Origin of the sequence: Indioceanicola profundi (assembly GCF_003568845.1) — a bacterium.
Taxonomy (GTDB): domain Bacteria; phylum Pseudomonadota; class Alphaproteobacteria; order Azospirillales; family Azospirillaceae; genus Indioceanicola; species Indioceanicola profundi.
On record NZ_CP030127.1, the window covers coordinates 952,501 to 1,009,806 of the forward strand.

Annotated in this window: 47 protein-coding genes, 1 tRNA gene and 3 rRNA genes (2 of these 51 cut by a window edge); 21 read left to right on the plus strand and 30 right to left on the minus strand. The window is 66.7% G+C overall.

All coding sequences use genetic code 11. The features are described from left to right. From DOL89_RS20350 to DOL89_RS20375, 6 genes are all read right to left on the minus strand, one after another. Positions 1-1,016 (minus strand): 23S ribosomal RNA (locus DOL89_RS20350); it reaches 1,732 nt to the left of the window's first position. Positions 1,017-1,145: 129 nt separating this feature from the next. Continuing rightward, positions 1,146-1,222: transfer RNA gene (locus DOL89_RS20355), tRNA-Met, on the minus strand. 38 nt (positions 1,223-1,260) lie between these two features. Beyond that, positions 1,261-1,376, minus strand: a 5S ribosomal RNA gene (gene rrf, locus DOL89_RS20360). Between the two features lie 120 nt (positions 1,377-1,496). After that, positions 1,497-2,981: ribosomal RNA gene (locus DOL89_RS20365) — 16S ribosomal RNA — on the minus strand. The 16S, 23S and 5S rRNA genes sit together here with 1 tRNA gene alongside, the layout of an rRNA operon. Before the next feature lie 509 nt (positions 2,982-3,490). Next, positions 3,491-4,744, minus strand: a complete 1,254-nt coding sequence (locus DOL89_RS20370; protein ID WP_205574716.1) for an NHL repeat-containing protein — start codon at positions 4,742-4,744, stop codon at positions 3,491-3,493. A 181-nt stretch (positions 4,745-4,925) separates the two neighbouring features. Next, on the minus strand, positions 4,926-6,578 hold the full coding sequence (locus tag DOL89_RS20375) for a M10 family metallopeptidase C-terminal domain-containing protein (RefSeq protein ID WP_119681168.1): 1,653 nt from the start codon (positions 6,576-6,578) through the stop codon (positions 4,926-4,928). Between the two features lie 274 nt (positions 6,579-6,852). Between DOL89_RS20375 and DOL89_RS20380 the strand changes: the two genes are divergently transcribed. Next, on the plus strand, positions 6,853-7,725 hold the full coding sequence (locus DOL89_RS20380) for an alpha/beta fold hydrolase (RefSeq protein WP_119681169.1): 873 nt from the start codon (positions 6,853-6,855) through the stop codon (positions 7,723-7,725). 111 nt (positions 7,726-7,836) lie between these two features. Beyond that, entirely contained in the window at positions 7,837-8,814 is a 978-nt protein-coding gene (locus tag DOL89_RS20385) for an aldo/keto reductase (protein WP_119681389.1), read from the plus strand. Between the two features lie 41 nt (positions 8,815-8,855). On the opposite strand, the gene DOL89_RS20390 is transcribed toward DOL89_RS20385, so the two are convergent. After that, complete coding sequence (locus DOL89_RS20390) at positions 8,856-9,086, minus strand: hypothetical protein (RefSeq protein ID WP_119681170.1); 231 nt, start codon at positions 9,084-9,086, stop codon at positions 8,856-8,858. 28 nt (positions 9,087-9,114) lie between these two features. Continuing rightward, the gene (locus tag DOL89_RS20395) at positions 9,115-9,357 is read right to left on the minus strand and encodes a hypothetical protein (protein WP_119681171.1); all 243 of its coding nucleotides are present in this window, start codon (positions 9,355-9,357) and stop codon (positions 9,115-9,117) included. On the opposite strand from DOL89_RS20395, the gene gltX reads away from it, so the two are divergent. Beyond that, positions 9,356-10,795: a glutamate--tRNA ligase gene (gene gltX, locus DOL89_RS20400; RefSeq protein WP_119681172.1), complete on the plus strand. Its 1,440-nt coding sequence runs from the start codon at positions 9,356-9,358 to the stop codon at positions 10,793-10,795. The genes DOL89_RS20395 and gltX overlap by 2 nt on opposite strands. 101 nt (positions 10,796-10,896) lie before the next feature. Here gltX and DOL89_RS20405 read toward each other — a convergent pair whose 3' ends face one another. The 9 genes from DOL89_RS20405 to DOL89_RS20445 all read right to left on the minus strand — a co-directional run bounded on the left by DOL89_RS20405 (position 10,897) and on the right by DOL89_RS20445 (position 18,236). Next, positions 10,897-12,576, minus strand: a complete 1,680-nt coding sequence (locus tag DOL89_RS20405) for a methyl-accepting chemotaxis protein (RefSeq protein ID WP_119681173.1) — start codon at positions 12,574-12,576, stop codon at positions 10,897-10,899. Between the two features lie 260 nt (positions 12,577-12,836). After that, on the minus strand, positions 12,837-13,337 hold the full coding sequence (locus tag DOL89_RS20410; protein WP_119681174.1) for a hypothetical protein: 501 nt from the start codon (positions 13,335-13,337) through the stop codon (positions 12,837-12,839). Next, positions 13,334-13,909, minus strand: a complete 576-nt coding sequence (gene gspM / locus DOL89_RS20415; protein WP_119681175.1) for a type II secretion system protein GspM — start codon at positions 13,907-13,909, stop codon at positions 13,334-13,336. Before gspM ends, DOL89_RS20410 begins: the two co-directional genes overlap by 4 nt. Then, on the minus strand, positions 13,906-14,955 hold the full coding sequence (locus tag DOL89_RS20420; RefSeq protein ID WP_119681176.1) for a PilN domain-containing protein: 1,050 nt from the start codon (positions 14,953-14,955) through the stop codon (positions 13,906-13,908). The genes gspM and DOL89_RS20420 overlap by 4 nt, the downstream gene beginning before the upstream one ends. After that, entirely contained in the window at positions 14,952-15,524 is a 573-nt protein-coding gene (locus DOL89_RS20425) for a prepilin-type N-terminal cleavage/methylation domain-containing protein (protein ID WP_119681177.1), read from the minus strand. The genes DOL89_RS20420 and DOL89_RS20425 overlap by 4 nt, the downstream gene beginning before the upstream one ends. After that, on the minus strand, positions 15,521-15,910 hold the full coding sequence (locus DOL89_RS20430; RefSeq protein ID WP_119681178.1) for a type IV pilus modification PilV family protein: 390 nt from the start codon (positions 15,908-15,910) through the stop codon (positions 15,521-15,523). The genes DOL89_RS20425 and DOL89_RS20430 overlap by 4 nt, the downstream gene beginning before the upstream one ends. Next, on the minus strand, positions 15,903-16,334 hold the full coding sequence (locus tag DOL89_RS20435; protein WP_119681179.1) for a GspH/FimT family pseudopilin: 432 nt from the start codon (positions 16,332-16,334) through the stop codon (positions 15,903-15,905). The genes DOL89_RS20430 and DOL89_RS20435 overlap by 8 nt, the downstream gene beginning before the upstream one ends. After that, a complete protein-coding gene (gene gspG / locus DOL89_RS20440; protein WP_225890000.1) occupies positions 16,334-16,789 on the minus strand; it encodes a type II secretion system major pseudopilin GspG in 456 nt (151 codons plus the stop codon). Before gspG ends, DOL89_RS20435 begins: the two co-directional genes overlap by 1 nt. Positions 16,790-16,916: 127 nt before the next feature. After that, positions 16,917-18,236 carry a transporter gene (locus DOL89_RS20445; protein ID WP_162937730.1) on the minus strand — a complete coding sequence of 440 codons (1,320 nt, stop codon included), beginning with the start codon at positions 18,234-18,236 and terminating at the stop codon, positions 16,917-16,919. Positions 18,237-18,781: 545 nt separating this feature from the next. On the opposite strand from DOL89_RS20445, the gene DOL89_RS20450 reads away from it, so the two are divergent. The 6 genes from DOL89_RS20450 (at position 18,782) to DOL89_RS20470 (ending at position 32,647) form a co-directional block, all read left to right on the plus strand. Further along, a complete protein-coding gene (locus DOL89_RS20450) occupies positions 18,782-19,504 on the plus strand; it encodes a helix-turn-helix transcriptional regulator (protein WP_119681182.1) in 723 nt (240 codons plus the stop codon). 182 nt (positions 19,505-19,686) lie between these two features. Then, complete coding sequence (locus DOL89_RS20455; protein ID WP_119681183.1) at positions 19,687-24,117, plus strand: beta strand repeat-containing protein; 4,431 nt, start codon at positions 19,687-19,689, stop codon at positions 24,115-24,117. Positions 24,118-24,254: 137 nt separating this feature from the next. Next, a complete protein-coding gene (locus tag DOL89_RS20460; protein ID WP_119681184.1) occupies positions 24,255-29,327 on the plus strand; it encodes a multicopper oxidase domain-containing protein in 5,073 nt (1,690 codons plus the stop codon). Between the two features lie 237 nt (positions 29,328-29,564). Next, on the plus strand, positions 29,565-31,385 hold the full coding sequence (locus tag DOL89_RS25110) for a hypothetical protein (RefSeq protein ID WP_162937731.1): 1,821 nt from the start codon (positions 29,565-29,567) through the stop codon (positions 31,383-31,385). Then, positions 31,372-32,007, plus strand: a complete 636-nt coding sequence (locus DOL89_RS20465; protein ID WP_162937732.1) for an SCO family protein — start codon at positions 31,372-31,374, stop codon at positions 32,005-32,007. Before DOL89_RS25110 ends, DOL89_RS20465 begins: the two co-directional genes overlap by 14 nt. Further along, entirely contained in the window at positions 31,997-32,647 is a 651-nt protein-coding gene (locus DOL89_RS20470) for an SCO family protein (RefSeq protein WP_119681185.1), read from the plus strand. Before DOL89_RS20465 ends, DOL89_RS20470 begins: the two co-directional genes overlap by 11 nt. Before the next feature lie 45 nt (positions 32,648-32,692). On the opposite strand, the gene DOL89_RS20475 is transcribed toward DOL89_RS20470, so the two are convergent. Genes DOL89_RS20475 through DOL89_RS20485 form a run of 3 tightly spaced genes read right to left on the minus strand, consistent with a single transcriptional unit; the run spans position 32,693 to position 36,317 of the window. Continuing rightward, positions 32,693-33,886: a type II secretion system F family protein gene (locus DOL89_RS20475; protein ID WP_119681186.1), complete on the minus strand. Its 1,194-nt coding sequence runs from the start codon at positions 33,884-33,886 to the stop codon at positions 32,693-32,695. Between the two features lie 2 nt (positions 33,887-33,888). Beyond that, positions 33,889-35,568 (minus strand): GspE/PulE family protein, encoded by a 1,680-nt coding sequence (locus DOL89_RS20480; RefSeq protein ID WP_119681187.1) that lies wholly within the window; start codon positions 35,566-35,568, stop codon positions 33,889-33,891. Beyond that, entirely contained in the window at positions 35,565-36,317 is a 753-nt protein-coding gene (locus DOL89_RS20485; protein ID WP_162937733.1) for a prepilin peptidase, read from the minus strand. The genes DOL89_RS20480 and DOL89_RS20485 overlap by 4 nt, the downstream gene beginning before the upstream one ends. 166 nt (positions 36,318-36,483) lie before the next feature. Here DOL89_RS20485 and gspD point away from each other — a divergent pair, with 166 nt between their 5' ends. The 3 genes from gspD (at position 36,484) to DOL89_RS20500 (ending at position 40,153) form a co-directional block, all read left to right on the plus strand. Continuing rightward, complete coding sequence (gene gspD, locus DOL89_RS20490) at positions 36,484-38,703, plus strand: type II secretion system secretin GspD (protein ID WP_162937734.1); 2,220 nt, start codon at positions 36,484-36,486, stop codon at positions 38,701-38,703. Between the two features lie 5 nt (positions 38,704-38,708). Continuing rightward, positions 38,709-39,533: a type II secretion system minor pseudopilin gene (locus DOL89_RS20495; RefSeq protein WP_119681189.1), complete on the plus strand. Its 825-nt coding sequence runs from the start codon at positions 38,709-38,711 to the stop codon at positions 39,531-39,533. A gap of 140 nt (positions 39,534-39,673) precedes the next feature. Further along, positions 39,674-40,153, plus strand: a complete 480-nt coding sequence (locus DOL89_RS20500; protein WP_119681190.1) for a MucR family transcriptional regulator — start codon at positions 39,674-39,676, stop codon at positions 40,151-40,153. A gap of 90 nt (positions 40,154-40,243) precedes the next feature. Here the strand turns inward: DOL89_RS20500 and DOL89_RS20505 are convergent, their stop codons facing one another. The 5 genes from DOL89_RS20505 to DOL89_RS20525 form a co-directional block, all read right to left on the minus strand. Further along, positions 40,244-41,353, minus strand: coding sequence for a hypothetical protein (locus tag DOL89_RS20505; RefSeq protein WP_119681191.1), 1,110 nt, complete (start codon positions 41,351-41,353; stop codon positions 40,244-40,246). Positions 41,354-41,375: 22 nt separating this feature from the next. Beyond that, complete coding sequence (locus DOL89_RS20510; RefSeq protein ID WP_119681192.1) at positions 41,376-41,834, minus strand: hypothetical protein; 459 nt, start codon at positions 41,832-41,834, stop codon at positions 41,376-41,378. Positions 41,835-41,837: 3 nt separating this feature from the next. After that, a complete protein-coding gene (locus tag DOL89_RS20515; RefSeq protein WP_119681193.1) occupies positions 41,838-42,539 on the minus strand; it encodes a C39 family peptidase in 702 nt (233 codons plus the stop codon). Continuing rightward, positions 42,536-42,904 carry a hypothetical protein gene (locus DOL89_RS20520; RefSeq protein WP_119681194.1) on the minus strand — a complete coding sequence of 123 codons (369 nt, stop codon included), beginning with the start codon at positions 42,902-42,904 and terminating at the stop codon, positions 42,536-42,538. The genes DOL89_RS20515 and DOL89_RS20520 overlap by 4 nt, the downstream gene beginning before the upstream one ends. Positions 42,905-42,972: 68 nt before the next feature. Next, positions 42,973-44,721 (minus strand): hypothetical protein, encoded by a 1,749-nt coding sequence (locus tag DOL89_RS20525; protein ID WP_119681195.1) that lies wholly within the window; start codon positions 44,719-44,721, stop codon positions 42,973-42,975. Between the two features lie 390 nt (positions 44,722-45,111). Between DOL89_RS20525 and DOL89_RS20530 the strand changes: the two genes are divergently transcribed. Next, positions 45,112-46,254 (plus strand): c-type cytochrome, encoded by a 1,143-nt coding sequence (locus tag DOL89_RS20530; RefSeq protein WP_162937735.1) that lies wholly within the window; start codon positions 45,112-45,114, stop codon positions 46,252-46,254. A gap of 75 nt (positions 46,255-46,329) precedes the next feature. On the opposite strand, the gene DOL89_RS20535 is transcribed toward DOL89_RS20530, so the two are convergent. From DOL89_RS20535 to DOL89_RS20550, 4 genes are all read right to left on the minus strand, one after another. Further along, positions 46,330-48,309: an Ig-like domain-containing protein gene (locus DOL89_RS20535; protein WP_162937736.1), complete on the minus strand. Its 1,980-nt coding sequence runs from the start codon at positions 48,307-48,309 to the stop codon at positions 46,330-46,332. A 233-nt stretch (positions 48,310-48,542) separates the two neighbouring features. Continuing rightward, positions 48,543-49,328, minus strand: a complete 786-nt coding sequence (locus DOL89_RS20540; protein WP_119681198.1) for an anti-sigma factor family protein — start codon at positions 49,326-49,328, stop codon at positions 48,543-48,545. Then, entirely contained in the window at positions 49,325-49,828 is a 504-nt protein-coding gene (locus tag DOL89_RS20545) for an RNA polymerase sigma factor (protein WP_404813507.1), read from the minus strand. The genes DOL89_RS20540 and DOL89_RS20545 overlap by 4 nt, the downstream gene beginning before the upstream one ends. A 220-nt stretch (positions 49,829-50,048) precedes the next feature. After that, positions 50,049-50,336, minus strand: coding sequence for a hypothetical protein (locus DOL89_RS20550; protein WP_162937737.1), 288 nt, complete (start codon positions 50,334-50,336; stop codon positions 50,049-50,051). Positions 50,337-50,741: 405 nt separating this feature from the next. Here DOL89_RS20550 and DOL89_RS20555 point away from each other — a divergent pair, with 405 nt between their 5' ends. The 7 genes from DOL89_RS20555 (at position 50,742) to DOL89_RS20585 (ending at position 55,946) form a co-directional block, all read left to right on the plus strand. Continuing rightward, on the plus strand, positions 50,742-51,170 hold the full coding sequence (locus DOL89_RS20555; RefSeq protein ID WP_119681201.1) for a hypothetical protein: 429 nt from the start codon (positions 50,742-50,744) through the stop codon (positions 51,168-51,170). A 154-nt stretch (positions 51,171-51,324) separates the two neighbouring features. Next, complete coding sequence (locus DOL89_RS20560) at positions 51,325-52,002, plus strand: exopolysaccharide biosynthesis protein (RefSeq protein ID WP_119681202.1); 678 nt, start codon at positions 51,325-51,327, stop codon at positions 52,000-52,002. A 141-nt stretch (positions 52,003-52,143) separates the two neighbouring features. Then, positions 52,144-52,458 (plus strand): co-chaperone GroES, encoded by a 315-nt coding sequence (gene groES, locus DOL89_RS20565; protein WP_119681203.1) that lies wholly within the window; start codon positions 52,144-52,146, stop codon positions 52,456-52,458. A 16-nt stretch (positions 52,459-52,474) separates the two neighbouring features. Beyond that, complete coding sequence (gene groL, locus DOL89_RS20570) at positions 52,475-54,079, plus strand: chaperonin GroEL (protein WP_119681204.1); 1,605 nt, start codon at positions 52,475-52,477, stop codon at positions 54,077-54,079. 171 nt (positions 54,080-54,250) lie between these two features. Then, on the plus strand, positions 54,251-54,436 hold the full coding sequence (locus tag DOL89_RS20575; RefSeq protein WP_119681205.1) for a hypothetical protein: 186 nt from the start codon (positions 54,251-54,253) through the stop codon (positions 54,434-54,436). Between the two features lie 85 nt (positions 54,437-54,521). Continuing rightward, positions 54,522-55,016: a hypothetical protein gene (locus tag DOL89_RS20580; RefSeq protein WP_119681206.1), complete on the plus strand. Its 495-nt coding sequence runs from the start codon at positions 54,522-54,524 to the stop codon at positions 55,014-55,016. Positions 55,017-55,115: 99 nt separating this feature from the next. Then, complete coding sequence (locus tag DOL89_RS20585) at positions 55,116-55,946, plus strand: outer membrane protein OmpK (RefSeq protein ID WP_162937738.1); 831 nt, start codon at positions 55,116-55,118, stop codon at positions 55,944-55,946. A 13-nt stretch (positions 55,947-55,959) separates the two neighbouring features. On the opposite strand, the gene hyi is transcribed toward DOL89_RS20585, so the two are convergent. Further along, a complete protein-coding gene (gene hyi / locus DOL89_RS20590) occupies positions 55,960-56,742 on the minus strand; it encodes a hydroxypyruvate isomerase (RefSeq protein ID WP_119681208.1) in 783 nt (260 codons plus the stop codon). A 207-nt stretch (positions 56,743-56,949) separates the two neighbouring features. Between hyi and chrA the strand changes: the two genes are divergently transcribed. Then, positions 56,950-57,306, plus strand: partial view of a chromate efflux transporter gene (gene chrA / locus DOL89_RS20595; protein ID WP_119681209.1) — the beginning only. 1,047 nt of this gene lie beyond the right edge of the window; only the first 357 of its 1,404 coding nucleotides appear in the window; the start codon lies at positions 56,950-56,952; its stop codon lies beyond the right edge, outside the window.

Consider the following 57,306-nt stretch of genomic DNA (forward strand, 5'->3'; position numbering starts at 1 on the left):
TCCTTTCCCACTTAGCCACCACTTGGGGACCTTAGCTGGCGGTCTGGGCTGTTTCCCTCTTGACGATCGACCTTAGCACCGACCGTCTGCCTGCCGGACTGTACTCCACGGTATTCGGAGTTTGGTTAGGTTTGGTAAGGCTCGCGCCCCCCTAGCCCATCCAGTGCTCTACCCCCGTGGGTAATCATCCGACGCGCTACCTAAATAGCTTTCGCGGAGAACCAGCTATTACCCGGTTTGATTGGCCTTTCACCCCTAACCACAGCTCATCCCCGACCTTTTCAACGGGCGTGGGTTCGGCCCTCCAGTGGGTGTTACCCCACCTTCAGCCTGGCCATGGCTAGATCACCGGGTTTCGGGTCTACAGCATGCAACTCAACTCGCCCTCTTCAGACTCGCTTTCGCTTCGCCTCCAGCTATCGCCTTAAGCTCGCTGCATACTGTAAGTCGCTGACCCATTATACAAAAGGTACGCGGTCACCGCGCAAGGCGGCTCCCACTGCTTGTAGGCATCCGGTTTCAGGTGCTCTTTCACTCCCCTCGTCGGGGTGCTTTTCACCTTTCCCTCACGGTACTGGTTCACTATCGGTCACTGAGGAGTACTTAGGCTTGGAGGGTGGTCCCCCCATGTTCAGACAGGATGTCTCGTGTCCCGCCCTACTCAAGGATCTTCTCCGGTTTACCCGTACGGGGCTATCACCCGCTCTGGCCCGACTTTCCAGACGGTTCCGGTTATGTAGAGAAGACCACTGGCCTGGTCCGCGTTCGCTCGCCACTACTAGCGGAGTCTCGGTTGATGTCCTTTCCTCCGGGTACTTAGATGTTTCAGTTCCCCGGGTTCGCCTCCTGAACCTATGTATTCAGTCCAGGATACCGCTTGCGCGGTGGGTTGCCCCATTCGGAAATCCACGGATCATAGCCTGCTCGCGGCTCCCCATGGCTTATCGCAGCGTGCAACGTCCTTCATCGCCTCTCAGTGCCAAGGCATCCACCAGATGCCCTTATTACGCTTGATCCTCTCGGTTGCGCATCATGCACAGGAGCAAGCCTGCACACGCCGCCACAACGAAGATGCTTTCCTCGGTCACAAAACTCTCTATTCAATTGTCCAAGAACCGCCCAGGGCGCAAAGCCCAAGGCAAGGTTGGTTGCGGGAGCAGGATTTGAACCTGCGACCTTCAGGTTATGAGCCTGACGAGCTACCGGGCTGCTCCATCCCGCGCCAACATGTCCATGTTTGTTCAGCCCCGGGGCCGGCAGAGCCGGCAGCGACCTACTCTCCCACGTCTTAAGACGCAGTACCATTGGCGCTGAGGTGTTTCACGGCCGAGTTCGGGATGGGATCGGGTGTTGGGACCCTCGCTATGACCACCGGCTCGGCAGGCCCCGGGCAAACATGGATGGTTTTGAGAAAAGATGCGCCGGCGGCGGCCCCTTACCTGGAAACCCAGGGCCTGAACATCTCAGGCGGGGCGGCGGATGAGCCGGTTCCTTAGAAAGGAGGTGATCCAGCCGCAGGTTCCCCTACGGCTACCTTGTTACGACTTCACCCCAGTCGCTGACCGTACCGTGGTCGGCTGCCTCCCTTACGGGTTAGCGCACCGGCTTCGGGTAAAGCCAACTCCCATGGTGTGACGGGCGGTGTGTACAAGGCCCGGGAACGTATTCACCGCGGCGTGCTGATCCGCGATTACTAGCGATTCCAACTTCATGCACCCGAGTTGCAGAGTGCAATCCGAACTGAGATGGCTTTTGGAGATTCGCTTCCCTTCGCAGGGTCGCTGCCCACTGTCACCACCATTGTAGCACGTGTGTAGCCCAGCCCGTAAGGGCCATGAGGACTTGACGTCATCCCCGCCTTCCTCCGCCTTGTCAGCGGCAGTTTCGCCAGAGTGCCCAACCAAATGATGGCAACTGACGATGAGGGTTGCGCTCGTTGCGGGACTTAACCCAACATCTCACGACACGAGCTGACGACAGCCATGCAGCACCTGTGTCCCGGCCTCCGAAGAGGAAAGCGCATCTCTGCGCCGGTCCAGGCATGTCAAGGGCTGGTAAGGTTCTGCGCGTTGCTTCGAATTAAACCACATGCTCCACCGCTTGTGCGGGCCCCCGTCAATTCCTTTGAGTTTCAACCTTGCGGCCGTACTCCCCAGGCGGTCGGCTTAATGCGTTAGCTGCGACACCGAAGCTCTAAGAGCCCCAACGTCTAGCCGACATCGTTTACGGCGTGGACTACCAGGGTATCTAATCCTGTTTGCTCCCCACGCTTTCGCGCCTCAGCGTCAGTATCCGTCCAGTGGGCCGCCTTCGCCACCGGTGTTCTTCCCAATATCTACGAATTTCACCTCTACACTGGGAATTCCACCCACCTCTCCGGAACTCAAGCACTCCAGTCTCAAATGCTGTTCCCAGGTTGAGCCCGGGGCTTTCACATCTGACTTGAAGCGCCGCCTACGCGCCCTTTACGCCCAGTAATTCCGAACAACGCTAGCCCCCTTCGTATTACCGCGGCTGCTGGCACGAAGTTAGCCGGGGCTTCTTCTCACGCTACCGTCATCATCGTCGCGTGCGAAAGAGCTTTACAACCCGAAGGCCTTCATCACTCACGCGGCATGGCTGGATCAGGGTTGCCCCCATTGTCCAATATTCCCCACTGCTGCCTCCCGTAGGAGTCTGGGCCGTGTCTCAGTCCCAGTGTGGCTGATCATCCTCTCAGACCAGCTACTGATCGTCGCCTTGGTGGGCCATTACCCCACCAACTAGCTAATCAGACGCGGGCCGCTCCCTTGGCGATAAATCTTTCCCCCAGAGGGCTCATCCGGTATTAGCGTCCGTTTCCAGACGTTATCCCAGACCAAAGGGCACGTTCCCACGCGTTACTCACCCGTGCGCCACTAAGGCCGAAGCCTTCGTTCGACTTGCATGTGTTAGGCCTGCCGCCAGCGTTCGTTCTGAGCCAGGATCAAACTCTCAGGTTTGAAGCGGATATCGGCCGAAACCAACATCCTCATCGACGGAGCACCTCAACCGGTGCAATCCTACCCGAATTGTCTCCTGAAGCACCCGCCCCGATGTCTCCATCAGAACAGGTCAGAGCATTCTTGGCGTGATGCACAAGCTATAAGGCACTCCAAACACCAGCTCCCGCCGGCACCCAGAGACCGCCGCCTGCGCATCCCTTCTCAAAACCATATGCAGTTGTTCAAGACCCGTCAGCCCCACCCCGGAGGGCGGAACCGTCAAGCGCCAGAGCCTCCAGGCGACCGCCTGGCCAGCTCGCAGCTGCTTGTCTGAAATCCGTCCGGCGACCCTGTCGCTGGAACCCGCCCGGCTCAGCACCGCGGCGGGAGCGGCTATATAGCCAAGCCCGGAAACACCGTCAAGCGCTTTCCAGAACTTTTTTCCAGAACCACGCCGCCGCCCATACCGCAGAGCCCCACACATATGGCCATCGCTGAAACCAAGCCAAGAGCTGTCGAGAAGGACCTTAGCCCCGTCCCGCGGTGTGCACGACCAGCAAGCCCACTTTTCCGTTCCAGCTCCTGCCGTCTCCGAACTTGGCGAAGTAGATGTTGCCGTGGCCGTCCCGCATGTGGCTGCCGGTATAGATCGCCTGCTCCACCTCTCTGACCAGGGTGACGGCGCCGCTTTCGATCTCATAGGCGTAAAGGTTGGAAGTCCATCCTCGGTTGGTCTGAGGTATTCCGTAGATCCGCTGTTCATCGGCCGACAGGATGATCCCGTAGAGGGAGTTCACCCGCACGCCGGCATCAAAATCCTTTTTCGGCAGAAAATGGCCGAGATGAGAAAATTCCCCGGAGTCCGTATCCAGCCTGTAAAGCTCGCCGTTCACCGTGGACAGGTAGATCGTCCGGCCATCACCGGTCCAGGTCTGGCCGTTCCAAAAGCCGCCAGTCGCCGTAAAAGGCGTCGGGGCCATGCTGCCAGTGGCGGGATCGAACTCCCAAATGGGATGCGTCGCCCCCCGGTGCGTCGGATCCTCAGTGCCGCGATAGGTATAGATTCTGCCGCCGGATGTCGCCACGATCTCGCGGCTGACTGGGTTACCAAAGCTCCAGGGAATGCCGGGCACGATCTTCTCGACGCGTTCGGCCTTGCTGTCGAACAGGACGATGTCGCTGTAGGGATGCGTCAGCCCGGCTATGAGACTGGTACCCGGCACCTGCGACAGGGCGATGATGCCCTGGTGCCGGACCACCACCCCGTCCGGAAGGCGGCTGCTGATGTCGTCCAACCTGTCGGCGGCGATATCATAGGCATAGAGGTGTGCTCCCCGGTATTCCGGCAGCCCGTCGATGGCGCCTTTGAAGTCGTGGAATCCCTGGGACCCCATGATCATTCTGCCGTCCACCTCCAGCATGCGGGTATGGCCCTTGGGGATTTCCTCGCCCGACCGGAGATTTCCGGCCGCTGCCGATGCGTCCATAAAACTGCCGAGAAAGCGGCGCTCGCCGGTGGCAGGATCGTAGCGGAACACCAAAAAGTCCTCCCGCCCGTCCGGCCGCAGGCTGGTGAAGCCGATATAAACCCGCCCCTGCCCGTCCATTCCCATGGCATTCCAGGATTGCTGCAGGATGAATCCCTCGGGCGCGATGTCGTCGAAGGAGATCACCGTGGTCGAAAGCTCCGACCGCACCTGCCCTGCTTCGCTTCCAGCAGATGCGCCATCAACACCCAGCAGCGCCAGAACGGCGATGAACGCCGCGATCATGCTTCTCATACCCGATCCCACGCCAATCATTGCCGGCTGAACGGCCCCCCACACGGCGGGACCTGTCCTGGACAACGCCGGAACATGTGCCAGGGCTCCCAAACCGCAGGTGACCGTGTTGCGGGTCCGTCGCAAGAAGCACGAAGGGCGGCCGAACGGCCGCCCTTGCATTCTCCCGAAGTGGCGAACTTCAGAGCAGGAAATCGGACGCCTGGAGATCCAGCCCCTGTCCGACGACGGTGATCAGCAGGTCGGCCCTCCCGTCACCATCCAAATCGCCGGAAACGAGGAAGCTGTTCCGCCCGTCCGAAGCCTCACCGCGCGTGATCTGCAGCCGTCCCGCGGCCCCTTCGCCGAAATGGAAGGAGCCGGCCTCTCTGAGATTGATCTTGTCGCCTTCTTGGCTGCTGAAATCCTCGATCCGGTCATGCCCTCCGAGGTCGCTGAAGACGAACAGATCGCTGCCGCCGCCGCCGATGAGAATGTCGTCGCCTTCCAGACCGTTGAGAATATCGCTCCCGGCATTGCCGGTCAGCCTGTTGGCAACGTGATTGCCCACCAGATAGTCCCGTCCCGAGCCGCCGGTCGCATTCTCGATGATCGTATTGTAGGCGATGCTGATGTTCCGGTGCGACGTAGCGTCGATCCCGGCATAACCGGTATCCGCTGCCAGGCGGGAGGCGCCCAGCGAACCGATGAAATCAGCAAACTCGTCAACCTCTGCCTGACTGGTCCACAAGGCAAAGTCGCCCTGGGCCGCATCGGTCGCGGCATTGAACTCCGCCGTGATCGCATTGGCCTGAGCGAGCGTCGGCGAGCCGATAGTGGCCGAGCTGAAGGCTCCCGGCCTCAGATCAAGGAAGACGCCCCGGGCCGCGGTGGAGAAGTCGAAAGTATCGATGCCGCCGGCATCGTATACGGACAGATAGGGAAACGGGTTCTTCGCCAGATCGTAGACGGCGTTGCCGGCATTCGAGTTGGCGAAATAGGTCGTGTTGCCCACGCGGGTGGTCGGATCTGCACCATACTTGGCCTGGATGGTAAGAATATCGTGCAGCAACGGCGTCTGGGCATTGCCGACAAGACCGAGCGCCACGTCCACTGGCTGCGCCCCGGATTCTTGCGGGCCGAAATAGGACATGATCGAATACTGCTCGGTATCCTGAGCGTAGAACGCGTCACCCTCGTAGGTGATCGGATCGGGCTGGCCGTCACCGTCATTGTCATCGCTGAAGTTGTAGTCGCCGGGGTGGCTCAGCCCCAGCGCATGGCCGGCTTCGTGGATCAGCGTGGTACGCCCATATCCGTTGTACTGGAGCCAATCATTGGTCCAGTTCACCTCCGGCGTCGCGGTCCAGACGTCGCCCTGGTACTTGTAGCCGTTACCAGGATAGTAGGCCCAGGCCTGGGCCGGGCCGGTCGAGGTATTGGCGAAGAGAATGTCCGCGCCGTTACCGTTCTTTTCTACAACCTTCTGGACAACAAGATCGTCCCACAGAACCATTGCCTCACGAGCCACAGCCTTCTGTGCATCGCTGAAGGGCGAATAGCCGTCCGGTTCGGAGAAGCCGTAGTTCGGATTGTTGTAGACGCCGATGGAGTGCGGCCCGTCGAAGAAGCTGAACGTGATTGTCTTGCCGGAAATCTTGCTGCCGCCGTCGATCTGGCCGATCACCTGCTCCTGGTTGAAGATCGGCTTGCCGGCATAGGTCGCAATCCCTGCATAATCCTCCAGCAGGAAGGGCAACGCGCTAGTCGCTTCGACGCCTTTGCCCGTTATAAGGCGCGCATCACTGTCCGTGCGCTCTTCAATCTGCCGGATAATCGCCTGCTCTCGTGCCATCAATTATTTCCCTGCTCATCTCTCGTTATAGGCAAGAGACCGTTCGCGGACTCTCGCAGTGATGTTAGGAGCGCGATCAGTTGAATGGCTGAGGCAAAAAGTGGCTGGAGCGGCAATTCAGGATGCGCAATAGCCCCTATTCGAGCGGGGCTGTACTTCCCCTTGGCAGGTGGACACGGAGCATCCAGACTGACGGAGGCGTGCCGTAGCCAGTCGTGCGCATCGGAGGGGCGAAGCTGTCCGGCAAGCTCCGCTCGCAGCTGCAGGAGCAGACATGTTCGACGGGTTCGGTACCGGCCGTTTCTCCACCCCGGATCAGGTCGACATCTTCTACCGCATCGGCGGAAGCGGCCCGCCGTTGCTGCTGCTGCACGGCTATCCCCAGAACCATGCCATGTGGCATCTCGTGGCGCCCGGGCTGGCTGAGCGCTTCACCGTGGTCTGCCCGGATCTTCGCGGTTACGGGGATAGTGCCAAACCGGCCGGCGGACCGGATCATTCTGGATATTCCAAGCGGGCCATGGCGGCGGATCAGGTGGCGCTGATGTCCCATCTTGGATTCCACCAGTTCCGTGTCGCCGGGCATGACCGCGGAGCCAGGGTCACGCACCGCATGACCCTGGATCATCCCGATGCTGTCGAGCGCGCCGCGGTGCTGGACATCGTCCCGACCCGGACCGTCTTCGAGGCGATCAATCAACGTATGGCAATGGCCTATTATCATTGGTTCTTTCTGAGTCAGCCCCACGGGCTGCCGGAACGGATGATCGGCGCGGATCCGGACTTCTATCTGCTGCGTAAACTGCAATCCTGGTCGCGTATTCCGGACGCCTTCACGCCTATGGCCGTGGCGGAATATCGGCGCTGCTTCCGGGAGCCGGACTGTATCCACGCGACGTGCGAGGATTACCGCGCCGGCGCCGGCATCGATCTGATCCATGATGCGGCCGATTTCGGGAGGAACCGGGTACAATGCCCGCTGCTGGTGCTGTGGGGCGGACGCGGGATCGTAGGCGACGCTTACGACGTGCTGGCCGTCTGGCGGGACTACGCCGACGATGTCCAGGGCCGGTCGATTGATTGCGGACACTTCCTGCCGGAGGAAGCGCCGGCGGAAACCCTGTCCGCACTGGCTGAATTCTTCTGACCGAGATACCGCCGCCTGAGGATCGGGGGACCTTCAGACTGTCTGACGGGTTCACCTTCCACCTGGCGGAACCGGCCGGACCTGTCCGTACGCAGTTCGAGGAGCAGGATGATGATCTACAGGAAACTTGGCCCCACCGGCATCGAGGTATCCGCCCTTGCCCTGGGCTGCATGACCTATGGCGCGCCGGAGCAGGGCAACCACCCATGGACCCTGCCGGAGGAGCAGAGCCGGCCGCTGATCCGCCAGGCCGTCGAGCTGGGCATCAATTTCTTTGACACCGCGAATGTTTATTCCTTGGGCAGCTCCGAAGAGATCGTCGGCCGCGCCCTGAAGGAGTTCGCTCGGCGGGACGAGATCGTGGTGGCGACCAAGGTCCATGGCCGGATGCGCCCCGGCCCGAACGGCGCCGGTCTGTCGCGCAAGGCGATCTTCACGGAGATCGACAACAGTCTACGTCGGTTGGGCATGGATCATGTGGACCTGTACCAGATCCATCGCTGGGACCCGTCCACGCCCATCGAGGAGACCATGGAGGCGCTGCACGATGTGGTAAAGGCCGGAAAGGCGGTGCATATTGGCGCCTCCTCCATGTTCGCCTGGCAGTTCGCCAAAGCCCAGCATGTTGCGGAGCGGCACGGCTGGACCCAGTTCGTGACCATGCAGAACCATCTGAACCTGCTTTACCGTGAGGAGGAGCGGGAGATGCTGCCGCTCTGCGCCGACCAGGGCGTCGGAATCCTGCCCTGGAGCCCCCTCGCCCGCGGGCGGTTGACCCGCGCCTGGAGCGAGGAGACGGAGCGGACGCGCACGGACGCGTTCGGTCGCAAGCTTTACAGCCAGACCATGGACGCCGACCGGGCGGTGGTGGAGCGCGTCGGGGAGGTGGCTGCCGCACGGGGTGTGCCGCGGGCGCAGGTGGCTCTTGCCTGGCTGCTCCAGAAGCCGGGAGTGACCGCCCCGATTATCGGGGCATCCAAGCCGGGTCACCTGGAGGATGCGGTCGCCGCCCTGTGCTTGACCCTGACGGCTGAGGAGATGGCCCGGCTCGAGGAACCCTATGTTCCCCACCCGGTGGCCGGTTTCTAGACCGGTTTCATCCGCTCAGGGCCGGCATTCGCCGATGCGCCCTAGGTGGACGCGCCGGCAGCCGCATGGATATAAGGGTCCACGTCACCATAGACACGGGGCGAGATGTCCCGCCAAAGCAGCCCCTTGACCTGCTTGTTGGCGTTGAGACGGTCGCAGATCCTATGCGCGACCGACTCATCCGCCGATATGGGCGCCCACCTGTTGGCGACCCGATCCTGTACGCCCCAATGGGGCGACAAGGCAGGGAAACGTATCACAACGTAAGCCATGTTCCACTCTCCCGGACTGAAACTGCGCTCATTGCGTCGCATGAACGTGGAGCGCGGGCGTGTGTTCCACCCTTTCGAACAGAATGCGCTTCAAGGCGAAGTCTGCCGCCGGAGCCGCCAGCCGCCGACCTTGCCAACCGGATTGCGAGGAACTAAAAGTGCCGGCCAGTGCGGCAGCCATTCGGGGCCGCGCCAGCCATACGGCTTGATCGGCCGCGTGCACCCGCCGGGCGCTGATCTTCCACCCCATACCCTGCAAGATCGGAAACATGACCCCAGTCCGCGTCCGCATCGCACCGTCGCCGACCGGCGAGCCGCATGTCGGCACCGCCTATACGGCCCTGTTCAATGTCCTGCTGGCCCGTCGTCTGGGCGGCGAGATGATCCTGCGCATCGAGGACACGGACCAGACGCGGAGCACACCGGATTCCGAGCAGAAGGTGATGGAGGCCCTACGTTGGCTGGGGCTGCACTGGTCGGAAGGTCCGGACAAGGGCGGCCCCCATGCGCCCTACCGCCAGAGCGAGCGGCGCCACATCTATCCGCAATACGTCGACAAGCTTCTTCACGACGGTCACGCCTTCAAGTGCTTCTGCACGCGCGAGCGTCTGGACGTCATGCGCGAGGAGCAGCGCCGCCGCGGCGAGCAGCCGAAATATGACGGACTGTGCCTGCACCTGACGCCTGAAGAGGTGAGCGCCAAGGAAGCGGAGGGAATTCCGCACGTCGTGCGCATGAAGGTTCCGGAAACCGGCGAGTGCACCTTCGAGGATGGCGTCTACGGAACGGTCAGCATTCCCTGGGCGTCGGTCGACATGCAGGTCCTGATGAAGGCCGATGGCATGCCGACCTACCACATGGCCAATGTGGTGGACGACCATCTGATGAAGATCACCCACGTCGCCCGCGGCGAGGAATGGATGTCCTCCGTTCCGAAGCACCTGCTGCTCTACCGCTATCTCGGGTTCGAGCCGCCGCAGTTCATGCATCTGCCGCTGCTGCGCAATCCGGACCGGACCAAGCTGTCCAAGCGGCGCAACCCGACCTCGATCTCCTATTTCAGCAGCGTCGGCTATCTGCCGGAAGCTTTGCTGAACCTCATGGGCCTCGGCTTCGTGTCCATCGCCGAGGGCGACGAGGTGATGACGCTGGACGAGCTTGCCGCCGCCTTCGATCCGGGCAGCATGGCCAAGGGCGGGGCCGTTTTCGATCTTCAGAAGCTGGACTATCTCAACGGCCGCTGGCTGCGTGAGAAGCTGGACGAAGACGGGTTCCGGGCGCGGCTGCTGGACTGGGCCATGATGAACAACCGCCTCGCCGGTGGTCTGGAGCTGGCCCGCACCCGCATTGCGCGACTTGGCGATCTGCCCGATCTGGTGAGCTTCCTGTTCCGGTCGGACCTGAACCTAACCCGTGCCGATTTCGAGGCAACCAAGAACGGCGCCGAGGACAGCGCGGTGGTCCTGAAGGCTATCCTCGCCATGGTGGACACGCTTCCGGAATGGAGCCGCGAGGCCATCGAGGAGGAGGTTCGTAGGATCGCGGACGGGATGGGCCGCAAGCTCCGGGTCGTCATTCCGCCGATTTTCGTCGCCATGTCCGGCAGCACGCGCTCGCTGCCCTTGTTCGACTCCATGGCCCTGCTGGGCCGGTCGATCGTGCGCCAGCGCCTGAAGATGGCCCTGGCCGTTCTGCCAGACGCGCCCTGACCGCCATCCACGGCGGAAATGACAGGGGGCCTGGGCAAACATCCCAGGCCCCCTTTCGATTCGTAGGCCGCGGCGTATGAAAAAGAAGGAAGAGTCGTCGGTCAAGCCACCCGCGCTTCCGCAAGGAACTGCTCCAGGCGGGCGCGCAAGGCGTCCGACTGTTCCTGCAGCCCACGCGCCGCGGCAAGAACCTGCTCAGCGGCGGCTCCTGTCCGGCCGGCGGTTCCGGTGACGCTGGTGACTCCCTCCGCCGCCTTCCGGGTGGCGGCCGCGGCAAGCGATGCGGCCCGGGAGATTTCCGAAGTGCTGGCATCCTGCTGTTCCATGGCGGCGGCGATGGCCACCGAAACATCGGCCATTCCGTCGATGGTAGTGCCGATCGTCCGGATCGCGTCCACCGCGCCGGTGGTGGCCGCCTGAACGGATGCGACCTGCTGGGCAATCTCCTCCGTGGCGCGGGCGACCTGACTGGCCAGCCCTTTCACCTCCGAAGCCACCACGGCGAAGCCTTTGCCGGCCTCGCCGGCGCGGGCTGCCTCGATGGTCGCGTTCAGGGCCAGGAGGTTGGTCTGCCCCGCAATCTGCTGGATCAGCCCGATGACCTCACCAATGCGCCGCGCGGACTCCGACAGGCCGCCCACGGCCGCATCAGTGGCGCGAACCTCCGCCACGGCCCGTTCCGACATCTGCTTCGACCGGGATACCTGTCCCGCCACGTCGCGGATTGATGCGGCCATCTCCTCCGCCGCCGAGGCCACCGTCTGCACGCTGCCGGTCGCGTCCTCCGCAGCCCGTGCAGCGGCAGCCGCCTGCCGGTTCGCCTCGCCGGCAAGTCCGGCCATGGACTGGGCGGTGGAGTCCAGCTCCGTGGCGGCGGCGCCGACCGTCCGCAGCGCCTGGGCGGCGTCCTGGTCGAACATGGTCAGCAGATCGTCCAACGCCTGTGCCCGGCGTTCCCGCACCACAGCGCCGTCCTTCTCGGCCGCCGCCAGCCGACCGGCTTCGGCCAGACTATCCCGGAACACCTCGAGTGCGCCGGCAAGATGGCCGATCTCATCCGCGCGTCCCCGACCTGGCACAGCCACGGACAGGTCACCCGCCGCGAGCGCCACCGTGGCCTGGGTCAGGGTCCCGAAGGGACGGAGAACGGCGATGACGATATAGCCGATGAAGGCAGCGCCCAGAACCAGCGACAGGCCCAGGCAGACAATCATTCCCCAATGTGCCAATTGGGCGGCCTGCTGCGCATCGGCGTGGGTGGAAGCCGATACCCCTTCGATGCTGGCGCTGACCTCCGCCATGGCGCTTTCAAGCCTGCCGAAACTGTTGGCGAAGCCGTCGAGGCCGCTTTCCGCCATCGACGGGTCCATGAGCGCCAACTCGACCAGCTTCTCGGCGGAGCGGACATAATCCTCCAGCGGACGCTGAACCCTGCCAAGCGCCGCCTGGATCGCGGGGTCCAGCGGCAGCGCTGCATTCGCCGCTATCAGCAGCCGGAACTGCCGGGCATGTTCCTCAAGCTCCTGCTGCACGGCGGCCTTCTGCTCGTCCGTCACGTCGAAGCGCCCGGCGGTGACGAAGGCGTTCAGCACGTCGCCGCGCAGGGCGTCGTGCATCATGTCCCCTTCAAGGTGGTTGCGTAGAGCCTCTTCGACAGTGGCCGTCTCACGGGACGCCTTTCTCATCGTTTCCGTCGACCAGATGCCCGCTGCAGCAATCCCCGCAGCCAGCAGGGTCATCCCCACTGTCATCGCCGTCAGCCTTGCCTTCAATGTGACCATGCAACCCCCTCCCGATCTTCGAGCGCAAGACAGCGCAATGGGCCACCATTTGCTGACAGCCTGTTTTTAATGAAGCCTTATCTATAAATCGGCCGCTGTCCACACGTTTTCATGCAGAAATTGGTCGCCGACCGAACACTCGCCTCTCCAACATGGCTGAAGCTGCGTTTAGTGCTTAGCTATTCAAATTTCCGAACGGTGGCCCGACAGGGAATTCCAGCCTGCCTTAACGCATTTACTTGACGCGGTCTCCGCCAGGGTCAGCGTCGCGGCGTTTTGGCCGTGCCCTGGCGGATGCGGGTGATCGGAACCCGGTCACGGGCATCGTTGCGGGCGAAGGTGACACCGGTCGCATCCACCTCTGCTATCCGCCACCCTCCGATTTCCTGGCCGAGGCCTAGCCTACGGATCTTGCGGGTTGCGGGGTCTAGCACATGGACGATGATCCGGTCGACGCTGCGGGCAATACCCTGGACGACGAACTGCGCTCGTGAGTGGGCCGCCTCCTCCACCACCGGCTCCACGATTTGAACTGCCGGCAGCGGCTTGCGGCTGATCGTGAAGATCGGGCGGGCGAGCAGCAATTCACGCTCATCGGCGATCACGACTGCGGCGGCACGCTCGGCCGCCAAGCCGTCCACAGGGGAACTCGGCAGAGCGTCGGCCGGACCGGGCTCGTAGGTGATCCCGTTCAGGAGGATCATGGCTCCGATGAACAGGGCCGCGCCCGGCGGCAGCAAGGATCGGATGCGCGGCGTCATTGGGCGGTCTCCACGCGGGCCAGGGCCTCCACCTCCATCTGGATATCCAGGCGCGGCCGCTCCGGCTCATTCGCGACGGTCGTTACCGAGATCGCGATCTGCCGGATTCGCAGGGCCGGACTGTGCGCGTCCATCATGGCCAGAAGCTCGATCAGGGCCGGCTGGTCGGCCGAGAGGCGCAGCCGGTTGGCGGCCGTGATCAACTCGCCCTCGCGCTGGAGCGGAAGAGCCTGGGCGCTGCGGACCTGCGCGCCGGCCCTCTGCGCCAGGGACTGGAGTTCCTGCTGCAGCATCGCTCCAGCGACCGCCTCACTGCCGGCGCGGAGCAGGTCGGCCCGCACGGCAAGGTCACCGGCCAGGGCATCCAACCGTTGTTCCGCCTGCTCCGCGCGACTGACAATCGCGGCCAGCCGCCCCTCTACAGCGCGGGCAGCTTCCAGCTCGGCTTCCGCCGCGTGGCGCAGATCGAAGGCAGGCTGCACCAGCCCTTGCCAGCAGAAAAGCACCAGAACGACCAGGACCGTCAGCGCCAGGGCGCGGCCGACGGGCGGGGACAGGGTCGCAAGGATCATCGGGGCTCCTCCGCGGCGGACATGTCTATATCCAGCGCAAGGGAGAAGCGTTCACGCCCCTGCGCCCCCGGCACGACAGGCGACTGGAACACCGGCTCCCCGAACAGCGGCGAAGCGTCCAGGGCGGCTACCAGCGCAGTGGCAGACCCGGTATGCCCTTCGATCCGGATCGTGCCGTCCGACATGCTGAAACTGGTAAGATGGGTGCTGTCGTCGGCGATTTCCGTCAGCGCGGCCAAGGCCATCTGCGCCGTAATTCCAGCCCGGAAGCCGTCCAGGCGTCTTGCTTGCGCCGCAAGCGCGTCGACCTGCCGCTCCGTCTCGGCGACCGCATCGGCGCGCGGGCGTAGTTCCGCGATCCGGTCGTGAACCCGCACCCTCGCCTGTTCCGCCCGTATCACCGGCAGGGCCGTGCCGACCAGGATTGCAGCAACGGCGCCAGCCCAGGCCAGGAACCTGAACCGGGACAGCCGGCGCGGGCGCGCCCCGCTGCCCGGAGCCTGGATTGGAACCGGTCCGTCGGGCGTTTGCACGGCTAGACCGGCAAGCGTCGCCCCCGCCGCGGATACCGCGGCCAGCACTGGGTCCAGGACCCTTCTGGGAACGGCGACCAGATCGGCGTCGAGCATGTTGGCGGTGGCATCGCGGGCACGCACGCGATGTCCGCTGGCCAGATCGGCCGCGAAGAAGGGAGTCCGGCGCTCGATCTCGAAAGACAGCGCCTGGGACAAGGCCCGCTCGGCCGTCAACGGCAGCCGCACGGGACAGACCAGCGCCTCTTCCTCCGCCACCAGCACGCGGACATCCCGCCCGCCGATGCGGCCGGCCAGCGCCTTCCTTCCTTCCGGCGTGAGCGGCCATGGCAGCTCCAGGGCCGACCCGGCCTCCTCCGCCACGACCAACCGTCCACCCCCGGCGCGGACCAGCATGGGTTCCGGCAGCAGCAAGGCGCGTGTCCGCACCGGCAGGCACTGCTTCAGCTCACCCAGCCACCAGATCCATGCCTGCCCGGCTGCGGATGTCAGCCTGTCCAAGGATGCGTTCATGGAGACGCCCCCATCCGCAATGCCACGGCCACCCGCACCGGCTCCCGGCTAGATGCCGCATCCGCTTCCAGCCGCATCTCGACCAGGGCCGGCAGCGTGGGGCGGCGGTCCCAACGCTCCGCCCAGCCCTCCGCAGCATGCCAGTAGCGGAGCTTCAGCTCCCTCGCAGCAGGCAGCAGCAGGCGTGTTCCGCCGGATGCTCCGGTTCGGTCGGTGAGAAGACGCCACCCGACCGCCAGCCCGTCCGGCTCCAGCGACAGCGTGACAAGATGGGGTGAAGCGAGGCCGAACCGGTCGGGCAGGTTCGTGACGAAGGTCAGCCGATCCGGAAGCCCGTCGAACAGGACAGGTGCCGACCTCTCGCGCCCCACGCGACGCGGCTGCGCCTGGGCGATCCAGTCGGCGACCTGACGTTGGACGAGAAAGTGCTGGCTGCCATCATCGTTCAGCCTGGCCGACAGGCGACCGGCCGTGTGCAGGGCCTGGTGCCCGGCCACTGACAGCAGCCCCAGCAGGACCAGAACCACCAGCAGTTCCAGAAGGGTGAAGCCGGCGCGGTGCGGAATCATGGGAAAGCCCCTGTCAAGCGGCGCGTTTCCAGTCCCAGCGGCTGCCGGTGACGCCCCTCTGTCCAGGATACCTCCACATGCACCTCGACGAGGCGTAGGGTGGTGCCGGGCGCTTCCCGGGCGCAGCAGGCGGAAAGCCGCCAGTCGAATCCGCCTTCCCGCCCGCTGACCTCCCCCCCGGGCGGCACGTCCAGGTCGGCGCCCATCCGCGCCAGCAGGGATTCCGCCAGCAGCACGGCCTGCTCCCGCCGCTCAGCCTTCCCGGCAGCCAGCGCTGCCAGCGACATTCGCGGCAGGAGAGCGCCGATCGCCAGAGCCAGCACCATGAGGGCCACCAGCACCTCGATCATCGTGAAGCCGGACCGGTGCGGCATGTGGTCAGTCATGGAGTTCTATCCTGCCTGTCAGCCAGTCCACCCGGATTTCACGCCGCTCCGGCGGGAGGCCTACCTTCAGGGTCCCGCCGGTGGAGCCGCCATCGGGGAAGAAGCCGATCCAGGACGCTTCCGCCTGGGTCTCCGCGACGCCCAGCAGTTCGAGCGATCCGCTGGGCAGTTTCCCTTCCCGTCCAGCCGGGTGGGTCCTCCATGTCCGGCCGCCCAGATCGAACTGCACGCGCGTCGGCGCATCCGCCGAAACGGCCTGGAGACGGGCGGCCGCGAGACCCAGCGCCAGTTCACGCAGGGCTGACCGGTCGCGCGCGCCTGCGGCCCGTTCCTGCAGGAAGGCCGGCGCAAGCGCCGATAGCCCGCCAAGGATCAGCAGTGCGACCAGCAGCTCCAGCAACGTGAAGGCCGGTCGCGACGGCATCACCAGCTCCCGACGTCCTGGTTCTCGCCGGTACCTCCCGGCGCGCCGTCCGCCCCCAGGCTGAAAATGTCGACCTCTCCCTTCTCGCCCGGGATGCGGTACTGGTAGGGGCGGCCCCAGGGGTCGCGGATCATTTCCGCCTTGCGAAGGTAGGGGCCGTTCCAGCGCGTGGCCCCGCTGGGCCTGTCCACCAGCGCCGCCAGCCCCTGCTCCTGCGTGGGCATGGAACCGTTATCCAGCCGGTACAGGTCCAGTGTGGTAAGAATGTTCTGCACCTGAAGCTTGGCGGTATCGACCTTTGCGCCACCCAGATAGCGGCCAACAGCGGGTGCGGTCACGGCGGTCAGCAGGCCGAGGATGACCAGCACGACAAGCAGCTCCAGCATGGTGAAGCCGTCACGCGCCCCGGCAGCAGTCATGCCCGGTCTGGCGCCTTTGTTCCGGCGGGATCGCATCGGATTGTCTCCCCTTGTCCATCTGCGCCACAGGCTAGGAGCCGCCTGCCCCGGCCGCGCCCCCCAAATCACCGCTCCGAAGGGATAGTGCGGGGCGCATCGGAACAGCCCCGCCGATACCCGTTCCCTAGAAGCCAAGATCGAACTTGATCGGGGTCTTGATCATGAACTGGGCGTCCGGAGCATCCTCGGTGATGCCGTAGGCGAAGCTGAAGTTCAGCCCCATCCGCTCATTGAGGCGGTGGCTCAGTCCCATCACCGCGCGGCCGACGGTCAGCCGGTCCGCGCCCGCCAGGGCCTCGCCGTCCTGTTCCGTGATGCCGACGAACTGCCAGTCGCCGCCGAAGCTGACCGAGGTCCGGTCGTTGAGCGCCAGCGACACGCCGAAGCTCGTTCCGATGACGTCGCCGGGATCGATGGACGAATCCTCGATGGTGCGCTCGTGGTTATAGATGTAGCTGAGGTTGGCGTAGAAGACGGCCGGGTCGCTGGCCGTGATCATTGTCAGGCTGGGCTCGAAGGACCAGAACCCGCTGCCGGTGGAAGGCTTCGTTTCCAGCCCGCTGACGGAGTCCCTTTCGGTCTCGAACGGATCCCGGCCGGTCGTGGACTTCACGCGCATGTTGCCGACGAAAATCGGCCAGTCGTTCCGGCCCTCATTGATCTGATGGTGAAGGCCGAATTCGATGTCGCCCAGATCCCCGCCCTCTGTCTCAAAAACCTCCTGTCCGGACGAACCGTTGCCAAGGGGGCGGGAGCGGGTGCGGTCCATGCGGTAAACGTAGGGCACGCGCACATCCATTTCAAAATCGTCCGTCACGCCGTAGCGCGCCGTCAACGATCCCACCACCGTATCGCGCAGGGTATCGCGCAGCTCGAAGCTGCCGATCAGAATGGCCGGTAGAACGGTAAAGCCCGACATTTCCACCCGGCGGGAGCTGTTGGCCACATACTCCACGGCTGGCTCCAGCGACAGCTCGCCCCGGCGCAGCAGGACTCCGCCGCCCGGCGTGATCTGGTCGTTGCGAGCCCGCTCGTCGGCGGCCTGGGCTACCTGCTGGCTCGCCGGGGGTGGCGCGGATGGTGCTGCCGACGGCGCTTCCGCAACCTGGGTAAGGCCGCGGGCGCTGTAGGTGCCGAGGTTCAGCACCGGCCCGGATGTGGGCGGCGGCGCCTGCATGGCCTCCGCCATCTGTTGCGACAGGGTGGCAGCGCCCGGCCGGACCAGTGCGCTGCGCACCAGCTCCGTATGTTGCGACAAGGCGGCCTGATGGTCGCGCAGGGCCGCGGTGTTGGCCGACAACGCCGCCTGCTGCTCACGCACAAGCGTTTCCAGTGCCGCCAGCCGCTGGACCAGCTCGGCGCGGGTGGGCTCCGGCGCCCCTCTCTGGGTGCTGCAGGCGGCGAGCGGCACCGCCAGCAGGGCGACCATGCTGACGCGTGACAAAAGGGCTGAATTCCACCTGAAAGAACGGGGCATATAGACTCTCCCGAGGGCGCGGTCTCGCCTAAAGAAGGGCGATCCGCCGTTGCCCGCAGTTTGTTGAAAATATTCCCCGATATCTGCGGGGGAGTCGCGTTAACACCTAGGGGTAGGGAACACCTACCCAGCGCCCTGACCATCGGTTGCGCACCCCTCCAGCCCGCCATGGACCCTGGGGACGACCGTTCAGCGCAACGGTCGTTGCGGTCGTTGCCCGCCCGGCGAGCGTAAGATCAGAACCCACAAGCGTCAAATAACCGCTTGGACCCGTATGCGCTCGGTCATTATAAACCCATGACTATCTCAGCCCATCCCAAATGAAATAGGCATATAAAAGTCAAAATCATCCAACACAGGTAGCCGTGTCTTGTTGGTAGTGTCGCGTAACTCTTAGCGAGAGTAGAGGGAATACGGCCGTGTGTTAATGTCTGGGCCAGGGAGCAGGGCAGCGGGGATGAGCCGGGCCGCCTGTCCCGAAGGACAATCGAACATCAGCAGGGGAGTTGAACATGCCTGACACCGTTATGGCCTTCGGCCGGAGCCTGGGCGCTGGCACCCAGTATGGTACCCTGGCCCACGGCTATCCGCTGCATGGCCACGGCACGGCAGAGGGCGCCGAGTCCGCCGCCCAGGACTCCGCAAGGCTGGCCTTGCTGGAAGCGCTGCTGGATCGACTGCCGCTGGCCGTCATGGCGTTCGACCGCGCCGCACGTCCTCGGATACTGAACCAGCGGGCGCGCCAAATCCTGCAACGCAATGACGGGCTGGGGCTCGCGCACGGGCATCTGGTCGGCGGCTCGCCGGTGCAGACGGCCGCCCTGCGCGCTCTGCTCGCCGCCGGCCCGCAGGATGGCCGTCCGCCCGCCGACACGGCCTTCATGATCACCCGCCCTTCCGGTGAACGCCCCTACAACCTGATGATCTGTCAGGCGGCTCCCGGCCTGGCGCCCGGCCTGACCATGCTGGTGACCGCCGATCCGGACCAGGAAGCGCCGATCAATGTGCAATGGCTCCAGAAGTTCTACGGCCTCACCCCCACCGAAGCCCGGCTTGCCCGGGAGGTCGGGTCGGGACGCACATTGAACGAGGCGTCCGACACGCTCGGCATCAGCATCGGAACGACCCGGGCCCACCTGAAGAACATCTTCGGAAAGACCGGCACCTGCCGCCAGGCCGAACTGGTCTACGTGCTGCTCTGCGCCCAGGCGCAGATCCTCCGGCCCCAGTCCTGAACGGGGCGTCCCCCATCCAGCAGTCCCGGAGCGGCACTTCCGGATTAGCCGCCTCCGGCCCGATCACCCCAGCCGTCCGGATTAGGTGGCATGGGAGACGCGGCGGGAAGGACCGCCCGTCATCATCATGGGCGGCGTGCCCTCCGGCCCGCCCTTCCACCCGCACAGTCAGGAGAACGACGATGAAAAGGACCTTGCTGGCGGGCGTGTCAGGCGTGGCTTTGGCGGCGGCACTGACCACCGCCCCCCACGCTCTGGCGGCTCCCGCCCAGAATACCGTCAAGATCGGCGGCCCCAACAACGCAGCCGCCGTCGTGGACTCCCGCTCGGAGAGCGTGCAGGTCCGCAGCGAGAACAGCCTGACCCGGACCGGCGATGCCGGCGAGGGGCTGGTCACGGTCCAGCAGAACACGGGCAATGCCAACGCTGTTTCCGCCGCCTCGGGCATCACCGCTCCCGCTTCCGCCACAGGCATGGACAGCAAGGTGGAAGTCTACGGCGCGGCTGCCGAGCTTGATGCCCGCTCCACCGGCGATACCCGCGCCAACACCGGCGTGGACAGCATGACCGGCTTCAAGGGAGCCGCAACGGTGCAGCAGAATGCCGGCGATCTGAACCAGATCGCCGCCGGCACCGCAGTCCAGGCGCAGACCGGAACCACCGAGCAGGCCACCCAGACGGTGCGGGTCGCCGGCCAGGTCGGCCGCGGCGGCAGCGGCGCGGAGGCGATCGACACCGACTCCCAGCGCGGCAACTTCCTGACCCGCTTCATGGACCGGGCCATGGGCCTGCTGGGCCTTCAGCAGAATACCGGCAACGCCAACGTGATCTCATCCGGCACCGCCGTGACCGCGATGGGCGGCGCCGGCGCAGTGGAACAGAATGTCAGGAGTGAGAGCTCCGTCGACCTCACCAACTCCGCGGACCCGATCACCGCGTTGGGCGGCCAGCGCGTCAACAGCCTCCAGCAGAGCTTCGGCAATGCCGCCGGGGTGATGACGGTGCAGCAGAACAGCGGCGATGCCAACGCCATGGGGGCGGCCGTCGCCATCGCCGGCAGCATGGATGAGGAGAGTGAAGGCACAGCCGCCCAGCGCGTCCGCGCCGGGGGCAGCACCCAGGGCGGCTATACCAACCAGGAGGGCGGCGTCCGCACCTCGGGCATCGATGGCTCCTTCACAGGCGCGTCGGGCGTCATGACGGTGCAGCAGAACAGCGGCTCCGCCAACGCGATCAACGCCGCAACAGGCGTGCAGGCCAGCGGCGCCGGCATGAAGGAGCTGGACACGTCCGCCACGGCTGATGCGATCCAGGTCGTGCCGACCCTGGACCATGACGCCGGCACCCGGCCGCAGACCGCCGCGCGGACCACCGGCATTTCCAACGGCTCCTTCAACGGTGCCGCCGGCATCATCACGGTCCAGCAGAACAACGGCGACTCGAACGGTCTGTCCGCGGCAACCGCCGTGAGCGCGGGCGACCGTAGCGGCCGTGACCAAGCCCGCACCAAGGCAGCGAGCACCGGCCAGGTTGCAGACGCCTATACCAGCGACGCCGGCAGCGTCCGCCGCAACGCCATCGACAGCTCCTTCAACGGTGCCGCCGGCATCATCACGATCCAGCAGAACAACGGCTCCAGCAATTCCATGGGCGCGGCCACCGCGGTCGTCGGCCAGGTCGGCAGCGGCGGATCGCTGAACCAAGTGGCCGACAGCGGCAACAACCTCTCCATCGCCGGCTTCGAACTGATGGCCGAAGATTCGGAGAGGACGAACGGGCTCTCGCAAGCGTTCAACGGCGCCAAGGGCGTCATCACGATCCAGCAGAACAACGGCGACGCCAACACCGTGAACACGGCCCTGTCCGTGACCGCCGGCGTCGGCCGCGGCGCTGCCGCTGAAAGCTCCCAGAAGGCGGTCACTTACACCGAGAGCACGTTCAACATGGTCGATCAGGGCGTCGCCTATGGCGTCCAGGACCCGCAGACCCTGGCTCGCACCAACGGCCTGGACCGCAGCCTGAACGGGGCTGGCGGCGTGGCAGCAGTGGTGCAGAACAACGGCAGCAGCAACTCCATCGCCGCCACTGCCGCCGTTCAGGCAGACATCGGAGGCGGGGCCAACGGCTCCTCCGTCGCCGAGGCGATGGCGCGCACCTTTGAGAACACGCTGACCACGGATGTGAGCGCCGCCTCCCGGCAACCGGTGCGCGGCAACAGCCTGACGGACAGCCTCAACGGGTTCGAGGGCGTCGCCACGGTGCAGCAGAACAATGGCGACGGAAACGCCATGTCCACCGCGATGGCCGTCCGCATGCAGGAGGGACCCGACGGTGCGGTATCCACGCAGCGGGCCCAGGCCGGCGGCATTGTCGGGCAGCATGATGTGCTGGACGATTACGGCTCCCGCCGTTCCAACGCGCTGAAGGATGCCGTGAACGGCACGTCCGGCGTCCTGTCGGCCCAGCAGAACAACGGCAACGGCAACTCCATGTCCCAGGCTATCGCCGTCGGCGCCAGCCTTGGCACGGGGGATGCGCGGCAGACCGTCCGGGTGGACAACGAGGTGACCCTTCTTCCTGCCATGGACATGGGTGCGCATCGTGAAAACGCCGTCCGCGACTCCCTGAAGGAGACGGAAGGCCTGATGGTCCTGCAGCAGAACAATGGCGACGGCAACGCAATGTCCGTTGCGACGGCGGTCAGCGCCGGGCTCCGGGGCAACAGCGGCTCCGCATCCAGGATGGACGTCAACAACATGGTCGACACGACCATGCCGGCCGACGTGGACTATCCGGACGACGCCTATGGCCCCCGGACCGGCCGCCGCGGCAACAGCGTGGATAACGGTCTTGCCGGAAGCAGCGGCGTAGCCGTCCTGCAGCAGAACAACGGCAGCGCCAACGCCATGGGGACCGGCCAGGCGGTTCGTGCCGGCACGGCCGGCGGTCCTGTCTTCGACCAGGACGTCAACGTCGCCTCCCAGGCGCTCTACGGGGCCACCATGCAGATGGGCTCCGGAACCGCCCACCCGGCGGACCGCGCGAACAGCCTGGGCACAGGCACGCTCGACGGTTTCGGCGGCATCGCCGCGGTTCAGCAGAACAACGGCGACAGCAACGCCCTGGGCATGGCCCAGAGCGTCCTGGCCGGCGAGCGGAGCGGACGGGATCTGAACCAGTCCCTCACCCTGGACGGTGTTGCGGGAGGCGGCGGCGCCGAAGGCTGGGGCGATCTCGGCGGCGACAACGGGTCCAGCCGCAGCAATGCCCTTACCGCGGCAGGAGCCCGGGCGAGCGGCGTGATCGCGGTCCAGCAGAACAATGGCGACGGCAACGCCATGTCGGCGGGGCAGGTTGTGGCGGCCAACCAGGGCCGGCGGAACCTGGACCAGTCGCTGGATGCCGCCGCCCTTGTCCAGGGCAACAGCACCCAGACCGTCGGCGGCAACCGCCGCAACAGCCTGGATCGCTCGCTGGACGAAGCTGAGGGCCTGATCACCGCCCAGCAGAACAATGGCGACAATTCCGTCATGAACGCCGGTTCCGCAGTGGCCGCCATCGGACCGGACAGCGTGGCGGCAACCCGGGGCATGATCGCTCAGGACGTGCGGACCATGGGCACCGTGGACAGCGTCACTGCCCGCCAGATCGATCCCGGCGTTCGCAGCAACCAGCTCCGCGACAGCGCCGATGACGCCAGCGGCATCATCGCCCTGCAGCAGAACAACGGCTCGAACGCCGCGATGGGGCTCGGCATGGCCGTGACGGCGGGCACTGCCGACAACCTTGCCAGGAAAGTCGCGCAGACGGCCCGGGCCGGCGGTGAGATCAGCAACGCCACTGCCATCTCGGAAGGGACGCCGGCGGCCGACACGACCCGCGACAACGCAGTGAACAGCACCGCCAAGCGGGCCAAGGGCATTGTCTCCGCTCAGCAGAATAACGGCGACAACGCCGTGCTCTCCGCCAGTGCTGCGGTTGCCGCCGGGCGGGGCGTCGATCCTGACGGCACCGTGAAATCCGCCAGCCGCACCAGCGGCAGCGTGGCCGATGTCGAGGCCAATGGCGGGCAGCCGGGCAAGCGCAGCAACGGCATCGACGAAGACAGCTTCGGCGGGGCAGAGGGGCTGGTCGCCGCCCAGCAGAACAATGGCGACAACAGCGTCCTGGCGAACAGCACTGCGGTGACCGCCATCATGGCCGTGCCTGCCGATCAGGCCGGCGCAACCCTGGAGGCGAGCGCAAAGGCCAGCGCCAGCGTCAGCGGCGCCGTTGCCAGCGGCGGAGGCGACCGGGCCAACGGTCTGGCCGGCAGCTTCAAGGATGCCGGCGGCATCCTGGCGGTGCAGCAGAACAGCGGCGACAACTCCGTCATGGGAGCTGCCACCACGGTCACCACCGCGGCGGGCGGCGCGTTCGGCGCCATCGCTTCCGTGGCGGATGTGGAGGCCACCGTCGCCGACACTTCTGGCGTGGTTTCGGGGGATGCCGCCACGTCCAACACGGTGCAGCAGGGAGCCTTCGCCTCGGCCAAGGGCGTCGCCGTGGTGCACCAGAACAACGGCAACAACAACGCCATCCAGTCCGCGATCGTCGTCACGGCGCGGCACTGAGCACGCCCACCCAGCCGGAAGCCGCATGGCGCGGCTCCCGAGCCCGGCACCGGCGCAACAATACGGGAATCCAGGAAAACCAGCCGGACAGGCCAAATCCACGCGCCGACCGGTCAGGAGAAAAGAGGAGGTTCAACATGACTGGTCGAAAGAGGAGAAGAGAGGGTCGAGGGGGGGCGCGGCGCGCCTTCCTCGGCGCTTTCTGTTTCGGTGTAGTACTCGCGGCCCTGCCGCAGGATGGGGCCGCCGCCGGCGGGCCGGTCTGCGAGCGGACCATCACGGCGGACGTGGTGGCGTTGGATCAGGTGATCACGTTCAACCGCTTCGGGGCCAAGAACCCCTACGGCATGATCTATGCCCTGAAGCGCGATGTGGTCTCCACCGACGGCGGGCCGACGCTGGAGCCCGGCAAGGTCCGCCTGCACAGCGGCAAGCGCCCGCGGCCAATGGTTCTGCGCGTGAACGAGGGGGACTGCCTTCAGGTCACCTTCACCAATCTGCTGTCGCCGCAGCGCCGTGACAGCGAGCAGCCGGTCACCCGGCAGGCATCGTTCTTCGCCATGGGCCTGAATTTGGTGGATTCCATCTCCAGCGCGGCCTCCTTCGTCGGCAACAACCCGTCCAGCCTGACGGCACCGGGGGAGACCCGGACCTATACCTACCATGCTGCCAAGGAAGGCACGCACCTGGTCTACAGCACCGCGGCCGCAGCGGGCAGCGAGGGCAATCTGGGCACCACCACCATGGGCCTGTTCGGCGCCATCAATGTGGAGCCCAAGGGTGCGGAATGGTACCGCAGCCAGGTGACCGCGGCCGACATCGAACTGGCCAGCGGCGGCGAGAAGCTGCCGACCGGCCATCCGAAGGTCGATTACACCGCGCGCTATCCGGATGGGCGCCCCATCCTGGCGATGCTGGACGGGAACGAGATCGTCCATGCCGACATCAACGCCATTATCACCGGGCCGAACCGCGGGCACTTCCAGCAGGATTTCCCGTACAACTACATTCTGGAGCCGAACGTCAACGCCCCGCCCTCCGATGCGGAGGATGTGGTCACCCGCCCCCGCGAGGAACCGTTCCGCGAATTCACCGCCATCTTCCATGACGAGATATTCGCGCTTCAGGCCTTCCCGGAATTCACCGATCCAAACCTGGAATTCACACTAGAGAGCGTGCGCGACGCCTTCGGCGTCAATTACGGAATCGGCGGCGCCGGCGCGCCGGTGCTGGCCAACCGCAAGGGTATCGGCCCGGCCGGCGACTGCGCCGAATGCAAGTACGAGGAATTTTTCCTGACCAGCTGGGCCAACGGCGATCCCGCCATGATCACGGACCTGCCGGTCAACGCCCAGCAGCCGGGAGAAGCGGCGACCAAGGCCCTCTATCCGGACGACCCCTCGAATGTCCATCACAGCTATCTCGGCGACAAGGTGCGGTTCCGGCAGCTCAATGCCGTGCAGGAGCACCACATCTTCCACCTGCATGCCCACCAGTGGCTGCTGACGCCGAACAGCGGCGACAGCGCCTATCTGGACAGCCAGGCTGTCGGTCCGGGCAGCGCCTACACCTATGAAATCGCCTTCGGCGGTTCTGGCAACCGCAACTACACGGCCGGCGACAGCATCTATCACTGCCACTTCTATCCCCACTTCGCCCAGGGCATGTGGGCGCTGTGGCGCGTGCACGATGTATTCGAGACCGGCACGACCCTGACCGCCGACGGCAAGCCGGCGGAAGGGGCCCGCGCCCTGCCCGATGGCGAAATCGCCGCGGGAACGCCCATCCCGGCCGTGGTCCCGATCCCCACCCTGGCCATGGCCCCGCTGCCGGCCGAGGTGTCGATCGAGGACGGCGCCCTGACCATCGCCGAAGCCGATCTGGATGAGGGCAAGAACCCGGGCTATCCCTTCTGGGTGCCGGGCGAGGCCGGCCACCGGCCTCCCAAGCCGCCGATGAGCACGATCGTGGATGGCGGCCTGCCGCGTCATGTGGCCGTGGCCGGCGAAGCGATTGCCCCGCCGCCCAACCCCTACGACTTCAACAAGCTGGTTGAAAAGCTCGGAGTCCGTTTCCTGGATGAGAACGGCACCCGCATCGAGAAGGTGGCGATGGCCTTCCACGCCAACCGCACCCATCCCTCGGTCACGCCGGAAGGGCAGAGCCGCGGCTTCATCTCCAACGGTCAGCCGGCCGTTCCGGGGGCTCCTTTCGCCGACCCCTGCGTGAACGATTTCGGCAATCCGGTCACGAACCGGTTCCGCACCATCAAGGGGGCGGCATTCCAGACGGATGTCACCTTCAATAAGGTCGGCTGGCACTTCCCGCAGCAGCGCATCCTGGCGCACAACGAGGATGTGGAGCCGCTGCTGGACGGCAAGATGGCGCCGCAGCCCTTCTTCTTCCGGGCGCATTCCAACGACTGCGTCAGCTTCGAGCTGACGAATCTCCTGCCCCATGTCTATGAGCAGGACGACTATCAGGTGAAGACCCCGACCGACGTGGTCGGCCAGCACATCCACTTGGTGAAGTTCGACGTCACCGCCTCGGACGGTGCGTCCAACGGCTGGAACTATGAGAGCGGCGTACTGGCGCCGGGCGAGGTGCGGGAGCGCATCGCCGCCATCCGCGAATACTATCATTGCGATGCCGAAACGGATGAGGATCTCGTCAATGAAGAGATCTGCGCTCTGGAGCCGGAAGAGCATCCGGTGTTCCGCGGCGGCCGGGGGGATGAGTGGCTGGGCGCCCAGACCATGGTGTCCCGCTGGTATGTCGACCCCATCACCAACCGGTCGGGCGGCAGCCGTACCCTGCGGACGGTGTTCTCGCACGACCATTTCGGCCCCTCGACCCACCAGCAGGCCGGCTACTATGCCGGTCTGGTGATCGAGCCGGAGGGCAGCAGCTGGCGTCACCCCGAGACCGGGGAGGAGCTGGGCACCCGCGACGATGGCGGCCCCACCAACTGGGCGGCCGATATCCTGACGGCCGACGCCGAGTCCAGCTACCGCGAGTTCCTGCTGGCGGTTGCGGATTTCCAGCCGGCCTATGAGAAGAACAAGGGCGGCACGGCGGAGACCCCCGTACCCGACCCGTCCGGGGCCATCAACCCGCCGGGCCGGACGCCGATCGGCCTCCCCTTCCTGCTGTCCAAGCCGCGGATCTGCCCGAACGGCAGCCCGCCGCCGTGCCCCGAGGGCGTGTCCACCTACGACCCCGGCACCATGCTCATCAATTACCGGAACGAGCCGCTGGCGCACCGCCTGCTGAATCCCGCCAAGCAGGCCGACGGCAGCTTCCGTCCTGCGACGGGCAATGCCGGAGACCCGGCCTTCGCCTACCGCTCGGACGTCGTCCGGATGATCCCGGAGCTGAACGTCCAGCCCGACTTCTACCCGCCGCTCACGGCGGACGTGCGGCCCGGCGACCCCTTCACCCCGCTGATCCGCTCCTACAAGGGCGACAAGGTGCAGGTCCGCATGCTGGTAGGCGCGCATGAGGAGGGCCACGTCGTCTCCGTCCAGGGCACGAAGTGGCTGGCGGAAGCGGGCGACGGCGACTCAGGCTGGCGCGCCGCGCAGATGATGGGCATTTCCGAGCACTTCGAGTTCGAGACCCCCGTCTTCGCGCCCGAAGCCACGGTCGGCGACGCCACAGACCATATCTATATGGGCGATGTTTCCACGGACGGTCTGTGGAACGGCACCTGGGGCCTGATGCGCGCCTATGAACGGGTTCGCGGCGACCTCAAGCCGCTGCCCAGCAACCCGCTGACGATCAAGGGAACCTCCATCCCCGGCGAAGTCCGCAACGCCGGCGAGTTCCGCGGAGCCTGCCCGGCCAATGCCCCGATCCGCCGGTTCGCGGTCACCGCCGTCCAGGCGATGAATGCGCTGCCTGGCGGCAAGCTGATCTACAACAGCCGGCCGGGCGCGCTGCCCGACCTGCAGGGACCGCTGAACGACCCCACGGCGATCCTCTATGTCAACGACAGCGACCTGACGTTCCAGGGCAAGCTCAAGGCCGGCGTGCCGGTCGAGCCGCTGGTCCTGCGGGCCAATGCCGGCGACTGCATCGAGCTGAAGCTGACCAACAAGCTGCCGGCAACTGGCGATCTCCTTGACCTTGCCGGCTTCGACGCCTTCCCCATGCTGGTGGAGAAGTTCAATGCCAACCAGGTGAAGGTATCCCGCCATGTGGGCATTCAGGCCCAGCTGCTCGCCCACGACGTGGCCGTGCATGGCGGCTTGAATGTCGGCATGAACCGGACGGAGGCCCGCCGCACGGTCGATCCGAACCAGACGGTGGCTCCGGGCACCTCCCGCACCTACCGCTGGTACGCGGGCGATGTGGATCTGAAGCCCGATGGGCGTCTGGTCGCAACGCCGGTGGAGTTCGGCGCAGTCAACCTGACCCCGGCGGACCACCTGAAGCAGCCGTCCAAGGGTCTGGTCGGGGCCTTGGTGATCGAGCCGCAGGGCAGCACCTGGACCGTGGACCCGGACAGCCGGGCCAAGGCCACCGTCCACAAGGCGGACGGCACCAGCTTCCGTGAACTGGTCATGGTCTGGCAGGATAACGTCAACCTGCGTGATGTCCGCGGACGCCCGATCTGCCCGGTGGCGGGTGCAGGGATCGTCGGCCAGGACGGGCCGGAATTCCCGGACCCGGAAACGGCTGAAACCCCGTTCGCGGCCACCGACTGCGTCGGGGTCGAGGACAGCGAGGACTCGGGCAACAAGGCGGTGAACTACCGGACAGAACCCTTCTGGTTCCGCAAGGGCTATGCTCCCGGCCTGTTCCCCAACCAGAAGGCCGACATCGACTTCGCCAACGTGCTGTCCAACAGCATCACGGGCGGCCAGGACCCGCAGACGCCGATCCTGACCGTGGCGAAGGGCGAGCAGGTCCGCATCCGGCTGGTGCAGCCGGGCGGCCATGGCCGGAACGGCGTGTTCACCGTGCATGGCCACGCCCATGAAAGCCGACCGTACGCCAACGGCAACGTCTTCTCGCAGACCATTGCGTCGAATCCGGCCTCCGACCTGCGCCCAGCGCGCGAGGGGACCGGTGCGGGCCAGCATTTCGACTTCGTGCTCGGCCCGGCGGGCGGCGTGTTCAACGTCCCCGGAGACTATCTGATCCGCAACGAGTTCCCCAACGGCTTCGAAGCCGGCATGTGGAACCTGCTGCGCGTGACGGAGTAGTCCGGGCCTGAAGGCGCGGCGCCGGAGGACATCCGGCGCCGCGCTTTTCATTTGAGCGATCAGCGGCCGCACCGGGCCGGCAGGTGGTGCCTTCATTGCACCAGCCGGTTACCCCCAGCGCGCGCAGCCCTCGCCAAATCGAAAGTAGTATTTTAGCCCGACCGATTTCACGGACCGGTAGACCGGCGAACGCAGCCCCGGACCGGCCGACGACCGCCCAATAGCATGGAGTTCCCGATGTACAGAGCCGTCCGCTCCATCTGTCTGCTGCTGGGAGCCGGGCTTGCGGTCGGCACGCCCGCCCAGGCCGCCCCCCTGGCCGAGACCACCATTCAGGGGCTGCGCATCTCCGTTGCGACCGCCGGCGGCGTTCCGCTGAAGGCGGGAGAGGCGCAGGAGATGACGATCGCCTTCCATGATGCCGCCACCGGCGCGCCGGTTCCCGGCCTGACGCCGATGGGGTGGTTCGACCGCCGCAAGGAGAATGCGCCCTCCTGCCCCGCCCGCATCGGAGCCTTCGTGCAGGGCGGTTTGACCACGCGGGCGGAGGCGGACCTGAATGCCTGGCGCATCGTGACCATGAACGAGGATGCCACCCTGGCCGTCATCGACCCCGTGGACGGGCTGTCGCGCACCAAGCTGGAGCATCTGGTGGAGCTTGGAAGTCCCGGCTATGACTGGCGCCTGTCGCCGGACGGGCGGGCCCTTTATGTCAGCCTGCCGGATGCCGGCACGGTAGCGGTTGTGGACGCGCGCAACTGGACGGTGACGCGGCGCATCCCGGTAGAGGGGGCCCGCAACCTGTCCCTCGCCGCGTCGGGTTCCACCCTGTGGAGCAGCTCCGCCAACGGCGCGGTCGCCATCGACACGGCAAGCCTGGAGGTAAGCGCCCGCTTCGACCTCGGTGGCCCGGCTCGCCCGGTGATCGGCGCCGGCAAGGTGCTGCTGCTGGCCGCCCGGACCGCCCGGCTGGTCGATACCGCGGACACGTCTGCAGTGCAGACGCTGGAGGTGGGCGGCAGGGCTGCCGCATGGTCGCCGCTGTCGCAGAGCTTCTTCACCGCCGATCCCGCCCGCGCAGGCATCCATGTGATCGCGGAGCATGACGGGTCCGTGCGGGAGGTCGAGGCCGCCGCAGGGCTGGTTTCCCTTGTCGCCTCGCCGGATGGACGCTGGATCGCCGCCCCCAATCCGCCCGCCGGGCAGGTGCTGTTCCTCGACACCGCCGACAACAGTATCAGGCACCGGGTTGAGATCGCCGACGAACCGGACCAGGTCGCCTTCACCACCGAGTTCGCCTATGTCCGCGCCCTGGGCAGCGAGCGGGTCAGCATGCTGCGGCTGGCCGACCTTGCCGGCGCCGCCCCGGTCTCCACCACGGAGGTTCCGGCCGGCAGCCGCGTACCCGGCGACGCGCCGGTCCGGCCGGCTGGAGCGCCCGCCATCGCGCCGGCGGCAATGCCGGGCGCCATGCTCCTCGCCAACCCGGCGGAAGAGGCTGTCTGGCTGCACATGGAAGGCATGAACGCCCCCATGGGAAGTCTGGCCGTCGCCCGCCACAATCCCCGCGCCGTGTTGGCGGTCGGCTACGGCCTGCGCGAGGTGGAGCCGGGCATTCACAGCGCAACGGTAACGCTGCCGCGACACGGCGATTATGAGCTGGCGCTGAGGTTGGACAGCCCGGCCGTCGCCGAATGCCTGCCGGTCGCCGTCGCCCCCGACCCAGCCGGAAGAAAGCGCCTGGCGCTGGAGCATCTGGGCGGCGAGCGTGTCCTGCCTGTGGGGCAGACCGCCGATATCCGGTTCCGGCTGAGCGGCCCCGCCAATGTCGGCGAGGCCAAGGACGTACAGCTCATGGCCATCCTCCTGCCCGGAACGCGCCAGACCCGCGTGGCGGCGGAGCCGCTGGGCAAGGGCGAGTACAGCGCCAAGCTTGCCCTGCCCGAGGCCGGACGCTGGCAGCTTCTGGTGGAAGCGCCGTCCCTGCGTGTCGGCTACCACCAACTGCCCTGGCGCATTCTCGATGCCGTGGAGGAGCCCAAGAATGAGACGCCGTGACCTGATCATCGCCGCGGCGGCCGCAATCGGCCTTTGTGCTGCCGGCCCAGGCCTTGCCCATGAAGTCGGCCATGCCGGGCATGGCGGCCGGGACGAGCGGCAGCCGGATCGGTCCGCCCGCGTGCATCTGGCCGATGTTCCGGTCATCGATGCCGCCGGTGCCGAGCGCCAGTTTGCCGGCGATGTGGTCGCGGGCCGCATCGCGGTGATCGACGCCATCTTCACCAACTGCACCACGGTCTGCCCCGTGACCTCCGCCCTGCTGGCCGAGCTGCGGGCACAGGTCGACGCTGCCGGGATTGAGGTGGACTATGTCTCCGTCTCGCTCGACCCGGTGCGCGATACGCCGGAACGCCTAACTTCCTATGCCGCCACCTATGGCGCGCACCCGTCCTGGACCCTGGTCACGGGGGAGCGGCAGGACATCGCCGCCGTGCTGAGGGGCCTCGGAAGCTATAGCGCCGATCCGGCTGCCCACCTGCCCAGCATGTTGGTCGGCGATCCGGTCCGGCAGGACTGGCGCCGGTTCTACGGCCTGCCCGATCCGGAGCGTCTCGCCGCCGCCATTAAGGAACTGGCGCAATTGCGTGCGCCGAAGAGAGAGGTGTCCCATGTCCATTGAGCGAAGCGCCCCACGCATGGAAACCCTGCCATTCCTTGACCGCCGCAGTCTGCTGGCGGGGCTTGTCGGCAGCGCGGCTGTCGCCACGCTTCCTCGGCCGGCCCGTGCGGAAGCGCCCGCTCCGGCGCGGTGCGACGAGAATGAGCGGGAATGGTTCACGGATACGGAGCTGGTGGACCAGACCGGTCGCACGGTGCGGTTCTATTCCGATGTCCTGTCCGACCGTACGGTGATCGCAAACTTCATCTTCACCAGTTGCCAGGATGCCTGCCCCCTGACCACCGCCCGCCTGCTGGCGGTGTCCCAAGGGGTGCGCGACCATGCCGGCCGGCCGGTGCGGCTGGTCTCCATCAGCGTGGATCCGGAGACCGATACTCCGCCGGTCCTGACCACCTTCGCCAAGCGCATGGGCGAGGCGGAGGACTGGATGCTCCTGACGGGGGAGCGCGCCGCCATCGATAGGGTGGTCTCCCGGCTGGGTCAGAAGCTGAATGTGCGGGAGGACCATACGGTGCTGCTGCTGGCCGGCAACGTGGCCGCGCGCCGTTGGGCCAAGGTGACTCCGATGGAAACCCCGGAAGAGGTCACCGCCCGCTTGAAGGCCCTGGCCGCCTTCCCGCCCGTGAACAGCGTCTGCTGAGCACGGAACCGGCCGGGTCCGTCGGCAGCGCCGCGGCCCCGGCCCTTACACAGCCAGCGAATTCACGCTCAGGATCGCCATCACCACGGCCGCGATCACCAGGGCGATCAGCCCACCCAGGCCGATGGTGAGCAGCGGCACCAGAATGGCCAGGATGCGCTGGATGCGCTGGGCCGTCGCGGCCTCCAGCACCTTCGCCGCCTGCGCCAGCATGGGGGCGAGACGCCCGGTCTCCTCGCCCACCCGGACCAGATCAACCGCGGCCGGCGGAAACAGCCGGCTGGCCGCCAGCGGGCCGGCTATCCCCCTGCCCTCCACCATGGCGACATGTACCTGCCCGATTCCCTCGGCGATCACGCGGTTTGCCACCGCCGCACCCGCGAGTTCCACGGCGCGGGCAGCCGGGACGCCGTTGCCGAGCAGGACCGAGAGCATGCGCAGGCAACGGCCGGCCTCGATCTGTCGCACCATGCCGCCCAATCCGGGAAGTCGCAGCATCCAGCGGTCGATTGGCCGGCGGAAGCGCGGCTGGCGCGACAACCATGCCAGGGTGAGCCCAGCGCCAAGGCCGGCCGCCGCAGCCGGTATGCCCCAGTTCCGGAACAGCTCCCCCATGGACAGCACCAGCCGCGTCACCAGCGGCAGCCGCTCATCCCCGGCATCGAACAACACTTCGAGCTGAGGCAGGACAATGGTAAAGAGCACCGTGACAGCAAGGCCGGTGGTCACCAGCAGGATGGTCGGGTAGATCAGGGCGGAGCGAAGCTGCTCCTGCGCCTCCGCCTGACGCTCGCTGAGGGCGGCCAACTCCGCCAGAACCTCGGACAAAGCGCCCGCGGCCTCACCCGCGCGGACCATGCCGACGGCATGGGGCGGAAACAGCCCGCCAGCACGCTCCAGCGCCTCCGATAAGGGTGCGCCCGCCCTGACATCCGCCAGAAGGTCGCGAAGCACCGGCGCATGGACCCGAACGCTCTCCATCCGGGCCAGGATCGTGAGCGCCTTGTCCAGCTCCAACCCGGCCTCGAGCATGACGGACAATTCCCGAACGATCCCGGCCAGTTGCCGGGCCGCCAGTCGACGCCCCGCCGGCTGGTTTCCTGCTGCCGGTGCCAGATGCAGTGGAAAGGCCCCTTTCTGATGCAGGGCGGCGACGGCCTGGCTCCGGTCGGCGGCGCGGAGATTGCCCCGCACCACCCGCCCGTCGGCTTCGACCGCTTCATAGGTGAACAGCGCCATTCTCAACCTGCCATCGTCGCGCGGAGGACTTCGTCCGCCGTGGTTTCGCCTGCGGCGGCCTTGCGCAGACCCGCCCGCCGCAGCCCCTCCATCCCTGCCTCCGCCGCCAGCCGCCGGATGGCTCCGGCATCGCTCCGGCCCATGATGGCGCGTCGGACCGGGTCGGTGACGGTGAGGAGTTCAGCGATGGTGGTGCGCCCATACCAGCCGGTGCCCCGACATTCCGGACAACCGACCGGCCGCATCGGACAGATATCGCTACCGGCCGTGAGGTCTGGAGCCAGCCGCTCAAGCACGGCGGCAGCTTCCGGGTGGGGGCGGCGGCAATGGGGGCAGAGCGTGCGCACGAGGCGCTGGGCCAGCACGGCGTTGAGGGTGGAGGCCAGCAGATATTCCTCCACCCCCATGTCCAACAGGCGCGCCACGGCACCGGGCGCGTCGTTGGTGTGCAGGGTGGAAAGGACGAGATGTCCGGTCAGCGACGCCTCAATTGAGATCTGGGCCGTCTCACGGTCGCGGATCTCACCCAGCATGATGATGTCGGGGTTCTGGCGCAGCAGCGACCGCAGGACGTGGGCGAAGGTCAGGCCGATCTGGGGACGCACCTGGATCTGGACAATGCGCGCCAACTGGTACTCCACCGGGTCCTCCACGGTGAAGAGCTTCAGGTCGGGCCGGTTCAGCTCGGCGAGGGAGGCGTAGAGTGTGGTGGTCTTGCCGCTGCCCGTGGGGCCGGTGACCAGCACGATGCCGTTCGGCCGGGTGATTGCGGCGCGCCAGTCGGCGAGCAGCGGTCCGGCGAAGCCCAGCCGGGTGAAATCCAGCTCCACCGCGCCGCGGTCCAGGATGCGGAGCACCGCCCCCTCGCCGCCGATGCCGGGCGCGGTGGCAAGGCGCAGGTCGATTTCCCGGCCGCGCACCGTCATCTTGATGCGCCCATCCTGGGGCATCCGCCGCTCCGCGATATCCAGCCCGGCCATGATCTTCAGACGCGACACCACGGCAGGGGTGACGCCCGCCGGCGGCGGCTCCACCTCGCGCAGCGCACCGTCGATGCGCAGGCGCAGCAGGGTGCCCGTCTCGAACGGCTCCAGATGGATGTCGGAGGCGCGGGAGTCCACCGCGGCGGCGATCATCTGATTGACGAAGCGCACCACAGGAGCCTCGCTCGCGAGGTCGCGCAGCCGCTGCACATCGTCATCCGCCGCACGCACGGCGTCGCCGGCCGCGTCCGCCGCCTGGCCGTACAGCCGGTCTATGGCCTGCTCGATGGTCCGGGCTGGGGCCAGGCTCGGGCGGACGGGAACGCCGAAGGCAAGCCGCAGCGCCTGGAGCGCGTAGGCGTCCTCCGGATCCGCCATGGCCACGTCCACATGATCGGCATTTTCCCGCAGCGGAAGCACGCGGGCCTGCCGCAGCCATCGGGGATTGAGGCTGCCGACCGGTTCCGCCGGCCAAGCGGACGGCTCCACCAGCGGCAGTTCCAGCAGCTCGGCCAACATATCGGCCACCAGCCCGTCGGGGACCAGGCCGAGACTGACCAGCGCCGCCGACAGTCGTACGCCGCCCTCCTCCGCCGCACGGCGGGCGCGGTCCAGATTGGCAGAGCTCAACCGCCCTGCGGACAACAGCCGCTCCCCGAGACATGGAACGGCGGGGCGCATATCGGCGAGGACAGTCATGGCATCGGCCCCAGCTTGGTCACGAACAGTATCCAGGTGACCAGCCCGAGGGCCGGGGCGAAGGGAATGCGGCTGCCCCAACCGATGGTGGCCCGCCCCGCCGCAACCGTGCAGGCGAGGGTGCCGATACCGGCCAGCGCAGCCAGCAGGATCACCGCCGGCAGCGCCGCCGGACCGAGCCAGGCGCCCGCCGCGGCGGCGAGGATGATGTCTGCGTCGCCAAGCCCGTCCTGACCGCGCAGGCCGCGATACGCGCGGCCCAGCGCCCAGAACAGACCGCCTCCAGCCACCGCTCCGGCCGCATGCAGCCAGCCGGTGCCGGGAGCGACCACCTCGGCAGCCAGGATGCCGAGCGGAACCAGGGGCACCGAAAGCTTGTCGGGCACGACCAGGTGGGTGGCATCGACCGCCGACGCGGCCAGCAGCAGCCATCCCAGCAGACAGCCGAACCATGCTGCAGCCGGCGGCAACAAGGCCACGCAGGTCAAGGCGATCAGCACCGCCCCCAGTTCCATCCCGATGGGCACCAACCCGATCGACGCCGCACAGCGGCGGCAGCGGCCCTTGAGCATCAGCCAGCTCACCACCGGGATGAGGTCATACCAGGCGATGACGGCGCCGCAGCTTTCACAGCAGGAGCGCGCCGATGAGGTCGGCGAGCCGCTGGGAAAGCGCTGCACAACGACGCCCAGGAAACTACCCGCTACGGGGGCTAACACCAAAGGGCCGAGACTCTGCGCATCGAGCATTGGAACAAACTCCGACAACACTTTAGATTTTGTCGCGAATTGCTGGCTTCGTGACGCTAGCAGACTCCTCCGCCGGTTCTTGGCGCGGCAATCGGATAGGGGCCAGGTTCCTTCGCAGGCCATCACTTCAACTATCCTGTTCATGATAGATCGACGGGTGACCGGTATGACCGATAGTGCCAGGGCAGTTGGAAATCCGGGTCGGAAGCACGAAAAGGACCACACGGCCGCACCCGGCCGGGCCCTGATCGCCGGCCTGACGGCGCTGGCCCTGGCAGGCTGCGCAGTGCAGCCTCCGCCCCGGATCGAGGAGCGGTTCGCCGCCCTGGTCCAGCGTGCCGACACCGCTGCCTCCTCCCCCGGACCCGTCCCGCTGCAAGCCGGGGAGCCTGCCGATGGACGGCCCGGTCCGAGGCCGGCCTATGTCGAGCGCGGAAACGTACGCATCCGTATGCCCGCGGCCTCTGGCCCGGCCACATCCCCCGATGGCGGCCCCGTGGAGATGACCTTTCATGACAGCGACATCCGGGACTTCGTCCGCACGGTGCTGGGCGACATGCTGGGTCTGGCCTACAGCGTGGACCCGCGCATTGAAGGTTCAGTGACGCTGGAAACGCGGGGCAGCATGCCGCGCGACCAGGTCCTGCCCCTGCTGGAGCGGATATTACAGATGCACGGCGCGGCCCTGGCGCCCTTCCCCGGCGGCTTCCAGGTGGTGCCGGCGGACAGCGTCCTGCAAGCGGGCGTCCCCCTGTCCGCCGGGCCGGGCGCTACGGTGCGGGCCATTCCGTTGCGCCATGTCCCTGCAAAGGACCTAGCCGCCCTGTTGGCGCCGATCGTACCGAAAGGCGCTGTGGTGCAGCCGGAGGACAGGCTGAACCTGCTGGTGCTGGCCGGCACGCGGCCGCAGTTGGACATGCTGGAAACGGCGGTGGAGGCCTTCGACATCGACCGCCTGAGCGGGATGTCCTTTGCCCTCAAACCGCTGCAATACGCCGCTCCCGCCGCCCTGGCCCAGGAACTGGGCCAGATCTTCTCCGAAGGCGGAGAGGCGGAGGATGTCCGCTTCGTCCCGCTGGACCGCCTCGGCGCGGTGGTGGTGGTGACCCGCGATCCGGCCCAACTGGACCGGATGCTGCGCTGGGTGGAGCGGCTGGACCAGGAGGGGGGCGGGGCTACCCCGGAGCTGTTCGTCTATGCCGTGCAGAATGGCCGGGCCACCGATCTGGCGGCCACGCTGGGACAGGTGTTCGGGATGCAGACCGGCCAGACCTCCGCCGCCAGCCCGATCGGGGACATCGCGCCCGGTTATGGCGGCGGGATCGGTGGTCTGCCCTTCGGAGAGCCTGCGTTCGGCACGGATGCCGGGGGCGGGGCAACCGATGCGCCAGCGGCGATGACCGCCATGGCGCCCCAGCCGGCGGCTGGCCCGGCCATGTCGGCCATGATCCCGGCGATGGCGCTGGACGGCAGGTCTCCGACGGAAGGATCGTCCGCCATGTCCGGCCTCCGCGTCATTGCGGATGAGCAGCGGAACGCCCTGGTCGTATTCGGCACCCGGCAGCAGTACCGCACGCTCGAAACTGCGCTGCGCCAGCTGGACGTCGTGCCCATGCAGGTGATGATCGAGGCGACCATCGCCGAAGTGTCCCTGCAGGACGAGTTGTCCTACGGCCTGCAATGGTTCTTCCAGAGCGGCCGGTTCTCGACCCTGCTGACCCGCTCCAGCTCGGGCAGCGTTTCGCCATCCGTTCCGGGCTTCTCGGCCGTATTCGACGGTGTGGATGCCCGGGTGGTGCTGAACGCCCTGTCCAGCCTGACCGACGTGCGCGTCATCTCCTCCCCGCAGGTGCTGGCGCTGAACAACCAGACAGCCACGCTCCAGGTCGGCGACAGCGTACCGATCCCGGTACAGCAGGCAGTGAACGTCGCGGATCGGGACTCCGTCATTGTCAACAGTATCCAGTTCCAGGACACCGGCGTCACGCTGGAGGTCACCCCGCGCATCAATGAGGGCGGGCTGGTCACGCTGGAAATCGATCAGAACGTCTCCGACGCCGTACGCACCACCAGCTCCGGCATTGACGCCCCCACCATACAGAAGCGGCGCATCTCCAGCGTCGTGGCTGTCCAGGCCGGCGAAACGGTTGGCTTGGGCGGCCTGATCCGGGACAGCAGCAGCGCCGGAAACAGCGGCGTGCCGGTGCTGTCTCGCATGCCGGTGGTGGGGCCGCTGTTCGGCACCAGGACCATGGACGGACGCCGGACGGAGCTGCTCGTGCTGCTGACTCCGCACGTCATCCAGACGCCGCTCCAGGCGCGCCAGCTCACCAATGAGCTGCGCAGCCGGATGCTGGGCATGCAGCCCCTGCCTCCCAGGACCTGACGACGATGGGACGCGGACGCGAGGGTTTCGCCCTCCTGAGCGTCATGGGCATCGTGATCCTGGTCGGCCTGCTGGCAACCGTGGCGTTGAGCCGCGGCCGGCACGATATCGAGCGCGGAGCGGTCGCGGAGGCCACTGCAAAGGTCCGCGCCGCCGCCGACGGGGCGGTTGAGTCCATTGCCATGGATATTCTGATTCAGATGGCCAGGAACCCTGCCGGGCTTGATCTGACGCCGCGGCGACTCCGGATCGGGACTGTCGAGGTCACCGTCTCGCTGACGGATGAGGACGGGCTGATCGACCTGAACGCAGCTCCCGAGCCACTGCTGGCCACCTTGCTCACGGCCGCCGGTCAGGATCTGGTCGCGGCGGAGCGTCTGGCGGCACGAATCGCTGATTTCCGCGATGCGGACGGGCTGGTGCGGATCGGCGGCGCTGAACTGGCCGAGTACGCCAAGGCCGGGCTGGCCCACAGCCCTGCGAACGCGCCTTTCGGCTCAGTACTGGAGCTACGCCAGGTGCTCGGCGTGGACGGAGACCTTTATGGGCGGATCGCGCCGGTGCTGACCGTGCATACCGGACGCGAGCATCTCGATCCGGCCGCGGCTCCGCCTGAGCTGGTCCGGCTCCTGTCCGGAGGAGAGGCTGGCATGCCGCAACCCCGCACGGGCTCCCTCCTCGCCTATTACGCGCCGAGCCGGCGACGCATCTTCACCCTTACCGCCACGGCTGCCGCCGATGGGGCGGCCTTTACCCGGATCGCAACCCTGCGCCTGACCGGCAGAGCGCTTGCCCCAATCGAATGGCTGCGTTGGGAGCGCAGGGGGTAGTCAGGCGGCGCGGAAAACCGGAGCCCTGACCTCTCGAAGGTGGCTATCCCAGATAATGCACAGCCAATTGCAGGGGATTTGATACAATTCAGTCCAAATCCGCAGCCAATTGTCGTCAAGAATTTGGGGGGCCTTGCCAAATGAACGACATGTTAATCAATGCGGTTGCCGTCGTAATGGCCGGCTATCTGCAGCGCCGGGAGGTGGACCAACGGGATCTGGTCGGCCTGATCGGCGAAGTGGCAAAGGCTTTGACGGCTGCGGGGGCGCAGAAACCGTCGATAGCTCTTCCCACCGCACCGGTCCCACCCACGCCCTTCACGTCCCCGGATGCTACCATCACGGACGAGTATCTGATCTGTCTCGAGGATGGGGCGCGGGTGAAGATGCTGCGCCGGCATCTCCGCAACAGGCACAACATGACGTTTGAGGAATATTGCCGGCGCTGGAACTTGCCGCAGGACTATCCCTGCGTGGCTCCATCCTATTCCCGCTGCCGCCGCAAGCTCGCATCCGAGATGGGCCTCGGCCGGTCCATCCAGCCGAACCCCCGCGGCAAGCCCCGGAAGACCGAGACCGGCGCGGAGAGTCCGGCCGATCTGGAAGACGTGCTTGGCTGACCCGGCGGCCGCCCTGCAGGAGCTGGCCGCGACACTGCCCCAAGGATGACAAAGCGCCCGGCGGGCGACCGCCGGGCGCTTTGGCGTTCATCAGCCCCACATGATCCTCGGTTCGCGGATGCCGCGGACGGCGCCTTGACGCTGCAAGCTGCTGCGCCGCAGCCGTGCATGAAGTTCGGCATCGACCACGCCGGTGCGCCAGTCCTCCGCCTGGCCGACACGCCGCCGGACGGGGTCACGGGAGGCGGCGAAGGGCTTTTCCACCGCCATGCCTCGGCGTGCCGCGACCAGGGGGAGCTGCGGCAGAAGTCGGGCCACGGCGAATCCGGTCGGCCCGCGCATGACCTGTGCCCCCTCCTCATAGATGGACGCGGTCAGCCTCTCCCACCCCGTGAGGAGCCAGGACAGCCGCTCCACCGCGTGGTCCAGATCGGGCAGGAAGTGCTCCCATCCGGTCAGCACGGCCGGCAGGTTCGCAACGGTGTTGTCGATCAAGGCCATCGGCCCGGCGCACTCCCGCAGGGTTGCAGCGATAGTGCGGGCCAGCAGCGGACCGGCGGTATCCGGCCCCATCGCCTCTGTATCCTTCTGAAGCTGATGGAGTTGCCGCCAGACCGTGCGCAGCACGCCCCCACGGCCAGCACGATCCGGCCCTACGGGTGCCAGCAGGCCTGCCAGTTCCGCCAGACATCCCGTCAGCCGGGCCGGTGGAACGCCCGTCATCCGACCGATCCGGCCGAGGCGATGCCGCACGTCAGCATCCTCAAGTTCCAGTACGCCGTTCTCCGCCTCCCGGTCGGGACAGCCGAGCCGTATGAGGAGCTGCTGCACCAGCCATTCAAGCGTCACCGCCCGCTGCTTCCGGTCCGCCCCTTCCGCCCCGGCCAGGCGGTCGGCCGCCTCGCGGAACTGAAGCGGATGGCGGGCGCCGCTTCTGTTGATCGCCGCATAGAGGCGGCGGTCCGCGCCTTCCAGGCGCATCACGGCGGGAAGCGCTTCCCAGGCTATCACGTAGTAAACCCCGCCCCCGCCCGAGAGAGCATCAGTCAGCACCTCAAGCTGGCCGTCCGCACCGCGGCGCACGCGGGTTTCGGCCAACGCCGGCATGGTGAAGCCCAGGCGGTGTCCCAGCGCCTCGAACGTGGTGGGAACCAGCTCGGCATCGGCAATTCGGCCCAGGGCGGCGGACGAGGTCGGCATGATGGCGCTCCTTACCGGGCATTCAACGCGAAAGGCCGTGGATCAGGCCGGAGACGATGCCGCTGGCGAGCAGATCGGCACGGGCGGCAGGCCGGTAGTCGATGGTCAGGGAGGTCAGGTTTTCGATGGTCACATTGTCGAGGTTGTTGACCGTCCCCGGCAGCAGGGCGATCAGTCCATTGAAGGTCTGCGGGTCCAGCTGCTGGGGGACCGGGGTGCCGCGGCCGCTGTAGCCGTCCAGGGTGGACAGGGTCAGGCTGCCGGTGGTGGTGCCGTTCACCGCCTGGGTCAGCGCCAGGGTGAAGTGGACCTCGCTGCCATCGGGAAGCAGGAGCCGGCCGACCGACCGGTCAAGCTCGTCCACGCTGGCGCGCGGAGCGTGGCCGAAAGCGCCCAGCCCCGATTCCGCCGACGCTGGCTGCGCAGCGGCGAGCAATGGAAGCGTCACGAGCGCCAAGCGGGTAAGATTTCGGATGTTCATGGCTTAGAACTCCCCGGGTGGACGCAGGTTCATGAGCTGGGCGCCGCCCGGCCGGGCCACGCTCGCGGCCTCCGTGACCTTCGGGCGGAAACGCCATTCGTCGGGGCGGTTGAAACTGTTGCGGCCGACCTCCACGAAGTCGTCGATCGCGAAGACCGGCCCTTCCTGAATGGCCTGCAGATCCTCCAGCCCGTAGATCTTCAGGCCCAGCGCCGGATCGCCGACCAGCACGCGTCCGTCATGGATGCCCTTGACGACCACGAAGTGCCGGTAGCCCCGGACATTGATCAGCACGATGAAGGGAATGCCGGCTTCCGCCGTTTCCTCCAGCTTGGCCCAGTATCCGTTGGCCTTGACATTGTGGGCGGCCAGGAAGCGCTGCATGTCGCCCATGGAGAAGCCCTGGGAGCGGATGCGTCCCGGATCGCCGGTCCGCATCATGGCCTCGACCAGTTCGGCCTCGGTAATGTCGGTGTCGTAGTGGAACTTCAGCAGGGTGGCCAGGGCGGCGGCCCCGCAACTGAAGTCGTGCTGCTGCCGCACGATGGTGCGGTAGCGGATGTCGAGCAGGGTGCGGACCTTTACGCTGGCGGCCATGCCTGCGGTCCGGATCGGGACCTCGGTGGCGTGCGCGCCCGATCCGCAGCAGAGCAGTACGGCCAGCGCGGCAGCCAGGACGGACGGCGCTTTGCCTGCGGCGGTCATCGGATGTTCACCGTGACGTTCGTGATGTTATGGATCACGACATTGTCGCCGAGGTTCTGAATCGACGTGACCAGGCCCGTGGCGCCGGAGAAGGCCGAACCGCTGATTCCGTTGGTTCCGGTCAGTCCGCCAGCGGCGGGTTGCTGCCCGGAGGTGGTTTCCGGTGCGGCGGAACTGCCGGTGGAAATGGCGGGCGCCGGATCGGCGGCGGGATCGACGCCAAGGCCGGTTACACGCTCGAGATCCGCGAGGGCCGCTGTCCGCGCGGCCAGGGGACCGGCGCCTTCGGCGGCATTCGCCGAAGCGGCGGGCCACGCCGCGAGAAGCACGGCCAGCAGGACCAGGTCCGGGTGTATTCTTCTCATGTCGCGCTCCAGGCATCGGGAGATAGTCCCGGGCTGCGCCTCCCGCAGCCCGGGACTGGAACGGCAGGTCAGCGACCGCCGGTGAAGCTGCCGCTTGCGGAGACAGTGATCACCGACTGGATGGCGTTGTTGTTGCCGTTGTTCTGCTGGAGGGTGAGAATACCCTGGGCGCCGTTGAACACGTTGCTTGCCCGGTTGGACAGGACGATGCCGGCCCCACCGGCCCCGGAGTAGGATTCCGAAGCCGCCACCGTGGCATCCAGCGCCGCCGTCTGGGCCAGGGGCGTGGAAGCGCCCTGGGCAACGCCGATGGCGACAGCACTTCCCATGACGTTGTTGCTGCCGTTGTTCTGCTGCACCGAAACGATGCCCTCGGCCTTGTTGAAGGAGTTGCTGAGGGTGTTGTTCCGGCTCACGCTGGGCCCGTCTTCGGCGATAGCCCCGGTCACAGTGGCGCTGCCGCGCACCGTCTGCTGCTCCATATCGCCCACTGCCACGGCGGTGGCGGTCGACATGGAGTTGTTGTCGCCATTGTTCTGGCGCAGCGTGAGGATGCCGCGGGCAGGCGCGCCGTCCGCCGCGTTGAAGGCGCCGTCGGTGACGTTCCTGCGCTCCGAGGCCTTGCTTCCGTCAGACGCTTCGATGGACATGCTGCCATCCACCACACCCGTCATGATGACGGACTGGGACGCCTTTCCGTCCTTCCCGGCCTTCTCATCCTTCTTCAGGCCGGCGGCGATCGCCGTCGAGATGGAGGTGGCATTGTTGCTGCCGTTGTTCTGATCGACGGTGACAATACCCTGCACGCCGGAGAAAGCGCCGGTCAGGCTGTTGCTGCGAACGCCGGTCGACGTTCCGCCCGTGTAATCGTCGGAGCGGGTATCCACGACGGTGTTGCTGGACCTGACGGTCTGGGCCGAGGAGGCATGCTCCTTGTCCATGTCGGCGGTGATGGCGGTAGCGATGCTCGCCGCATTGCCGTCGCCGTTGTTCTGCTGGACCGTGATGATGCCCTGGGCTTTGGTCAGGGCGCCGCTCAGGCTGTTGGTGCGCGCCGCCGTAGTCTCATCCCACATCCAGTTGGAGGAGACGGTGTTCGACGTGTTCAGCGTCTGATCCAGTGCGCCGGCCTTGTCGTTGACGGTCAACGCATTCTGGATTGCCAGCGCGTTCATGTCGCCGTTATTCTGCTGCACCGTCAGCAAACCGGTCGCCCCGTCCAGGCTGCCCTGGCCCAGCACGTTGTCGCGGGCGCTGGAGGAGAACCCGTCATTGTGCAGGTCGTCCGAGTAGTCGCCGCCGACCTCCTGGCCGATGCGGATCGTCTGCTCGCTCGTCCCGCTCTGCTTCACGAACAGGGCATTGCCCGCCGCGACGGAGTTGCCGTCCCCGTTGTTCTGCTGCAGCGTGACGATGCCGGCGGCACCGGTCGCCGCGTTGGCGAGGGCGTTGTCGCGATCCGCACCCGCACCGGCAAGATAGGTGTTGGTCTGGACCTTCGCGGTGATCGAGGAGGTCTGCGCGGCGCTGCCGACCGTCTCCACGGCAATGGCGTCGGTCGTCGACATCGCATTGTTGGAGCCGTTGTTCTGGGCGGCATGGATGATGCCTTTGGAGGAACGGAAGGCATCGCTCTGGAAGCCGTTGTCGCGGCGTCCGCCGGCACCATTGGCATTCTCGCCATCGGTGGTCCCGGTGATGGAGTGATTGATCCTGGACGTCTGGGTGCTTTGTCCGACCTCAGCGGCGCCGGCAGCCGTGGCTGACCCGATGGAGAGGGCCAGCAAGGATGCGCTCAGGCACAGCATGCGTTTCATTGTGATTCTCCTTGGCTGACTGCCGGGAACCGGATCTGCATCCTCTGCACCCGGGCCAAGCGATCATTGCCAAGGCCGGCCTGAATATCGCCTCGCACTCCATATAATCTGAATAGGATAGACCCTCTTTCCCGCCTCGGAACTTCCCGTTGCGGAGCACTCGAAAGTGGGTATTATCGCTCCGACAGTATTCATGGACCGCCTGTCGGAGAGGAGCAGCCGGATCATGATGGGGCAACGGACCGTCAGAGCCGTATCCGTGCTCGCCCTGGCCCTCCTTCCTTCTGCCGGTCTCTGCCGCGGGGGGAGGATATCTTCCGCGGGGGCGTCGGGTCAGCGCCCATCCAGGCCCGGATCGGCATATCCGCTGTTGCCGTGCCGGCGGAGCGGGTGCCCTGTTCCGGCTGTCACGGCGCCGACCGGACGGGCCGGACGGAGGGCGGGATCACCGCCCCGGACATCACGGCGGGCAGCCTCGGCGCATCGGCCCGCACCCGACCCGCCTATGACCGCGCCACCCTCTCCCGCGCCATCACTGAGGGCGTTGATCCCGGGGGCCGGCCGCTGGACCCGGCGATGCCGCGCTATCAGCTTTCTGCCGCGGATCTCGAGGCGCTGCTGGACTTTCTCACCCGCGATGCGGTCGATCCCGCCATCGACGATTCCGTGGTCCGGATCGAGCTGGCCGCCGATCTGGAGCCGGACCGCCGCGCCGTGGAACTGGCCTTGGCGGAGATCAACGGCGCGGACGGTATCCATGGACGGCGGCTGGAGCTGGGATCGCCGGGCCTGATCCACCTGTCCCTGCGGCAGGAGCCGGGTGAGCTATCCTGCGGTCCGGCGCGCCTGTGGCTGCACGGGGCCGGCGTCAGCAGCGGTGGAATCGGCCTGCTCCCCGACCCGGCTACAATAATCGGCGCGCTGGCTGCCCATCTGGCGCCTGCGAACCCCAAACTGGCCGTGGCCGGCGGCACCGCAGGGGAACGAGGCCTGGCCGAACAGGTCGCAAGGACCGCGGCGGCAGCAAGCGGGTCCGTTGGTCTGGAGGGCCGGATACTTCTCTGGCTGGGCGGTGCGCAGGAGCTGATGTCTTTTCTGGATGCGCAGGGCACCGAGCCCGCCGTCATCGTCGCCCTTCTGGATCGATTGGGGCCGGAGCTGATGGCAATGCCCCCGGAACTGCTCGGCATGCTGCGCTTGGCGAGCCCGGTGTTGCCGACGGACTGGCAAAGGCCGGAGGCGCACGGTTTCGCGGAGTATGCCCGAACCGGCCGCCTTCCCCTCGCCCCTCGCACGGCCGCGATCTATGCCGGGGTGCAGGTCATGGCCGAGACCTTGCGCCGGTCCGGGCGGGCGCTCTCCCCTGACCGCCTGTGCGAGGGGATGAGCGCGCTCGGGCTATTGGATACCGGCGCGCTTCCGCCGCTACGGCTGGCGCCGGGACGCTCCAGCGCGCTGACCAGCCTGCATCTGGTCGGGCTCGACCCTGCGAGCCGCCGTTTCATTGATGCGGTGAGCATTCCCATTCCGTGATGGCCGCCCCGGACGCGAAAAGCCCGGGCCGAACGGCCCGGGCTTCGCATCGAGGCTTATCGCCGAGGATGAAGGTCACCGCGTGGTGGCCGTCACCTGCACGGTCTTGCCCTTGGAGGAGACCAGCGTGACCGTCGCCCCGGTGCGGGGGGTATTGGCACGGGTCACATCGGCCAGGATCCTGAAAGAGCCGTCCGCGGCATCCACAACGCCCGTCCCGATCAGCGTCGTGGAGGAAGGCGCGCCGAGATAGGCGGTGATGGTGTTGTCGCGGGTGGCGGAGCTGGTTCCTTCGATGCGCCAGCCGCTGTCAAGACGGAAGGCTGCGGTGCCGGTGAGCTGCTCGGCCTGGACAGTGATGGTCACCGTGGCCTCGTTGGACCGCGCGCCCTTGTCGTCGATGACCACATAGGTGAAGCTGTCCGTTCCCCCGGCCTGCAGGCCCGGCCCCGGAATATAGGTGATGCCGGCCAGACCGGTCAGGCCGATGGTGCCGTTGGTCGGCTGCCGTACGACCTGGACGCTCGCGATGGTGCCGTCGCTGTCCGTGTCGTTCCCGACCACAGGGATCAGGACGGAGGTGCCCTCCACCGCGACCGCCGTTTCGCTGATGGCAACCGGCGGCGTATTGTCCACGGGATCGGTCGGGCCGCCCGGCCCTTCCCCGCCCGGCCCGCCGGGATCGCCAGCCGGGCTTTCGGCAAGGTAACGCACCGGTGCTTCGGTCCTGCCGCCCCAGGTCGATTTCACGACGATCTTCGCCGGCGGAACCTCCACGCCGGTCACGACCAGCTTGCCATCCTGGTAGACGGCGGACGGGAAGCCATCCAGGGACAGGACGGGGCCGTCCTGCGGCGCGGTGCCGCCCGTTGCGTCGGACTGCGCATGCACGGTGAGGGTACCGATGCCGGCATCGTCCCGCACGTAGGTGGCGTTGGATATCCAGATGAAGTCCCGCAGCTCGGCGCAGATTGCCGTATCCGTGTTTCCGGCCTGCCGCGCCCGGACCTGGAGGGCGGTGCCCGCCGGCAGGGTGGTGGGCGTGACCAGATAGAAATTGCCCATGCCGTCCTTGTGCAGCGGGATTTCCGACGCTTCCGGGTTGATGTCGCTTGGGTCGCAGACCGGAGCCACATTGGGCTGCGGCATCACGGTCACGGTGGCGCCGGGGCTGGCGTCCACCTTTACCTCCATGTGCCCGTTGGACAGGGTCGTGCGCTGGACCGTGACCGGAACCGGCAGCATCTGTGCGTCGTACTTCAGGCCGGACACGGCGAAGAGATCGGTGGACACCTCGTTGCTGCCTGTGCCGCTGAGGTCCACGGTCTCATCGTCGAGATAGGTGACGCTGAAGAAGTTCTGCCCGATGGGGGAGCCCGTGACGGTGTGCGGCACGTTCGGGTCGCCGATATAGCCGGCGGGCAGCAGGTTCTGATCGCTGTCCCAGACCAGGAAGGCCATGATGCCGCTGCGCAGCGGACCGTTATAGTCCGGCGAGAAGCTGCCGATATCCACCGTCTCGTTGATGGCGCGCCGGCCTGGCGCGGTCACCGTGAAGATCTCCTCACCGAACGGATGCTTGACCAGATAGCGGCCCGGCAGCGGGACGTCGATGCGGATGCGGATGCGGCCGAAGGGAAACTCCTCCCCCTTCACCGCGCGCTCTGCCAGATAGGCGGCCTCCAGCGCCAGGGTGAGCGAGGCCGTGCAGGTGTCACCATCGCAGGTCTGCGCCGGCCCCATGTCGACCGAGGCGTCCGCGCTCCACCAGAAGCCCTCGCCGCCGAAGCCGGTCTGCTGCTGATAGGGGTCGGCCGGGTCGGGCGGGTCGAAGATGCACAGACCGGCGATGTCGTTGTGCGCCGTGCACAAGGCGAGAGCCAGACCGGTATGGTCCTGGTAATAGACCGGGAAATTGCTACGGGTGTCGATCGGCCCGACGCCGACCAGATGCTGCTTCGTCCCCGGTTCGATGGCGGAGGCCGACGCCAACGGCAGCAGCAGCATCGCCGTCGTACAGAACAGGCCGGCCAGGTATTTTCCTTTTATTGTCATGAGGCGTCTCCGATAGCGGAAGGATGCGTACCGCTTGGCCGGCTTTCAGCAGCGGGCGCGGTCCACTCAGCATCCCATCCGCCCCCGTGCGGAGGCGTCTCCCGATCCAAATAGCCCGACGGCGAATTCCGGAACCTTTCGTCGTCATCCTGGCGGAGAGACCATCCGCCAGGGGAGGACAGCGCCAAGGGCCGGGCGCATGACCCGCCGCGTCCGCCGGACTTGCCCGTCCCTCAGGTCCCTGCCGCGGCGGGTTCGATCAGTTCCACGATGCCGGAGAGTTCACCCTCGTCCAGGGCTCCGACAACGATGTAGGTCTGGCCGTCATCGACCCAGCTCGCCACGCCGAGGCCGTGATGCCGGTCGAGCACCGCCTCGCGCTCCGCCCCCTCGGCGGTGGTGACGCAGACCGCGATGGGCAGGCGTCCGTCGGCGCTGTACATGAGCTGGGCCACCGGCAGCGTGCCCAGGGTCAGCAGTCTGGCACCGGCGAAGCGGAAGCCTGCCGCTTCCAGGTCTGGCACCTGGAGCGGACCGTCGATCCGCCGGCCGAGCCACTGCTCTATATGGCTCCGTTCGCCAGCGGGCACTTCGACGAGATGGTCGCGCTCCGTCATGTAGACGGTATGATAGGCCGCCACCTCCTCATGCAGCTCTGCGATATCCGCCGGCACCTGTCCGGGAAGACGGATGCCATCTAACGCTAGAAGCAGCACGACAGCGGCTGCCGTGGCCAATCCCGCCAGTGCCGCCCCCCACCGCCTTGGAGTTGCCGCGCCCGCCAGGGCTGCCGGGCCGGCGAACCCGGATGGTTCCTGGACCTCCTCATGGCCGAACGCCGCGCGGAGGAGGTCGCGTGAGTTGCGAAGGTCCTCCACCATCTCCCGAGCATTCGGATCGGATGCCAGGCGGGCTTCCACCTCCGCCGCCTGTGCCGCGGACAGCTCGCCATCCACGTAGGCCACCAAGAGTTCGGGCGGCATCGGGGCGCCGCTGTTCCTGTCATCCCGGATGTTCATTTCGGCGCCCGTCCCGGAGCAGGAGTCGGGCGTCTCTTCATGCGCTTGATCAGCGCCAGGCGGCCCCGGGCCAGCCTGCTCATTACCGTGCCGACAGGAATGCCCAGCTGGTCGGCAGCCTCACGGTAGGACAGGCCATCAACACAGACGAGGATCATCACCGTCCTTTGCTCCGGCGGCAGACCGCGGAGGGCGCGGCGCACTTCGGCGAGGGTAAGACGGGCTTCCGCATCCAGCCGACCGTCGCTTCCCGCGACATCGCGCAGCGCGTCCACCTGTTCGATCCTGCCCCGACGCCGCAGTTCGCGCCGCCGGTCGTTCCAGAGACTAAGGATGAGGCGCTTCATCCAAAGGTCAAGCCGGCCGATCCCGCCCGGATCTTCGTTGGACAAGGCGCGCTCGCAGGCCTCCTGGACCAATTCGTCCGCTGTTTCCGGCGACCTTGTCAGATTGCGCGCGAACCGGCGAAGCATGGGCAGGGATTGGATGAGGTCTCTCACGAGGCACCTGCCACGGATCACGGCACGGGTTCAACGCCCGCCCCCGTAAGCAGGAAGGCCGGACATGATCCATCATTGCGCCGAAGCCGCACCGAACCTATCGCACTTCGGAAGGAGGGCACGGCGCATTGACGGTGGCCGATGCATCGTTGGTATACAGTTTGCCGGGTCCTGCCGCAGGCGGACGCCCGGGCGGCACCTGCCGGCCTTCGCCCCTGATTCAGGCGCTGTCCTGACCGTCCGGCGTCAGCATGACCAGCGCGTCGGTGATCTCTTCGGAGAGCTGGCGGGCCGCCTGCCGCGGCTCCAGGCCGGCGAATTCCTCGCAGACCTCCGCGGGCGCCGGGGTCGCCCCGGTCCTGACGCCCTCCAGCGTGCGGATCAGCCAGGGCTCCAATTGCCGGAATCCGGCCTCCTGCGACTCGGCGTGATCGAGGCGCAGATCGCGTATGGCGGCCTGTAAAAGCCAGTCGGCGCCGCCGCTCATCCCATGTTTAATTCCGTCCATACCGCTCTCCGACCGTTGAGGCAGAACTCCCGGAGGATTTCCGCCCCAGGCATCCGTGCCGGCCCCGCACCGGATTGGAATACGCGCCCCGATCATGCAAGGTTCCACCCCGGATTTCCAATAAGCTCCTGATTTTTGGAGGTATTGCAGATATGGCGGCCAGCGGCATGGCGTGGCAAAGCCGCCTTCCGCTGCCCTCCCGGCCCGCGTTCCGTGGCTGTCGGCAACGACCGGAGCGGGTGACGGCGCACGCAATGCGGGCGGCTTTCGGCTCCACCGTGGCGGAACACCGGAGGACCCGATCCGGGGCCATCCCTGGACAGCTGGCGATCTCCATCCGGTCACTGGTAATCCGGCTGGCATCGGGACTATTCAGAAGCTCGCGCAACGCAGCCACCGTCCACCATGCCGATCCGCCGCGAGGCCCGCTTTCACTACCCCATCGACTGGCCGCAGATCAGCGACTCCGTCCGGTTCGGGCGCGCCAAGGGCAAGTGCGAGAGTTGCGGGCGGCCTCATGGGGAGAAGGTGCGCTGCCTGCCCGACGGCCGCTGGTTCGATCAGGATTCGGGCACCTGGAGGGACGGCTTCGGTCAGCCCGCTTCCTGGCCGGACATCGAGGAAGCCTGCCAGGTGAAGACAACCCGCGTGGTGCTGGCCGCCTGCCACCGCGACCACGACCCGACCAACAATCGGCCCCAGAACCTGGCTGCCTGGTGCCAGCGCTGCCATCTTCGCCACGACCGGGCCTATCACCGCCGGCAGGCCTGGGTCACCATTATGCTGCGCCGGGCGTTGGGCGACCTGTTCCTGGGACGCTACCGCCGTTGGTGACCCTGCCCCGCCCCGTCATGTGGCCGGCGGCAGTCTGCGCCGGTGAAGTGATATCCGCCCTTTTCCCGCCGTTGTTCCGTGCCACTTCTCCCCGGCCTTTGCACTGGGCCAGTATCCCGGGCGGTAGGAGCTTCCCTATGCGTGGTCGGACCTGATGGCCAACGATTCAGAAAATCTTCCCAGCCGGCGCGCCCGCCTTACAGCTTTCCTCGCCCGGCACAGCAATGCCGAGCGGCCCGCCCGCTTCTCAACCATGCTGCGGCTGGTGGGGGAGGAGGCCGATGAGCGGATCAAGCTGTCCACGCTGGTCGACGCCTTCCAGGACAGGGCGTTCGGCGCCTTGATGTTCATCCTGGCCGCCCCGAACGCCATTCCCCTGCCCCCAGGCACCTCCGCCGTGCTGGGTCTGCCGCTGGTGCTGGTCTCGGCCCAACTCGCCCTTGGGCACCGGCGTCTCTGGCTGCCGGCGGCCCTCGCTTCCCGCACAATTCCACGCCAGGATTTCCAGTCGCTGGTGGGACGGGCGCTGCCGGTGCTGAGGCGTGTGGAGCGGGTGCTGGCGCCGCGCCTCACCGTCCTGTTCGGCCCCGTAAGCGAACGGCTGATCGGCAGCATCTGCCTGCTGCTCGCCATCGTGCTTTTCCTCCCGATCCCGCTCGGCAACATGCTGCCGGGCATCGCAGTGAGTCTCTTCGCGCTGGCCCTGTTGCAGCGTGACGGCGTGGCCGCCCTGGCGGGCTGGCTGGCCGCCGCGGTCAGCCTGGGTTTGCTGGTGGCCGTGTCCGGTGCGCTCTGGGCCGCGACGAAGGCGTTCATCCATGCCCTGATGTAACGACGCCCGCTGCCGACCTATACTTCCGGGTAGGTCTTGACGGCCGGAATCTCGCTACTTACCTCGATACCCGCCCAGGCCGCCCGCATGGGGGCCGGGGCAGCAATGACTGGCATTCGCTTTGGACAAGGAGTGTCATAGATGCGTTTCCGTCCGCTGCACGACCGTGTCGTCGTGCGCCGCCTGGAGTCCGAGGAGAGGACGGCCGGCGGCATCATCATCCCCGATACCGCAAAGGAAAAGCCCCAGCAGGGCGAGGTGCTGGCCGTAGGTCCGGGCGCCCGCGACGAAGCCGGTCGCCGCGTGCCGCCCGCCGTCCAGGCCGGCGACCGCATCCTGTTCGCCAAATGGGCCGGCACCGAGGTCAAGATCGACGGCGAGGAGCTCCTGATCCTGAAGGAGACGGACATCCTCGGCGTGCTCGACGAGGCCGTTGCCGGGAAGAAGGCTGCCTGAGGTTCGGGAGGCAATCATGGCTGCAAAGGAAGTGAAGTTCGGGACGGACGCCCGTTCCCGTATGCTGCGCGGCGTCGACATCCTGGCCGACGCGGTAAAGGTCACGTTGGGTCCGAAGGGCCGCAATGTGGTCATCGAGAAGAGCTTCGGCGCGCCCCGCATCACCAAGGACGGGGTAACCGTTGCCAAGGAGATCGAGCTTTCCGACAAGTTCGAGAACATGGGCGCGCAGATGCTGCGGGAGGTCGCCTCCAAGCAGAACGACCGCGCCGGGGACGGCACGACCACGGCGACCGTGCTGGCCCAGGTCATCGTGCGCGAGGGCGCCAAGGCCATCACCGCCGGCATGAATCCCATGGATGTGAAGCGCGGCATCGACACGGCGGTGGACGCCATCGTGGCCGAGCTAAACGCCAAGGCGAACAAGGTCACGGCCAACGAGGAGATCGCGCAGATCGCCACCATCTCCGCCAACGGCGATACGGAGATCGGCCGCATTCTGGCCGAAGCCATGGAGCGGGTCGGCAATGAGGGCGTGATCACGGTCGAGGAGGCCAAGAGCCTGGAGACCGAGCTGGACGTGGTCGAAGGCATGCAGTTCGACCGCGGCTACACCAGCCCCTACTTCGTGACCAATCCCGAGAGGATGGTCGCGGAGCTGGACGAGCCCTATGTGCTGATCCATGAGAAGAAGCTGTCCGGCCTGCAGGCACTGCTGCCGGTGCTGGAGCGCGTGGTCCAGCAGGGCCGGCCGTTGCTGATCATCGCCGAGGACGTGGAGGGCGAGGCCCTGGCCACGCTGGTGGTCAACAAGCTGCGCGGCGGCCTGAAGGTCGCGGCCGTCAAGGCTCCCGGCTTCGGCGACCGCCGCAAGGCCATGCTGGAGGACATCGCGATCCTTACCGGCGGGCAGCTCATCTCCGAGGAGCTGGGAGCCAAGCTGGAGAATGTGACGCCCGCCATGCTGGGCCGCGCCGGCAAGGTGATCATCACCAAGGACAACACCACAATTATCAACGGGGCCGGCGACAAGGCGGCTATCGAGGCGCGCTGCGGACAGATCCGCCGCCAGATCGAGGAGACCACCTCCGACTACGACCGCGAGAAGCTGCAGGAGCGTCTGGCGAAGCTGGCCGGCGGCGTCGCGGTGGTCCGCGTCGGCGGGGCCACCGAGGTCGAGGTGAAAGAGCGCAAGGATCGCGTCGATGATGCGATGCACGCCACCCGCGCCGCGGTGGAGGAAGGCATCCTGCCGGGCGGCGGCGTCGCCCTGCTGCGGGCCGCGCAGGCGCTGGAAGGACTGACCGCCATCAACGAGGACCAGCGCCACGGCATCGAGATCGTCCGGCGGGCGGTGCAGCAGCCCTTGCGCCAGATCGCGGAGAATGCCGGCTTCGATGGCGCAGTGGTGGCGGCCCGGGTGATGGACGGCACGGAGTATGGCTGGGGCTTCGACGCCCAGACCGGTCAGTACCGCGACCTGGTTGCCGCCGGCATCATCGACCCCGCCAAGGTGGTGCGCACCGCCTTGCAGGATGCGGCCTCTGTGGCCGGCCTGCTGATCACCACCGAAGCGATGGTCGGCGAAGCGCCGAAGAGCGAAGAAAAGGCCGCGGCCTGACGTGGAAGGCGGGGTGCGGCTGAACGGCTGCCCCCCCGTGAGGCCATAAGAAAACACCGGAAGGGAGCCTTGCGAAGGCGTCGGGGGCGGCCACGGTCGCCCCCGGCCCTTCCAAGGTTGGACCAGTGCGCTGAAGCCTTGGAGGAAAGGAAAGAACTTACGGAGGGACGCATGCTGAGGCATCTGGCCCTGCTGTTTCTCGAACGCCCCGCCAACAATGCCGCCCCGGCCCGTCCTGCCGCATCCCGGCTGCCGGTTACCGAGTTGGTGGATCTGGCCGCCCGTTGCGCCGTCTTCATGGGAATCTGCGGGCTGGTGGGGTTGGCGGCTGTCACGGTACTGGGATCGGCTGCGTGAGAACGGTTGGAAGTGGGTCGCTACGATGGCAGGCCGTCACCGGTTCCGAGAATGCCCGGCATCGCTGTGCAGAGGAGAAATCGTCATGCTGGACCCTGTTGAGGCCATAGTCCGTAGCGCCGTCGGCAATGCCAGCCACCGCGCCGCACCGGCGGAGGTCGCCTCCGCCTGTTTGAGCGCCCTGCGCCGGCTGCACAGGATCGTGGAGGAGGCGGACGGCCCCACCGTCGCAGCCATCGTGGTGGATAATGCCGTCGCCGGCGCCATCCTGGCCCACAATCTGGCCGTCCTGCGGGAAAGCGGGCGAACACCGGAGCCGGTGCAATTGCCCGCCTACACCTCCGGCGGGCGCACGGCGACCGCCATTCTGGAGGATGCGGTGGACAGCTCCCTGCTGTTCCACCCGGTGATGCCGGGCGACTCTGTTCCCGCGACCATTGCCAGGGAACTGGTTGCCGCGATGTCCGCGCTGCTGGGCGGCGCGCCCGACCTTGGCGAGTTGCTCGACAGCATTCGCGGCCGCTCCAAGTCCCCGGTCGCGGGCATGGTGGCCGCACCGCCGGCCCAGCTCATAAATTGAGGGGACGACCGTCTGCTCTTACCGGTTGACTGGCTGTCACGGCTTTCCTTATGGACCCGGCCGCGGCGGAAGACGACCGGCATGGGAGGAGAAGCGGTGATGGAGGCGAGTGTGCGGCGTGGTGGCGGCAGTCCCGCCGCCGAGGCGGAATCCTGCGTGTCCCGCCGGATGCGCATCGTGCGCAGTGCCGCCGTAGCGCTTCTGTCGGTCGGCACGGCCGGCAGCTCCCCTGCCCTGGCGCAGGATTTCATCGACTGGTCCTCGACCAGCCTGACCTACCTGCACGGGGGTGGGTTCGAGGTGGACCCGAACCACCAGCAGACCCTGACGCTGGAACATGCGCAGGCCAATGCGGTGGGCGACCTCTTCGCCTTTCTGGACGTTATCAATTTCATCAACGCCGCCGGCGACGATGTCACTTGGTATGGCGAGGTTTCACCGCGGCTCAGCCTGTCAAAGCTAAGCGGCATGAGCCTGGAGGCCGGTCCGCTGAAGGATGTCCTCTTCAGCGCGACTTATGAGCGGGGTGAGTATGCGGAGGCGCTTCTGCTGGGCGGGGCGGTGGATTTCAACGTCCCCGGCTTCAACTATACCCAACTGAATGCCTATTGGCGGCACGACATTGAAAACGACGTCGATGACGACCTGCAGTTCACGCTTGCCTGGGGCGCGACTGCCGATCTGGGCATGACGACACTGGTTTTCGACGGCTTCATCGACTGGGTGATGGGCATTTCGGATCGGCCTTCCGACCTGCACATCGTGCCGCAGATCAAGTTCGATGTCGGCCAGATGCTGGGCTGGCGCACCGGCGCACTGCTGGCCGGCGTCGAGCTGGACTACTGGCACAACAAGTACGGCATCCGGAACACCGCCTCGTTCGACTCCAACCAGTTCGCCGCCAGCGCCCTGCTTCAGGTCAGGTTCTGACGGAACGGGCTGATCAGGCCGGCGGCACCGCCCGCAGCCAGCCCAGCCCAGCCTCCGTCGTGGCGGCGGGCCTGTACTCGCAGCCGATCCAGCCGTCATAGCCGATCCGGTCCAGATGCGCGAACAGGAAGGGCCAGTTCAGCTCGCCGGTACCGGGCTCGTTCCGGCCAGGATTATCCGCGATCTGGACGTGGCCGATCCGGGGCAGATTGGCCTGGATGGTGCGGGCGATATCCCCTTCCATTACCTGCATATGGTAGATGTCATACTGTAGCAGGAGATTGGGGGCCCCGACATCTTCAATGATGTCCAGGGCCTGCGCCGTGCGATTCAGGAAGAAGCCGGGAATGTCGCGGGTGTTGATCGGTTCGATCAGCAGCCGCAGCCCCTCCGCCCCCAGCACGTCCGCCGCGAAACGCAGATTTTCGACAAGGGTACGCCGCAGGATGTCCGGGGCCGCCCCGACCGGGCTGATTCCGGCCAGGCAGTTGAGCTGGGCGCACCCCATCGTCTTCGCATACAGGATGGCGGTCGACACACCGGTCCGGAACTCCTCCATCCGATCCGGATGGCAGGCGATGCCCCGGTCCCCATTCTCCCAGTCGCCGCCAGGCAGGTTGTGCAGCACGGGGGTGAGCCGAAACTGCTCCAGCCGCCGCGCGATGTCCGCCGGGTTGAAGGCATAGGGGAACTGGAACTCCACCGCGGTGAAACCCGCTTCGGCCGCAGCCTCAAAGCGGTCCAGGAACGGCCGTTCATTGAACAGCATGGTGAGATTGGCGGCGAAACGGGGCACCGGAATCCTGCCTGTGGAATGCTGAACTGGTCCGAGTTTAGGAAGAGGTTTCGTGGAACGGAACAGTCAAGCGCCAGCGGCCGGCCGGCCGGCATTGACGGGGCGGCGGGAGCATGTAATTTTCGCCTGGGGCCGCTCGCGATCGCCCCGTCAGGCGGCAGCCCAAGATCGCGCCATAACCTTCCTTGAACGGGGGACTGGCGCCCTATGTCGTCGAACAGCAATCACACGAACAGCAGCCGCACCGGCGTCGAGCTTCCCACCCTGTCCCAGGCCTTCCGGGTCTGGCTGCGCATCGCGCTCCTGAGTTTCGGGGGGCCGGCCGGCCAGATTGCCGTCATGCACCGCATCCTGGTGGAGGAGAAGCGCTGGATCGGGGAGCGGCGTTTCCTGCATGCGCTGAATTACTGCATGCTCCTACCTGGGCCGGAGGCGCAGCAGCTTGCCGTCTATATCGGCTGGCTGTTGAACCGCACAGTGGGCGGGTTGGTCGCCGGCACCCTGTTCGTGCTGCCGGGCTTTCTTTCCATCCTGGCGCTCAGCATCGTCTACGCGCTTTACGGT

What these genes read in the sequence shown, in the direction of transcription:
- DOL89_RS20500 (WP_119681190.1), top strand. Translation starts at nt 39,674, where the DNA reads ATGAACGACATGTTAATCAATGCGGTTGCCGTCGTAATGGCCGGCTAT.
- DOL89_RS20475 (WP_119681186.1), bottom strand. Translation starts at nt 33,886, where the DNA reads ATGGCGCTGTTCACCTATGAAGCGGTCGAAGCCGACGGGCGGGTGGTG.
- DOL89_RS20550 (WP_162937737.1), bottom strand. Translation starts at nt 50,336, where the DNA reads ATGGACGGAATTAAACATGGGATGAGCGGCGGCGCCGACTGGCTTTTA.
- DOL89_RS20385 (WP_119681389.1), top strand. Translation starts at nt 7,837, where the DNA reads ATGATCTACAGGAAACTTGGCCCCACCGGCATCGAGGTATCCGCCCTT.
- DOL89_RS20370 (WP_205574716.1), bottom strand. Translation starts at nt 4,744, where the DNA reads ATGAGAAGCATGATCGCGGCGTTCATCGCCGTTCTGGCGCTGCTGGGT.
- gspD (WP_162937734.1), top strand. Translation starts at nt 36,484, where the DNA reads ATGACCGATAGTGCCAGGGCAGTTGGAAATCCGGGTCGGAAGCACGAA.
- DOL89_RS20495 (WP_119681189.1), top strand. Translation starts at nt 38,709, where the DNA reads ATGGGACGCGGACGCGAGGGTTTCGCCCTCCTGAGCGTCATGGGCATC.
- DOL89_RS20580 (WP_119681206.1), top strand. Translation starts at nt 54,522, where the DNA reads ATGCTGGACCCTGTTGAGGCCATAGTCCGTAGCGCCGTCGGCAATGCC.
- DOL89_RS20510 (WP_119681192.1), bottom strand. Translation starts at nt 41,834, where the DNA reads ATGAACATCCGAAATCTTACCCGCTTGGCGCTCGTGACGCTTCCATTG.
- DOL89_RS20460 (WP_119681184.1), top strand. Translation starts at nt 24,255, where the DNA reads ATGACTGGTCGAAAGAGGAGAAGAGAGGGTCGAGGGGGGGCGCGGCGC.
- DOL89_RS20555 (WP_119681201.1), top strand. Translation starts at nt 50,742, where the DNA reads ATGCCGATCCGCCGCGAGGCCCGCTTTCACTACCCCATCGACTGGCCG.
- gltX (WP_119681172.1), top strand. Translation starts at nt 9,356, where the DNA reads ATGACCCCAGTCCGCGTCCGCATCGCACCGTCGCCGACCGGCGAGCCG.
- DOL89_RS20380 (WP_119681169.1), top strand. Translation starts at nt 6,853, where the DNA reads ATGTTCGACGGGTTCGGTACCGGCCGTTTCTCCACCCCGGATCAGGTC.
- DOL89_RS20540 (WP_119681198.1), bottom strand. Translation starts at nt 49,328, where the DNA reads ATGAACATCCGGGATGACAGGAACAGCGGCGCCCCGATGCCGCCCGAA.
- DOL89_RS20520 (WP_119681194.1), bottom strand. Translation starts at nt 42,904, where the DNA reads ATGAGAAGAATACACCCGGACCTGGTCCTGCTGGCCGTGCTTCTCGCG.
- DOL89_RS20450 (WP_119681182.1), top strand. Translation starts at nt 18,782, where the DNA reads ATGCCTGACACCGTTATGGCCTTCGGCCGGAGCCTGGGCGCTGGCACC.
- DOL89_RS20505 (WP_119681191.1), bottom strand. Translation starts at nt 41,353, where the DNA reads ATGCCGACCTCGTCCGCCGCCCTGGGCCGAATTGCCGATGCCGAGCTG.
- DOL89_RS20525 (WP_119681195.1), bottom strand. Translation starts at nt 44,721, where the DNA reads ATGAAACGCATGCTGTGCCTGAGCGCATCCTTGCTGGCCCTCTCCATC.
- DOL89_RS20390 (WP_119681170.1), bottom strand. Translation starts at nt 9,086, where the DNA reads ATGGCTTACGTTGTGATACGTTTCCCTGCCTTGTCGCCCCATTGGGGC.
- DOL89_RS20430 (WP_119681178.1), bottom strand. Translation starts at nt 15,910, where the DNA reads ATGACTGACCACATGCCGCACCGGTCCGGCTTCACGATGATCGAGGTG.
- DOL89_RS20485 (WP_162937733.1), bottom strand. Translation starts at nt 36,317, where the DNA reads ATGCTCGATGCGCAGAGTCTCGGCCCTTTGGTGTTAGCCCCCGTAGCG.
- DOL89_RS20395 (WP_119681171.1), bottom strand. Translation starts at nt 9,357, where the DNA reads ATGTTTCCGATCTTGCAGGGTATGGGGTGGAAGATCAGCGCCCGGCGG.
- DOL89_RS20585 (WP_162937738.1), top strand. Translation starts at nt 55,116, where the DNA reads ATGGAGGCGAGTGTGCGGCGTGGTGGCGGCAGTCCCGCCGCCGAGGCG.
- DOL89_RS25110 (WP_162937731.1), top strand. Translation starts at nt 29,565, where the DNA reads ATGTACAGAGCCGTCCGCTCCATCTGTCTGCTGCTGGGAGCCGGGCTT.
- gspM (WP_119681175.1), bottom strand. Translation starts at nt 13,909, where the DNA reads ATGATCCTTGCGACCCTGTCCCCGCCCGTCGGCCGCGCCCTGGCGCTG.
- DOL89_RS20480 (WP_119681187.1), bottom strand. Translation starts at nt 35,568, where the DNA reads ATGACTGTCCTCGCCGATATGCGCCCCGCCGTTCCATGTCTCGGGGAG.
- DOL89_RS20420 (WP_119681176.1), bottom strand. Translation starts at nt 14,955, where the DNA reads ATGAACGCATCCTTGGACAGGCTGACATCCGCAGCCGGGCAGGCATGG.
- groES (WP_119681203.1), top strand. Translation starts at nt 52,144, where the DNA reads ATGCGTTTCCGTCCGCTGCACGACCGTGTCGTCGTGCGCCGCCTGGAG.
- groL (WP_119681204.1), top strand. Translation starts at nt 52,475, where the DNA reads ATGGCTGCAAAGGAAGTGAAGTTCGGGACGGACGCCCGTTCCCGTATG.
- DOL89_RS20535 (WP_162937736.1), bottom strand. Translation starts at nt 48,309, where the DNA reads ATGACAATAAAAGGAAAATACCTGGCCGGCCTGTTCTGTACGACGGCG.
- gspG (WP_225890000.1), bottom strand. Translation starts at nt 16,789, where the DNA reads ATGCGATCCCGCCGGAACAAAGGCGCCAGACCGGGCATGACTGCTGCC.
- DOL89_RS20470 (WP_119681185.1), top strand. Translation starts at nt 31,997, where the DNA reads ATGTCCATTGAGCGAAGCGCCCCACGCATGGAAACCCTGCCATTCCTT.
- DOL89_RS20455 (WP_119681183.1), top strand. Translation starts at nt 19,687, where the DNA reads ATGAAAAGGACCTTGCTGGCGGGCGTGTCAGGCGTGGCTTTGGCGGCG.
- DOL89_RS20425 (WP_119681177.1), bottom strand. Translation starts at nt 15,524, where the DNA reads ATGATTCCGCACCGCGCCGGCTTCACCCTTCTGGAACTGCTGGTGGTT.
- DOL89_RS20405 (WP_119681173.1), bottom strand. Translation starts at nt 12,576, where the DNA reads ATGGTCACATTGAAGGCAAGGCTGACGGCGATGACAGTGGGGATGACC.
- DOL89_RS20560 (WP_119681202.1), top strand. Translation starts at nt 51,325, where the DNA reads ATGGCCAACGATTCAGAAAATCTTCCCAGCCGGCGCGCCCGCCTTACA.
- DOL89_RS20375 (WP_119681168.1), bottom strand. Translation starts at nt 6,578, where the DNA reads ATGGCACGAGAGCAGGCGATTATCCGGCAGATTGAAGAGCGCACGGAC.
- DOL89_RS20465 (WP_162937732.1), top strand. Translation starts at nt 31,372, where the DNA reads ATGAGACGCCGTGACCTGATCATCGCCGCGGCGGCCGCAATCGGCCTT.
- DOL89_RS20575 (WP_119681205.1), top strand. Translation starts at nt 54,251, where the DNA reads ATGCTGAGGCATCTGGCCCTGCTGTTTCTCGAACGCCCCGCCAACAAT.
- DOL89_RS20410 (WP_119681174.1), bottom strand. Translation starts at nt 13,337, where the DNA reads ATGACGCCGCGCATCCGATCCTTGCTGCCGCCGGGCGCGGCCCTGTTC.
- DOL89_RS20515 (WP_119681193.1), bottom strand. Translation starts at nt 42,539, where the DNA reads ATGACCGCCGCAGGCAAAGCGCCGTCCGTCCTGGCTGCCGCGCTGGCC.
- DOL89_RS20435 (WP_119681179.1), bottom strand. Translation starts at nt 16,334, where the DNA reads ATGCCGTCGCGACCGGCCTTCACGTTGCTGGAGCTGCTGGTCGCACTG.